This window comes from Thermus thalpophilus (assembly GCF_022760915.1).
GTDB classification, from domain to species: domain Bacteria; phylum Deinococcota; class Deinococci; order Deinococcales; family Thermaceae; genus Thermus; species Thermus thalpophilus.
In genome coordinates, this window is sequence record NZ_JAKTNS010000001.1 from 105,325 (window position 1) to 157,399 (window position 52,075).

61 protein-coding genes and 4 tRNA genes (2 of these 65 running past the window's edge) are annotated in these 52,075 nt (G+C 67.6%); 26 read left to right on the forward strand and 39 right to left on the reverse strand.

Annotated elements, in window-relative coordinates:
• Positions 1-218: the 3' portion of an alpha-hydroxy-acid oxidizing protein gene (locus L0D17_RS00590; RefSeq protein ID WP_243093457.1), read on the forward strand. The gene continues 511 nt to the left of window position 1, outside the view; only the last 218 of its 729 coding nucleotides appear in the window; its start codon lies off the left edge, out of view; it ends in the stop codon at positions 216-218.
• A gap of 43 nt (positions 219-261) precedes the next feature.
• Here L0D17_RS00590 and rplI read toward each other — a convergent pair whose 3' ends face one another.
• The 7 genes from rplI to L0D17_RS00625 form a co-directional block, all read right to left on the reverse strand.
• On the reverse strand, positions 262-705 hold the full coding sequence (gene rplI / locus L0D17_RS00595) for a 50S ribosomal protein L9 (protein WP_234507325.1): 444 nt from the start codon (positions 703-705) through the stop codon (positions 262-264).
• Between the two features lie 9 nt (positions 706-714).
• Positions 715-984 (reverse strand): 30S ribosomal protein S18, encoded by a 270-nt coding sequence (gene rpsR, locus L0D17_RS00600; protein WP_039459511.1) that lies wholly within the window; start codon positions 982-984, stop codon positions 715-717.
• Positions 981-1,805, reverse strand: a complete 825-nt coding sequence (locus L0D17_RS00605; protein WP_234507327.1) for a single-stranded DNA-binding protein — start codon at positions 1,803-1,805, stop codon at positions 981-983. Before L0D17_RS00605 ends, rpsR begins: the two co-directional genes overlap by 4 nt.
• Before the next feature lie 9 nt (positions 1,806-1,814).
• Complete coding sequence (rpsF, locus tag L0D17_RS00610; protein WP_234507328.1) at positions 1,815-2,120, reverse strand: 30S ribosomal protein S6; 306 nt, start codon at positions 2,118-2,120, stop codon at positions 1,815-1,817.
• Positions 2,121-2,217: 97 nt separating this feature from the next.
• Positions 2,218-2,293: transfer RNA gene (locus L0D17_RS00615), tRNA-Asn, on the reverse strand.
• Between the two features lie 53 nt (positions 2,294-2,346).
• Positions 2,347-4,344: an excinuclease ABC subunit UvrB gene (gene uvrB, locus L0D17_RS00620; RefSeq protein WP_243093458.1), complete on the reverse strand. Its 1,998-nt coding sequence runs from the start codon at positions 4,342-4,344 to the stop codon at positions 2,347-2,349.
• Positions 4,345-4,444: 100 nt separating this feature from the next.
• Complete coding sequence (locus tag L0D17_RS00625) at positions 4,445-7,297, reverse strand: S-layer homology domain-containing protein (protein ID WP_243093459.1); 2,853 nt, start codon at positions 7,295-7,297, stop codon at positions 4,445-4,447.
• A 479-nt stretch (positions 7,298-7,776) separates the two neighbouring features.
• Here L0D17_RS00625 and glmS point away from each other — a divergent pair, with 479 nt between their 5' ends.
• The gene (gene glmS, locus L0D17_RS00630) at positions 7,777-9,591 is read left to right on the forward strand and encodes a glutamine--fructose-6-phosphate transaminase (isomerizing) (RefSeq protein ID WP_243093460.1); all 1,815 of its coding nucleotides are present in this window, start codon (positions 7,777-7,779) and stop codon (positions 9,589-9,591) included.
• A gap of 1 nt (position 9,592) precedes the next feature.
• Here the strand turns inward: glmS and L0D17_RS00635 are convergent, their stop codons facing one another.
• The 6 genes from L0D17_RS00635 to L0D17_RS00660 all read right to left on the reverse strand — a co-directional run bounded on the left by L0D17_RS00635 (position 9,593) and on the right by L0D17_RS00660 (position 13,761).
• Complete coding sequence (locus L0D17_RS00635) at positions 9,593-11,161, reverse strand: HD domain-containing phosphohydrolase (protein ID WP_243093462.1); 1,569 nt, start codon at positions 11,159-11,161, stop codon at positions 9,593-9,595.
• 8 nt (positions 11,162-11,169) lie between these two features.
• Positions 11,170-12,390 (reverse strand): DUF4127 family protein, encoded by a 1,221-nt coding sequence (locus L0D17_RS00640; protein ID WP_243093463.1) that lies wholly within the window; start codon positions 12,388-12,390, stop codon positions 11,170-11,172.
• A 6-nt stretch (positions 12,391-12,396) separates the two neighbouring features.
• Positions 12,397-13,389, reverse strand: a complete 993-nt coding sequence (gene trxB, locus L0D17_RS00645; protein WP_243093464.1) for a thioredoxin-disulfide reductase — start codon at positions 13,387-13,389, stop codon at positions 12,397-12,399.
• Positions 13,390-13,508: 119 nt separating this feature from the next.
• A tRNA-Glu gene (locus L0D17_RS00650) sits at positions 13,509-13,584 on the reverse strand.
• 21 nt (positions 13,585-13,605) lie between these two features.
• A tRNA-Glu gene (locus L0D17_RS00655) sits at positions 13,606-13,680 on the reverse strand.
• Between the two features lie 7 nt (positions 13,681-13,687).
• A tRNA-Gln gene (locus L0D17_RS00660) sits at positions 13,688-13,761 on the reverse strand.
• A 74-nt stretch (positions 13,762-13,835) separates the two neighbouring features.
• Between L0D17_RS00660 and L0D17_RS00665 the strand changes: the two genes are divergently transcribed.
• Both L0D17_RS00665 and L0D17_RS00670 read left to right on the forward strand, forming a co-directional pair.
• Positions 13,836-14,438: a hypothetical protein gene (locus L0D17_RS00665; RefSeq protein ID WP_243093558.1), complete on the forward strand. Its 603-nt coding sequence runs from the start codon at positions 13,836-13,838 to the stop codon at positions 14,436-14,438.
• Complete coding sequence (locus L0D17_RS00670) at positions 14,435-16,105, forward strand: hypothetical protein (protein WP_243093466.1); 1,671 nt, start codon at positions 14,435-14,437, stop codon at positions 16,103-16,105. Before L0D17_RS00665 ends, L0D17_RS00670 begins: the two co-directional genes overlap by 4 nt.
• Here L0D17_RS00670 and fmt read toward each other — a convergent pair.
• From fmt to zapE, 7 genes are read right to left on the reverse strand one after another with little or no spacing between them, the layout of a single operon-like run.
• Positions 16,102-17,016 (reverse strand): methionyl-tRNA formyltransferase, encoded by a 915-nt coding sequence (gene fmt, locus L0D17_RS00675; protein WP_243093468.1) that lies wholly within the window; start codon positions 17,014-17,016, stop codon positions 16,102-16,104. The genes L0D17_RS00670 and fmt overlap by 4 nt on opposite strands.
• A complete protein-coding gene (gene def, locus L0D17_RS00680) occupies positions 17,013-17,588 on the reverse strand; it encodes a peptide deformylase (RefSeq protein ID WP_243093470.1) in 576 nt (191 codons plus the stop codon). Before def ends, fmt begins: the two co-directional genes overlap by 4 nt.
• Positions 17,589-17,593: 5 nt before the next feature.
• A complete protein-coding gene (locus L0D17_RS00685; RefSeq protein WP_243093472.1) occupies positions 17,594-18,409 on the reverse strand; it encodes a CdaR family protein in 816 nt (271 codons plus the stop codon).
• Positions 18,402-19,115, reverse strand: coding sequence for a diadenylate cyclase CdaA (cdaA, locus tag L0D17_RS00690; RefSeq protein WP_243093474.1), 714 nt, complete (start codon positions 19,113-19,115; stop codon positions 18,402-18,404). Before cdaA ends, L0D17_RS00685 begins: the two co-directional genes overlap by 8 nt.
• Before the next feature lie 2 nt (positions 19,116-19,117).
• Positions 19,118-20,263, reverse strand: a complete 1,146-nt coding sequence (locus L0D17_RS00695) for a phosphopentomutase (RefSeq protein WP_243093476.1) — start codon at positions 20,261-20,263, stop codon at positions 19,118-19,120.
• Entirely contained in the window at positions 20,263-20,514 is a 252-nt protein-coding gene (locus tag L0D17_RS00700) for a hypothetical protein (protein ID WP_039459538.1), read from the reverse strand. Before L0D17_RS00700 ends, L0D17_RS00695 begins: the two co-directional genes overlap by 1 nt.
• Positions 20,515-20,523: 9 nt before the next feature.
• A complete protein-coding gene (gene zapE, locus L0D17_RS00705; protein ID WP_243093478.1) occupies positions 20,524-21,495 on the reverse strand; it encodes a cell division protein ZapE in 972 nt (323 codons plus the stop codon).
• Between the two features lie 56 nt (positions 21,496-21,551).
• On the opposite strand from zapE, the gene L0D17_RS00710 reads away from it, so the two are divergent.
• Positions 21,552-21,809: a glutaredoxin family protein gene (locus tag L0D17_RS00710; protein WP_243093480.1), complete on the forward strand. Its 258-nt coding sequence runs from the start codon at positions 21,552-21,554 to the stop codon at positions 21,807-21,809.
• On the opposite strand, the gene L0D17_RS00715 is transcribed toward L0D17_RS00710, so the two are convergent.
• Positions 21,785-22,294: a DinB family protein gene (locus tag L0D17_RS00715; RefSeq protein ID WP_243093481.1), complete on the reverse strand. Its 510-nt coding sequence runs from the start codon at positions 22,292-22,294 to the stop codon at positions 21,785-21,787. The two genes, L0D17_RS00710 and L0D17_RS00715, sit on opposite strands and share 25 nt — an antisense overlap.
• Positions 22,295-22,340: 46 nt before the next feature.
• On the opposite strand from L0D17_RS00715, the gene L0D17_RS00720 reads away from it, so the two are divergent.
• From L0D17_RS00720 to L0D17_RS00730, 3 genes are read left to right on the forward strand one after another with little or no spacing between them, the layout of a single operon-like run.
• The gene (locus tag L0D17_RS00720; RefSeq protein WP_243093483.1) at positions 22,341-22,610 is read left to right on the forward strand and encodes a type II toxin-antitoxin system Phd/YefM family antitoxin; all 270 of its coding nucleotides are present in this window, start codon (positions 22,341-22,343) and stop codon (positions 22,608-22,610) included.
• Complete coding sequence (locus tag L0D17_RS00725) at positions 22,607-23,035, forward strand: type II toxin-antitoxin system VapC family toxin (RefSeq protein ID WP_243093485.1); 429 nt, start codon at positions 22,607-22,609, stop codon at positions 23,033-23,035. Before L0D17_RS00720 ends, L0D17_RS00725 begins: the two co-directional genes overlap by 4 nt.
• Positions 23,036-23,042: 7 nt before the next feature.
• A complete protein-coding gene (locus L0D17_RS00730) occupies positions 23,043-23,825 on the forward strand; it encodes an enoyl-ACP reductase FabI (protein ID WP_243093486.1) in 783 nt (260 codons plus the stop codon).
• A 164-nt stretch (positions 23,826-23,989) separates the two neighbouring features.
• Here the strand turns inward: L0D17_RS00730 and L0D17_RS00735 are convergent, their stop codons facing one another.
• A complete protein-coding gene (locus L0D17_RS00735) occupies positions 23,990-26,185 on the reverse strand; it encodes a hypothetical protein (RefSeq protein ID WP_243093487.1) in 2,196 nt (731 codons plus the stop codon).
• A 237-nt stretch (positions 26,186-26,422) separates the two neighbouring features.
• Here L0D17_RS00735 and ispG point away from each other — a divergent pair, with 237 nt between their 5' ends.
• Together ispG and tgt are read left to right on the forward strand one after the other, a co-directional pair.
• Positions 26,423-27,637 carry a flavodoxin-dependent (E)-4-hydroxy-3-methylbut-2-enyl-diphosphate synthase gene (gene ispG / locus L0D17_RS00740; RefSeq protein ID WP_243093489.1) on the forward strand — a complete coding sequence of 405 codons (1,215 nt, stop codon included), beginning with the start codon at positions 26,423-26,425 and terminating at the stop codon, positions 27,635-27,637.
• On the forward strand, positions 27,634-28,791 hold the full coding sequence (tgt, locus tag L0D17_RS00745; protein ID WP_243093491.1) for a tRNA guanosine(34) transglycosylase Tgt: 1,158 nt from the start codon (positions 27,634-27,636) through the stop codon (positions 28,789-28,791). Before ispG ends, tgt begins: the two co-directional genes overlap by 4 nt.
• 70 nt (positions 28,792-28,861) lie before the next feature.
• Here the strand turns inward: tgt and L0D17_RS00750 are convergent, their stop codons facing one another.
• From L0D17_RS00750 to rpmB, 3 genes are read right to left on the reverse strand one after another with little or no spacing between them, the layout of a single operon-like run.
• Positions 28,862-29,959 (reverse strand): AI-2E family transporter, encoded by a 1,098-nt coding sequence (locus tag L0D17_RS00750; protein ID WP_243093493.1) that lies wholly within the window; start codon positions 29,957-29,959, stop codon positions 28,862-28,864.
• 4 nt (positions 29,960-29,963) lie between these two features.
• A complete protein-coding gene (locus L0D17_RS00755; protein ID WP_243093495.1) occupies positions 29,964-30,659 on the reverse strand; it encodes a M23 family metallopeptidase in 696 nt (231 codons plus the stop codon).
• A gap of 56 nt (positions 30,660-30,715) precedes the next feature.
• On the reverse strand, positions 30,716-31,012 hold the full coding sequence (gene rpmB / locus L0D17_RS00760; RefSeq protein ID WP_039459558.1) for a 50S ribosomal protein L28: 297 nt from the start codon (positions 31,010-31,012) through the stop codon (positions 30,716-30,718).
• Positions 31,013-31,085: 73 nt separating this feature from the next.
• Between rpmB and lspA the strand changes: the two genes are divergently transcribed.
• Positions 31,086-31,538, forward strand: coding sequence for a signal peptidase II (lspA, locus tag L0D17_RS00765; protein WP_243093496.1), 453 nt, complete (start codon positions 31,086-31,088; stop codon positions 31,536-31,538).
• Here lspA and aspC read toward each other — a convergent pair.
• On the reverse strand, positions 31,535-32,692 hold the full coding sequence (aspC, locus tag L0D17_RS00770) for an aspartate/prephenate aminotransferase (protein WP_243093497.1): 1,158 nt from the start codon (positions 32,690-32,692) through the stop codon (positions 31,535-31,537). The genes lspA and aspC overlap by 4 nt on opposite strands.
• Before the next feature lie 16 nt (positions 32,693-32,708).
• Here aspC and L0D17_RS00775 point away from each other — a divergent pair, with 16 nt between their 5' ends.
• Positions 32,709-32,912: a hypothetical protein gene (locus tag L0D17_RS00775; protein WP_243093498.1), complete on the forward strand. Its 204-nt coding sequence runs from the start codon at positions 32,709-32,711 to the stop codon at positions 32,910-32,912.
• 98 nt (positions 32,913-33,010) lie between these two features.
• On the opposite strand, the gene L0D17_RS00780 is transcribed toward L0D17_RS00775, so the two are convergent.
• Positions 33,011-33,931, reverse strand: a complete 921-nt coding sequence (locus tag L0D17_RS00780; RefSeq protein WP_243093500.1) for a diacylglycerol/lipid kinase family protein — start codon at positions 33,929-33,931, stop codon at positions 33,011-33,013.
• A gap of 17 nt (positions 33,932-33,948) precedes the next feature.
• On the opposite strand from L0D17_RS00780, the gene L0D17_RS00785 reads away from it, so the two are divergent.
• Both L0D17_RS00785 and L0D17_RS00790 read left to right on the forward strand, forming a co-directional pair.
• Positions 33,949-34,587 carry a histidine phosphatase family protein gene (locus L0D17_RS00785; protein ID WP_243093502.1) on the forward strand — a complete coding sequence of 213 codons (639 nt, stop codon included), beginning with the start codon at positions 33,949-33,951 and terminating at the stop codon, positions 34,585-34,587.
• A 33-nt stretch (positions 34,588-34,620) separates the two neighbouring features.
• On the forward strand, positions 34,621-35,475 hold the full coding sequence (locus tag L0D17_RS00790; protein WP_243093503.1) for a GNAT family N-acetyltransferase: 855 nt from the start codon (positions 34,621-34,623) through the stop codon (positions 35,473-35,475).
• Here the strand turns inward: L0D17_RS00790 and L0D17_RS00795 are convergent.
• Positions 35,445-36,329 (reverse strand): histone deacetylase family protein, encoded by an 885-nt coding sequence (locus L0D17_RS00795; protein WP_039459714.1) that lies wholly within the window; start codon positions 36,327-36,329, stop codon positions 35,445-35,447. The two genes, L0D17_RS00790 and L0D17_RS00795, sit on opposite strands and share 31 nt — an antisense overlap.
• A 40-nt stretch (positions 36,330-36,369) precedes the next feature.
• On the opposite strand from L0D17_RS00795, the gene L0D17_RS00800 reads away from it, so the two are divergent.
• Complete coding sequence (locus tag L0D17_RS00800; protein WP_039459596.1) at positions 36,370-36,987, forward strand: metallophosphoesterase; 618 nt, start codon at positions 36,370-36,372, stop codon at positions 36,985-36,987.
• Here L0D17_RS00800 and L0D17_RS00805 read toward each other — a convergent pair.
• Both L0D17_RS00805 and L0D17_RS00810 read right to left on the reverse strand, forming a co-directional pair.
• Positions 36,984-37,493, reverse strand: coding sequence for a ubiquitin-like small modifier protein 1 (locus tag L0D17_RS00805; protein ID WP_243093505.1), 510 nt, complete (start codon positions 37,491-37,493; stop codon positions 36,984-36,986). The genes L0D17_RS00800 and L0D17_RS00805 overlap by 4 nt on opposite strands.
• Before the next feature lie 55 nt (positions 37,494-37,548).
• Positions 37,549-39,375, reverse strand: coding sequence for an aldehyde ferredoxin oxidoreductase family protein (locus tag L0D17_RS00810; protein ID WP_243093507.1), 1,827 nt, complete (start codon positions 39,373-39,375; stop codon positions 37,549-37,551).
• A 130-nt stretch (positions 39,376-39,505) separates the two neighbouring features.
• Between L0D17_RS00810 and L0D17_RS00815 the strand changes: the two genes are divergently transcribed.
• Positions 39,506-40,414, forward strand: a complete 909-nt coding sequence (locus L0D17_RS00815) for a carbohydrate kinase family protein (protein ID WP_243093509.1) — start codon at positions 39,506-39,508, stop codon at positions 40,412-40,414.
• On the opposite strand, the gene L0D17_RS00820 is transcribed toward L0D17_RS00815, so the two are convergent.
• A complete protein-coding gene (locus L0D17_RS00820) occupies positions 40,403-41,362 on the reverse strand; it encodes a quinone oxidoreductase family protein (RefSeq protein ID WP_039459604.1) in 960 nt (319 codons plus the stop codon). The two genes, L0D17_RS00815 and L0D17_RS00820, sit on opposite strands and share 12 nt — an antisense overlap.
• 75 nt (positions 41,363-41,437) lie before the next feature.
• On the opposite strand from L0D17_RS00820, the gene L0D17_RS00825 reads away from it, so the two are divergent.
• From L0D17_RS00825 to L0D17_RS00835, 3 genes are read left to right on the forward strand one after another with little or no spacing between them, the layout of a single operon-like run.
• Complete coding sequence (locus tag L0D17_RS00825) at positions 41,438-41,863, forward strand: hypothetical protein (RefSeq protein ID WP_152607375.1); 426 nt, start codon at positions 41,438-41,440, stop codon at positions 41,861-41,863.
• Positions 41,860-42,411 (forward strand): hypothetical protein, encoded by a 552-nt coding sequence (locus L0D17_RS00830; RefSeq protein WP_243093511.1) that lies wholly within the window; start codon positions 41,860-41,862, stop codon positions 42,409-42,411. Before L0D17_RS00825 ends, L0D17_RS00830 begins: the two co-directional genes overlap by 4 nt.
• Positions 42,393-42,683: a winged helix-turn-helix domain-containing protein gene (locus tag L0D17_RS00835; RefSeq protein WP_152607376.1), complete on the forward strand. Its 291-nt coding sequence runs from the start codon at positions 42,393-42,395 to the stop codon at positions 42,681-42,683. Before L0D17_RS00830 ends, L0D17_RS00835 begins: the two co-directional genes overlap by 19 nt.
• On the opposite strand, the gene L0D17_RS00840 is transcribed toward L0D17_RS00835, so the two are convergent.
• Positions 42,680-43,729 (reverse strand): NADH:flavin oxidoreductase/NADH oxidase, encoded by a 1,050-nt coding sequence (locus L0D17_RS00840; protein ID WP_243093513.1) that lies wholly within the window; start codon positions 43,727-43,729, stop codon positions 42,680-42,682. The genes L0D17_RS00835 and L0D17_RS00840 overlap by 4 nt on opposite strands.
• Before the next feature lie 37 nt (positions 43,730-43,766).
• On the opposite strand from L0D17_RS00840, the gene L0D17_RS00845 reads away from it, so the two are divergent.
• Positions 43,767-44,432, forward strand: coding sequence for a hypothetical protein (locus tag L0D17_RS00845; protein WP_243093516.1), 666 nt, complete (start codon positions 43,767-43,769; stop codon positions 44,430-44,432).
• Here L0D17_RS00845 and L0D17_RS00850 read toward each other — a convergent pair.
• Positions 44,429-44,896, reverse strand: a complete 468-nt coding sequence (locus L0D17_RS00850) for an NUDIX hydrolase (protein WP_039459614.1) — start codon at positions 44,894-44,896, stop codon at positions 44,429-44,431. The genes L0D17_RS00845 and L0D17_RS00850 overlap by 4 nt on opposite strands.
• Positions 44,896-45,960 (reverse strand): peptide chain release factor 1, encoded by a 1,065-nt coding sequence (gene prfA / locus L0D17_RS00855; protein ID WP_243093518.1) that lies wholly within the window; start codon positions 45,958-45,960, stop codon positions 44,896-44,898. Before prfA ends, L0D17_RS00850 begins: the two co-directional genes overlap by 1 nt.
• Positions 45,961-46,025: 65 nt before the next feature.
• On the opposite strand from prfA, the gene L0D17_RS00860 reads away from it, so the two are divergent.
• Complete coding sequence (locus L0D17_RS00860) at positions 46,026-46,820, forward strand: ZIP family metal transporter (RefSeq protein WP_243093520.1); 795 nt, start codon at positions 46,026-46,028, stop codon at positions 46,818-46,820.
• On the opposite strand, the gene L0D17_RS00865 is transcribed toward L0D17_RS00860, so the two are convergent.
• Genes L0D17_RS00865 through L0D17_RS00875 form a run of 3 tightly spaced genes read right to left on the reverse strand, consistent with a single transcriptional unit; the run spans position 46,817 to position 48,147 of the window.
• Positions 46,817-47,143 (reverse strand): dolichyl-phosphate-mannose-protein mannosyltransferase, encoded by a 327-nt coding sequence (locus L0D17_RS00865; RefSeq protein WP_243093521.1) that lies wholly within the window; start codon positions 47,141-47,143, stop codon positions 46,817-46,819. The genes L0D17_RS00860 and L0D17_RS00865 overlap by 4 nt on opposite strands.
• Positions 47,144-47,152: 9 nt before the next feature.
• On the reverse strand, positions 47,153-47,731 hold the full coding sequence (locus L0D17_RS00870; RefSeq protein ID WP_243093523.1) for an SCO family protein: 579 nt from the start codon (positions 47,729-47,731) through the stop codon (positions 47,153-47,155).
• Complete coding sequence (locus L0D17_RS00875) at positions 47,728-48,147, reverse strand: copper chaperone PCu(A)C (protein ID WP_039459719.1); 420 nt, start codon at positions 48,145-48,147, stop codon at positions 47,728-47,730. The genes L0D17_RS00870 and L0D17_RS00875 overlap by 4 nt, the downstream gene beginning before the upstream one ends.
• Positions 48,148-48,207: 60 nt before the next feature.
• On the opposite strand from L0D17_RS00875, the gene L0D17_RS00880 reads away from it, so the two are divergent.
• The 4 genes from L0D17_RS00880 to L0D17_RS00895 are packed head-to-tail and all read left to right on the forward strand — an operon-like array spanning position 48,208 to position 50,182.
• Positions 48,208-48,654, forward strand: a complete 447-nt coding sequence (locus tag L0D17_RS00880; RefSeq protein WP_039459625.1) for a hypothetical protein — start codon at positions 48,208-48,210, stop codon at positions 48,652-48,654.
• Positions 48,629-49,222, forward strand: coding sequence for a MazG family protein (locus tag L0D17_RS00885; protein WP_039459626.1), 594 nt, complete (start codon positions 48,629-48,631; stop codon positions 49,220-49,222). Before L0D17_RS00880 ends, L0D17_RS00885 begins: the two co-directional genes overlap by 26 nt.
• Positions 49,223-49,251: 29 nt before the next feature.
• Entirely contained in the window at positions 49,252-49,722 is a 471-nt protein-coding gene (locus L0D17_RS00890; RefSeq protein ID WP_243093560.1) for an NUDIX hydrolase, read from the forward strand.
• On the forward strand, positions 49,685-50,182 hold the full coding sequence (locus L0D17_RS00895; RefSeq protein WP_243093524.1) for a type 1 glutamine amidotransferase domain-containing protein: 498 nt from the start codon (positions 49,685-49,687) through the stop codon (positions 50,180-50,182). Before L0D17_RS00890 ends, L0D17_RS00895 begins: the two co-directional genes overlap by 38 nt.
• Here L0D17_RS00895 and argB read toward each other — a convergent pair.
• Together argB and L0D17_RS00905 are read right to left on the reverse strand one after the other, a co-directional pair.
• Entirely contained in the window at positions 50,151-50,918 is a 768-nt protein-coding gene (argB, locus tag L0D17_RS00900) for an acetylglutamate kinase (protein ID WP_243093526.1), read from the reverse strand. The genes L0D17_RS00895 and argB overlap by 32 nt on opposite strands.
• On the reverse strand, positions 50,911-51,402 hold the full coding sequence (locus L0D17_RS00905; RefSeq protein WP_243093527.1) for a hypothetical protein: 492 nt from the start codon (positions 51,400-51,402) through the stop codon (positions 50,911-50,913). Before L0D17_RS00905 ends, argB begins: the two co-directional genes overlap by 8 nt.
• Before the next feature lie 17 nt (positions 51,403-51,419).
• Between L0D17_RS00905 and dnaX the strand changes: the two genes are divergently transcribed.
• Positions 51,420-52,075 carry the start of a DNA polymerase III subunit gamma/tau gene (gene dnaX, locus L0D17_RS00910; RefSeq protein WP_243093529.1) on the forward strand. Its footprint extends 955 nt past the window's final position, so only the first 656 of its 1,611 coding nucleotides appear in the window; the start codon lies at positions 51,420-51,422; the stop codon falls past the right edge of the window.

The window sequence follows — 52,075 nt, forward strand, 5'->3', positions numbered from 1 at the left end:
ATAGCGGCGTCCGCACCGGGGCGGATGCGGTAAAGGCCCTGGCCCTGGGGGCCAAGGCGGTGGGGCTTGGGCGGCCCTACGTCTACGCCCTGGCCCTCAAGGGGGAAAAGGGGGTGGGCGCCCTTTTGGACCACTTCCTGGCCGAGCTGGAGCTCACCCTGGCCCTCATGGGGGTGGCCCGGCTGGAGGAGCTCGGCCCAGGGTGGATCCAACGCTAAAGGGCGGGGTTTCCCCCGCCCTGCGGCCTGCCGGGCTTAGCCCCTACTGGGCCACCACGCTCACCTTGAGTTGGATGGGCACCTCGGGGTGGGGCTTGTAGGTGAGGACGTACTCCCCCAGTTCCTTGATGGGCCTCTCCAGGGCGAGGCGCTTGGGGTCAATGGTGATGCCGTGCTGGCGGGAAAGGGCCTCGGCGATGTCCTTGGCGGTGACGGAGCCATAGATCTTGTTCTCCCCCGCCCGCACCGGGATGGTGAGGGTGAGGCTTTCCAGGATCTCCTTAAGCCGCTCCGCCTCCGCCTTGCGCTCCGCCAGGCGCTTGGCCTGGGCGCGGATCTTGGCCTCCAGGGCCTTCAGGTTGCTCTCCGTGGCCAAGACGGCGAGGCCCCTAGGCAGCAAATAGTTTCTGGCGTAGCCGGGCTTGACGTTTACCACCTGGCCCACATCGCCCAGGTTCTCCAGGGGTTCTAGCAGGATGACCTTCATGTCCACCCCCTACTTGCGCACCAGCTTCTCCGTGAAGGGAAGAAGCCCGAGAATCCTGGCCCGCTTGATGGTCTTGGCCAGGATCCGTTGCTCCTTGGCGCTAAGCCCCGTGCGGCGGCGGGGAAGGATCTTCCCCGTCTCCGACAGGAACCGCTTCAGCACCTCCACGTTCCGGTAGTCCTTCAGGTCAAACTCTCCCAGGGTGGCCTTCACCTTGGCCTTCCGGGAGGGGCGCCGCTGCGCCTCCTTCTTGGTGGGTTTAGCGTTTTTCGTGCTCAAAACGGCAAATCCTCCTCCGGCGGGAAGTCCTCGAGTCCCTCGTCAATGTCCACCCCACCCGTCTGGACCGGTTGGGGCCTGCTTCCGCCGGTCTGGGCAGGCCCACGGGTGGGCCGCTCCAAGCGGAGCGCCTCCACACGGGTCTGGAAGCGCCTTTCCCCGCTGGAGCTGGTCCAGGAGTCATTCACCAAACGGCCGATCACCAAAAGCCCGTCGCCCTTCCTCAGCTCCCCAGCCCACTCGGCCAGGTCGCGCCAGGCCTGAACCTCTATGAAGTGGGTTTTCTCCTCCCCGTGTTCGCCTCGGGAGGCAACCTCAGCCCCCCCTCCCCGGCGGCGCTCGTTCACCGCCAGGCCCAGCCGGGCTACCGCCGTTCCCTGGGGGGTGTAGCGGAGTTCGGGGTCCCGGGTGAGGTTGCCCATGAGGACCACCTGGTTCAGGGCGTGGCGGAGCCTGGGCTGGTTGCGGGCGTCCTCCTGGGTCTCCCGCCCGCGGGCGTCCAGGGGGTCAATGAAGTCGGCCCGCACTTGCACCTCGCTCCGCCTCTCCCCGTCCCGCTCCCACTGGCGGTACTCCAGCCGCCCCTCCACGAAGAGGAGCTGGCCCTTTTCCAAGACATCCCCCCACATCTCCGCTTGGCGGCCCAGAAGCCGCACCCGGTGATACCAGGGAACCTCCCGCTCCTGGCCCGACTCGTCCCAGAGGGTATCCTGTCCGGCCAGGTTGAGCTCCAAGATGGCGAGCCCCCCCGGGGTGTAGCGCATGTCCGGCCGGGAAGTGAGGGCACCAATGAGGAATACGCGGTTCAGGCCTCGTGCCATGCTCCAAGTTTACGCCTTGCTGAGGAGGGGCTCCTGGGTCTTCACCACCATGACCCGGCGCACGTTGTCGCGGATGCGGAGCTCCCGGGCCAGGTCGTTCACCCGGTCCTCGGGCATCTCCACCTGGTAGAAGAGAAAGTAGCCCTGGGGATCCTTGGCGATGGGGTAGGCCAGGCGCCGCACACCCCACTCTTCCACCTTCAGCACCTGGGCCCCGTAGGCCTCGAGGGCCTTCCCGATGATCTCCTTCTCCAGGGCGAGCTGGCTTTGCTCCAGGCTGGGGTTAAGGATGATGTTCACCTCGTACCTGCGCATCTTCACCTCCTCTCCGGGCCCGGCAGGCCGCACGAGGAAAGATTATACCCTTTCCCCTCCCCCAATAAAAGACCCAGGGGGCCCTTAGGCCCCCATCTGGCTCCGCGGGCAGGACTCGAACCTGCGACCAACCGGTTAACAGCCGGCCGCTCTACCAGCTGAGCTACCGCGGACCGACCGCAGGATGCACTATACCAAGAGGCGGGGAAGGCGTCAAGATGGCCCTTTAGCGCTTCCTCCGCTTCCGCTTCCCCGGCACGGGCTCGGGGGTCCTAAGCCCTTGGAGGTGGGCCTCGAGGGCCCGAAGCTCATCCCTAAGCCGCGCCGCCCGCTCAAAGTCCAAGGCCTCCGCCGCCTGCCACATGAGAAGCTCCAGCTCGGCGATCCGCTCCTTCAGGTCTTCCCCGGAGAGGTCGGCCTCGATGGAGACCTCCTCGTAGCCCTCGGGGCGGATGACGGCCCTCACCTCCTTCCGCACCGTCTCCGGGGTGATGCCGTGCTCCTGATTATAGGCCTCCTGGAGGGCCCTTCTCCGGTTCGTCTCCTCTATGGCCCTCCGCATGGCCTCGGAGACCCGGTCGGCGTAGAGCCAGACCTCCCCCCTGGCGTTCCGCGCCGCCCGGCCGATGGTCTGGATGAGGCTCCGCTCGCTCCTAAGGAAGCCCTCCTTGTCCGCGTCCAGGATGGCCACCAGGGAGACCTCGGGGAGGTCCAGGCCCTCGCGGAGGAGGTTGATCCCCACCAGGCAGTCGTAGTGGCCAAGCCTCAGGTCCCGGATCAGGGCCTGGCGCTCAAAGGCGTCCAGCTCGTGGTGGAGGTAGCGCGCCCTTATCCCCTGCTCCACCAAAAAGCTCGTGAGCTCCTCGGCCATGCGCACCGTGAGCACCGTGACCAGGGTGCGCTCGCCCCTTTGCGCCCGTTCCCGGATGCCCTCCATGAGGTCCAGGATTTGGTTCTCCGTGGGCTTCACCACCACCAAGGGGTCCAGGAGCCCCGTGGGGCGGATGATCTGCTCCACCACGCGGCCCGAGTGGGAAAGCTCAAAGGACCCCGGGGTGGCGGAGACGAAGACCACCTGGGAAACCCGCTCCAGGAACTCCTCAAAGCGCAAGGGGCGGTTGTCCAGGGCGCTGGGCAGGCGGAAGCCGTAGTCCACCAGGGTTTTCTTGCGGGCGTAGTCCCCCCGGTACATGCCCTGGAGCTGGGGCACGGTGACGTGGGACTCGTCCAGGAAGACCAGAAAGTCCTCGGGGAAGTAGTCCAGAAGGGTGTAAGGGGGCTCCCCCGGGGCCTTGCCCGTGAAGTAGCGGGCGTAGTTCTCCACCCCCGGGCAGGTGCCCATGACCCGGAGCATCTCCAGGTCGTAAAGGGTGCGCTCCTTGAGGCGCTGGGCGTAGAGGGGCTCCCCCCGCTCCTCAAAGTAGCGGACCCTTTCCCAGAGCTCCTTTTCTATTTCCTTCAGGATCTCCTCGAGGCCCTCCGGGGAGAGGTAGTGGGTGGCGGGGAAAAGCACGAAGCCGGGAAGCTCCCGAAGCCTTTCCCCGGTGACGGGGTGGACCTGGCTGATGCGCTCCACCTCGTCGCCCCATAGCTCCACCCGGATGGGCTCGGTGTCATAGGCGGGGAAGATTTCCAGGATCTCCCCCTTCGCCCGGAAGCGCCCGGGGGCGAGGTCTATGTCGTTCCGCTGGTAGCCCAGCTCCAGAAGGCGTTCCAAGAGGGCTTCCCGCGGGTAGACCGCCCCCCGCTCCACCACCAGGTTCCGCGCCCGGTACTCCCTGGGGTCCCCCAGGCCGTAGATGGCGGAAACCGAGGCCACCACGATCACGTCCCGCCGGGTGAGGAGGCTTCGGGTGGTGGAGTGCCTTAAGCGCTCAATCTCGGGGTTGATGCTGGCGTCCTTCTCTATGTAGAGGTCCTTCCCCGGCACGTAGGCCTCGGGCTGGTAGTAGTCGTAGTAGCTGATGAAGTACTCCACGGCGTTTTCCGGGAAAAGCTCCCGGAACTCCGCCGCAAGCTGGGCCGCCAGGATCTTGTTGGGGGCGAGGACCAAAGCGGGCCTTCCCAGGGCCTCAATGACCTTGGCCATGGTCACCGTCTTCCCCGTGCCCGTGGCCCCGAGGAGGGTGATGAACCGTTCCCCGTCCCTCAAGGCCTCCACGAGCCCGGCGATGGCCCCCGGCTGGTCCCCCTTGGGGCTTGGCCCCCGGTAGCGGAAGGTCATCCTTACCCAAGTATAGGGGCCTCCTCGCCTCCCCAAAGGAAGGGGAAGAACAAAAACCCCCGCCCCCTTTGGGGGGGCGGGGGGAAAGCGCTCCTAGGGCCTAGAAGTTGACGCTGTAGGTGACCTTGAAGGCCCGGCCGTAGGACTGCAAGGTCCCTGCGCCGTCCAGGAGGATGGCGTCCAGGTAGGCCACGGTGAAGCCGTAGTACTTGGCCTCCACGTAGATCCCGTCCACGCCGCCAGACCCGGTCCCCGCTCCGGTGGTGAGGTTCCAGGGGAACTGGACCTCGCCGGGGTAGGTGAAGAGGCGGTCGGTGGTGGCGCTCAGGGAGAAGTCGCCGTAGCCCCGGGTGAGGAAGGAGCCAGCGGGGTCCACCACGTTCTGCCCGCGGTAGGAGGCGTAGCCCACCTTGACGCTGGCGCCAGGCACCAGGAACTCGTTCAGGGTGAGGCCCGCGCGCCAGTAGGTCTCCTGGGCATCGTTGGTGGAGCCACGGGTGATATCCGTGGAGCGGGCGGCGTAGACCCCTTCCAGGCTGGGCTTCAAGGGGATGCCCAGGGGATCCGTGGCCACCTTCACCCCATACTTGAGGGTGGTGTAGTCGTAGGTGCCCGCACTGGCGCTAGCATCGGTGAAGCTGTGGTAGCGCACGTAGGGCTGGAGGCTGAGGAAGGCCAGCTTGCCCTGGTAAGAGGCGTAGGCCAAGAGGTCCTCGTAGGGGTAGTTGCCGCTACCGTTGTCAAACCGCTGGTAACCCAGGACCAGGCTCAGCCCGGGGATCAGGGCATCCTGGGCCTTGGCGTCGTGGATGAGCTTGACGCCGAAGCCCGTGGAGTAGCGGGAGTCTTGGATGTTGTAGAAGTAGAAGTTGTAGTTGCCGTAGGCCCCTAGACCGGTGCTGCCCGGCTGCACAACCCCGCCCACGGTCAGCTGGTTGTAGAAGGGGTTCAGGGCGAAGCCGCTGAAGAGCTTGAGGGTGGCCCCCACCCCCCAGGCGACCTGCTCGGTAGCGGGAGCACCGGCGTAGTTCGTGGAGTCATCGTAGTAGCCCCGGACCTCCAGGCCGCCCAGGAGGCCAAGGCTCAGCTTGGCGTCCACGCCGAAGCCCCTGTTGTCGGCGGCGAAGGGCGCGCTGCCGTTCCCGCCCACGCCGAAGTAGAAGTAGTGGTAGTTGGAGGACATCCCGGCCACGCCGTTCTCGTAGGCCGGGTCAATGGCCCGGTAGTTGGCGGAGAGGGAGAGGGGCCCCAGGCTGAGGTCGCCCTTGACGTAGTAGGCCCAGTCGGCGAGGGTGCTGTCAAAGAAGTTCTGCAGGCCGCCCGTGGGCCAGGTCTTGGAGGTGTCAAAGAGCCCGCTGAGCTTGACCGGCCCCAGGGCCAGGCTCGCGTCCACGCCCAGGGCGGAGCGGTTGCCGTAGTTCTCAGCGTAGTTCAGGGCCAGGCTGAAGCCCTCCACCGGCTTGAAGGCGGTGCGGATGCCGAAGTAGCCGCCCTGGAGCACAGCGGGGGCGGGGGGGGTAGCAGCAGCCCCCTCATTATTGGCCACGCCCGCCACCACGGTGACCTCGGGGGAGAGGGGGAACTTGGTGCCGGAGAAGGTGGCCACCATGCCCTGGCGGGTGGTGGCGGGGTAGCTGTCCTTGTCGTTGGCGAAGAGGTAGTCGTTGAAGCTGAAGGAGCTGGTGCTGGAACTGTAGACCACGCTGAAGGCCTGGCCGTCCACGTTCCCCTTGACGCTGGCGTCGGTGAGGTAGGCGTTGGTGGTGTTAATGCTACCGGAGCCGAAGGCGTCCACGGAGAGGGAGGCGCTGGCCTCGGAGACGTTCACCCCGCTCGTGCCGGGCTGGGCCACCTTGACCCCGAAGGTGAGGGTGGCGGAGCCCCCGGTGAAGGTCTGGTCAAAGTCGCCCCGGCGCTGGGCCACCCGGTTGCGGTAAGGCGGACCAGCACCGTAGTCCTGCTGGCCGGAGCCCGAGGAGACCTGGTTCCCGGGGAAGAAGCGGTCAATGTCAAAGTTGATGCCGGTGTTGGTGGCCGTGCCGTAGGTGGCGGAGAGGGAGCCCTTGATGGAGTACTGCACCTTGGAGAGCTCAGCCACCTGGCCTTCCAGCTTGGAGACCTTCTCGGAGAGACCCACCAGGTCGGAGCGCAGGGCGGCGGCGAACTCCTGCACCGCGGCCACGTCCTCCTTGGAGGCGAACTGCTCAAAGTCCACCCCCTGCAGGTCAGCCAGGCCCTTCTCCAGGGCGGTCACCCGGTCCTGGAGGGAGAGGACGTCCTGGTTGAGGAGGACGGCGAGCTCGTTCAGGGCCTGGATGGCCTGGGCGTTGGCCTCCACCTGGGTTTGAAGGGCGGCCAGGTCGCCCTTCACGCCCTCCACGTCCTGGGCCAAAGCATCCAGCTGCTCGGCCAGCTGCTGGGCCTGGGCCAGGGCGGTGTCGGCGGCGATGGAGGCAGCCTCCACCCGGTCGGCCAGGTCCTGGAGGGCGGCCTGGTCCATGCCGGGCTCGGGGGCGGGCTGGGCCTTGAGCTCGGCGATCATGGCCTCGAGGCGGGCGATGTCCTCCTTGGTGGCGGCGCTGTCCTCCAGGGCCGAGACCCGAACGCCCAAGGCAGCAAGCTCGGCGGCGAGCTCCTGCACGGCGTTCTTCAGGGCCTCGAGGTCCTCGGAGGACATGGCCTCCATGGTGGGGGAGGTGCCCTTGGCCTTCAGCTCCTCCTCAATCTGCTGCAGGAGGCGGTAGATGATGAGGGCGGCCTGGTAGCGGGTGAGGTTCTCGTTCCCCCGGTAGGTGCCGTCGGGGAAGCCCACGATGATCCCCTTGGCCGCCAGGGCCTCCACCGCCTCCTTGGCCCAGTGCCCGGCGGGCACGTCGGAGAACTGGGCCAGACCGAAGCCCATGGAGAGCACGGTCAAGAGCCCTGCCAGTAGCGTCACGAGCCTTTTCTTCATATCCCTAAACACCCCCTTCAGGGTCTTTCGGGAAGAGGGTGCGGGCGAGTTTCCGCGTTTCCTCTCCCACCCAGCTTCCCGGGATGCAAGGAAAGCGCCAGGGGCCTTAAAGGCCGGTTTTCCCTTGCATCCGGGGCTATCATAAAAGCCTCATGCCCTAAGTGTCAAGCCCCTGGCCTTTAGGTTTGCTATACTCCGGCGGGGGGTGAGAGGGTAGGGATGAACAATCGGTCCAGGAAGGCGGGAAGCGCAGGGGGCCTTTTGGCCTGACGAGGTGGCGGACCCCAATCGGGGATAACCGGGAAACCGGGAAAGGTCGAGGAATCCGCGGATGCCGCCCGGGGTGTGCCCGCCCCGCCCGCCTGAGCAAAGCCCCAAGGGAAAGCCCTAAAGGGACAACCGAGGGGCAGGGCGTCAAAAGCGTTGGCCCGATAGGGTAGCGGCGGGCCCCGTTCTGGGCCCGCTTAAGGGAGAAGGTCATGTGCGGAATCGTGGGCTACGTGGGCTTTCGGAACGCCACGGATGTGCTTCTTGACGGCCTTCGGCGCTTGGAGTACCGGGGGTACGACTCCGCGGGGGTGGCGGTGCGCACCCCTTCGGGGCTTAAGGTGGTGAAGCGCTCGGGGAAGCTTTCCGCCCTGGAAAGCGCCCTAAAGGAAGAGCGCCTGGAAGGCCCTCTGGGCATCGGCCACACCCGCTGGGCCACCCACGGGGCCCCCACGGACCCCAACGCCCATCCCCACACCACAGAGGACGGGAAGATCGCCGTGATCCACAACGGCATCATTGAAAACTACCTGGAGCTCAAGGAGGCCCTCCTTGCCCGGGGACACCGCTTCCGCTCGGAGACGGACAGCGAGGTCCTGGCCCACCTGGTGGAGGAGAAGTACCAAGGGGACCTCTTCGCCGCCCTGCGGGAAGCCCTCAAGGAGGTGCGGGGGGCCTACGCCGTGGTGGTGGCCCACGAGGACCACGAGGAGATCGTGGCCGCCCGCACGGTGAGCCCCCTGGTGGTGGGCCTCGGGGAAGGGGAGAACTTCCTGGCCTCCGACGTGCCCGCCCTCCTTCCCTACACCCGAAAGGTCATCTTCCTCCACGACGGGGACCTGGCCCGCATCACCCGGGAGGGGGTGGAGATCACCGACCTCCAGGGAAACCCCCTGAAGCGGGAAGCGGTGGAGGTGGACTGGTCCTTGGAGGCCGCAGAGAAGGGGGGCTTCCCCCACTACATGTTGAAGGAGATCTATGAGCAGCCCTGGGTCCTGGAGAACACCCTGGGGGGAAGGCTTCGGGAGGAAGAAGGGGACGTGGACCTAGGCCTCGCCCTGGACCCCAGGGAGGTGGAGCGCGTCCACATGGTGGCCTGCGGCACCGCCGCCTACGCCGGGCTTTACGGGAAGTACCTCCTGGAGGCCCTGGCCCGCGTCCCCGTGGAGTGGGACGTGGCCAGCGAGTACCGCTACCGCGACCCCGTGGTGGACGGGAAGACCCTGGCCATCGCCATCAGCCAGTCGGGGGAGACGATAGACACCCTGGAGGGGATCCGCGAGGCCAAGGGCAAGGGGGCGAGGACCCTGGGGGTGGTCAACGCCAAGGGCTCCAGCCTCACCCGCGAGGTGGACGAGGTCTTATACATCCACGCAGGGCCAGAGATCGGGGTGGCCTCCACCAAGGCCTACCTGGCCATGCTTGCGGCCATGGCCCTCCTCGCCGTGCGCTTCGGCCGGGCCCGGGGCACCCTCTCCCGGGAGGCGGCCCAGGGGCTCCTCCGCGAGATGCGCAAGCTGCCCCGCCTGGTGGAGGAGGTCCTGGAGCAACGCCCCCTCGTGGCCCACATCGCCGAGAAGTACCACCAGGCCCAGGACTTCCTCTTCCTGGGGCGGCACGTGCAGACCCCCACCGCCTACGAGGGGGCGCTTAAGCTCAAGGAGATCAGCTACATCCACGCCGAGGCCTACCCTGCCGGGGAGATGAAGCACGGGCCCATCGCCCTCATTGACGAGCACCTTCCCGTGGTGGTCCTGGCCACCCAAGGGCCCCTGTACGAGAAGACCCTCTCCAACATCCAAGAGGTGCGGGCCCGGGGGGGCAGGGTGATCGCCGTGGCCACGGAAGGGGACGAGGAGATCAAGAAGCTCGCCCAGGACGTGATTTACGTGCCCGAGGTCCACCCCCTCCTCGCCCCCATCGTGAGCGTGGTACCCCTCCAGCTCCTCGCCTACGAGGTGGCGGTGCTCCTGGGCCGGGACGTGGACCAGCCCAGGAACCTGGCCAAGAGCGTGACCGTGGAATAGTCTAGATTATCTCCACAAACTTCGCCACCACTTCCGGGTCCAGGCTCTTCCCCGCCTGGGCCCGAAGCTCTTCTAAAGCCTCCTCCTTGCTCCAGGCCCGCTTGTAGGGGCGTTCCGAGATAAGGGCATCGTAAACGTCCACCACGGCGAAGATGCGGGCCTCGAGGGGAATGGCCTCCCCCTTCAGGCCAAAGGGGTAACCCGAGCCGTCAAAGCGCTCGTGGTGGTAGAGGACCACGTTCAAAGCGGTCTGGGGCAAAAAGGGTAGGTTTCGCAAGATTTCCAAGCCCACCTCGGGGTGGGTTTTCACCTCCTTCCACTCCCCCGTGGAAAGGGCGGTGGGCTTGCGCAGGATCTCGTCGGGCAAGGCCAGCTTGCCCAGGTCGTGGAAGTAGGCCCCCAGGCGGAGGCCCTCGAGGTCGGAAAACCCCAAAGCCTGGCCCAAGCGCAAGGAGAGCTCCGCCACCCGCTCCGTGTGCCCTTGGGTTTCTAGGTCCCGGTACTCCAGCACCCGGGAAAGGGCCCGCAGGGCCGCCTCGCGGGTGCTCTTGAGGACCCGGAGGTGGAAAAGCCGCTCTAAAGCCTCCTCCAGCCGCTTGGCCACCACCTGCAAAACCGCCTCGTCCTCCCGGCGGTAGGGCACCTTTTCCCCAAACGAGCCCAAGGCCAGCACCCCGTACCGCCGCCCTTCGGGTTTTAGGGGAACCAAGAGGGCTGAACGCAACCCCGCTTCCACATAGGGCCTTAGGGCCCCAGGAAAGGTGGCGTAATCCTCCACGTGAATGGGGCCTTCCCACAGCCGGGGATGGCCCAGGAGCCCCTCGCCGAAGCGGATGGGGTGCTCCTCGTAAAGCCGGGGGAAGCCCGGGGGGTAGCGGCCCGCCATCACCGCCGGCCGCACCCGCCCCCCCTGGAAGAGGTAAAGGGCCCCCCCATGATAAGGGGTTAGCCTTAGCAGGGTTTCCAGGGCCTCTTGCGCCATCCCTAAAGGCTCGCGGGCGCTCTCCAGGGAAAGGGAAAGCTCCAAGAGCGCTCGGGTGCGCTCCGCCTCCTCCTGGGCTTTCTCCAAGGCCTCTATGCGGCCCAAGACCATCCCCGCCGCCTCCGCCAGGGCCTGAAGCCAGAACCGCTCCTCAGGGAGGATCTCCCCCACCCCCCCAGCGGTGTCCATGGAAAGCACCCCCAGCACCCTTCCCGCCAGGTCTCGGAGGGGGACCCCCAGGTAGACCCCGGGTTGTGGGTGGCCCGTGAGGAAAACCACCCTTGAGTCCTTGGAAACGTCCGGGAGGAAAAGGGGCTCACCACTTTCAAATACAATCCAGGAAATCCCCTGCCCCCGGGGTAAGCGAAAGCCCACCCGCTCCCGCGAAAGACCCTCCGCCGCCACCAGCTCCAAGGCGTCCTCCTCTGGACGGTAGAGGAAAAGAAGGACCGAGACCGCCCGGGTTTGGGCCTTGGCCGCCTGCACCACCTGGCGGAAGACCTCCTCCCGCCGGTCTAAAGGTGCGAGGAGACGCCACGCGCGGACCAGGGCCTCCAGGCGTTTTAGCTCCAGTACCCCTGAGGCCATGACGCCCTTTACTCTACCAGGTGAACCGGGGAAGGCAGGGGGACGAGGCTTAACCGAGCCTCAGCCTCAAAGGAGCGGCGCCAGGGAAAGGCGAGGGCCTTAAGGTCTAGCCGGTACCCTTCCCACGCCACGTAGGGCCAAAGGGAGGCTACCCCAAGCGCCTCCTCCCCCAAGGGCTCGGGAAAACGGCCCCGCACCCAAGGCCTCCCCACCTCCCCCCACCAGTAGGCGAAGTAGGCCTCGGCCAAGCGCTGAAGGCGCCCTTCCCGGTCCCTTAGAAAAAGCCCCCCTTGGGCGAGGGCGCTCCCCAGGTTGTTGGCCGGGGTGCCCCAAGCGGCGTAGGCGGCGAGCCGGCCGTAAAGCCCCAGGGCCTGGAGGTAGCCCATGAGTCCCGCATCCCCCCGGTTCACCCGGGAAAGGTCCGCCAAAGCCACGGGGTATTGGGCCATAAGGCGGAGGAGGTCTTGGGTGGCTCCTCTAGGGCTTTTGCCCCCGTAGACGTAAAGGACCAGGTCCGGAATAGCCTCCAGGGCCACCTCCTCCACCCCGGCACTTCGCACAAGCCCCCGTACCGTCTCCTCTAGGGGCAAGGCCTCATACGGGGTGGTGCGCTCCGCTAAGGCCCCTTCCTCGTGGACCACCGCCACCCTAAGCCCCGGGGAAAGGGCCCTAAGGAGGAGGACCTGCCCCGCCTCGTCCGCCCCCGGGCGGCTGGGGTAGGGCAGGGCCCGGGCCTCCTTAGGGGCGGGTGAGCCCCGCAAGGCGTCGTCCCATACCGCTTCTAGGTAAACCCCCTTTATTGCAGCCCACGGGGCAAGGGCGTGGAGCACCTTTAGGTTTCGCTCCCTCCGAGTGGCGTCCCAGCGGGGCACCACGCCGAAGAGGAAGACCTCCCCGCCATACCGCGCCTTCCAGGCCAAAAGGGGCCCAAGCCGGGCCAAGACGTCCTCGGCGGGGAGGTCAAGGTGGCGGCTTTGCAGGAGCCCGCCATAGGCGAGGGCGTCCAGGCTGGCCACCAAGCGCTTCCCCGGGGTGGAAAGAAGCCAGGCCCTAAGGAGGGGGAGGTCCGCCCCCTCCGGGCCTCGGTAAACCTCCCGGGGAGGACAGCGCACCCCCTCCCAGCCGCACGGGGCCCAGTTGGGCGGGCGGTCGTCCAGGGGGAGGTACAAAACCCCCGCCCCCAGGGCCAACCCCCAAAGGAGGGTGAAGAGGAACCCAAGCCTGGCCACGCCTCCTTAAGGCTTGGCGGTTTCCTCGTGGGGTTTGGCTTCTTTTTCCGCCAGGTACTTCTCCGCGGTCATGGCCGCCCGGGTGCCCGCCCCCACGCTGGTGGTGAGCTGGCGGTAGATGGGGTCGGCCACGTCCCCGGCGGCGAAGATCCCCGGCACCGAGGTGTAGACCTCGTCCCGCACGGCCACGTAGCCATCGGGCCTGAGCTCCACCACCCCCTTAAGGAAGCCGGTGTTGGGCTCGTGGCCGATGAAGACGAAGACCCCGTCCGTGGGGTAGACGTACTCCTCTCCCGTCTTCAGGTTCTTGAGCCGCACCCCCGTCACCTGATCCTCGCCCAGGATTTCCGTGACCACGTGGGAGAAAAGGAAGTGCATCTTGGGGTTTTGAAAGGCCCGGGCCTGGGCCAGCTTGTTGGCCCTAAGCTCATCCCGGCGGTGGACCAGGGTTACCTTGCGGGCGAACTTGGTGAGGAAAAGTCCCTCCTCCACGGCGGCGTCCCCGCCGCCCACCACCACCACCTCCTTGTCCCGGTAAAAGAAGCCGTCGCAGGTGGCGCAGGTGGAAACCCCGCGGCCGTAGAACTTGTCCTCACCCGGCACCCCAAGCCGCCTGGGGTTGGCCCCGGTGGCGACGATGATCACCCGGGCGGGGTACGTCCGCTCAAAACCCCGGACCAGGAAGCCCTCCTCCAGAGGCTCTATCCCCAGGACCTCGTCCATGACGATCCTGGCCCCGAACTTCTCCGCCTGCTGCACCATGCGGCTCGCCAGCTCGGGCCCGGAGATGCCCTCGGGGAAGCCCGGGTAGTTTTCCACCTCCTCCGTCTGGGCGATCTGCCCCCCGGGAAGGCCCTTTTCCACGATGATCGTCTTGAGGCCTGCCCGGCCCGCGTAGATGCCGGCGGTGAGGCCCGCCGGCCCCCCGCCCAGGATGACCACGTCGTAGCGCTCCTCCGTCGCCCCGCTCGCCGAGAGTCCTGCCAAGGAAAACTCCATCTTCCCCTCCTTCGCTTCCAGGCTACACCCCCATATACCTAGCGGGGGTATATGGCGAACCCAGTTTGGCGGAGCGTGCGCAAGGTGTCAAGGGATAAAAGGGCAATCCGAGCCGCTTCTGGTGACCCCAGGGGGATTCGAACCCCCGTCTCGGCCTTGAGAGGGCCGTGTCCTAGGCCTCTAGACGATGGGGCCATGCGCGGCTCGGACTGCTTCTGGTGACCCCAGGGGGATTCGAACCCCCGCCGCCGCCTTGAAAGGGCGGTGACCTAACCACTAGTCGATGGGGCCAAACGTTTGGCTGGGGTGCGTGGACTCGAACCACGACCGGCGGATCCAGAGTCCGCTGTCCTGCCGTTAGACGACACCCCAGCGGCGGGCGCCCGATCCCTCGGGCAGACGATATGGTACACTTTAAAGGGCGGATTGGCAAGCCCCTGATGCCTATGGAGGAAAGCCTTTTACAAATCCTGAGCCGCTATATCTCGCCCATGGCGGCGGAAAACCTCTTGCGCCGGGCCCTAGGCCCCAAAGCGCCCGCCACCCCCGGGGAGTGGGCGCGGTTCATAGAAGGGAGCCTTTGGCCCGAGCTTGGCCGCCTCCTTCCTTTTCGCGAGATGCCTCCCGAGCTGAAGGCGTTGGTGCGGGAGCTGAAGCAGCTTTCCCTCCAGGAGGCGGAAGGGGAAAGCGAGGAAGCGGAGGAGGAAGAAGCCCTTCTGGAGGAGGCGGTGGACCTCGAGGACCCCGCCGCCCGGGAGCACCTGGCGAGGCGGCTCGCCCGCCTGGAGGGGGTTTTGGGGGTGGTGGTGGCGGGTGGAAGCGGGAAGGAGGAGCGCTTCGCGGGAGAGCCCATCCCGCTAGAGCTCATCCATCTCCTTTTGGCCCGCCAAGGATACGGGGTTTTCTACGCCCTTCTCCAGGAAAACGTGGTGGCCCTAAAACCCGTAGGCGCTGGGTACGTGGGCCTTCTGGCCCGCAAGGAGACCAACATCGGCCGCCTGCTCCACGCCTTGAGGCGGCTTGTACCCATCACGGAGGTCAGCGGATGAGAGGATGGCTTTCCCTGGTTCTGGCCCTGGTCCTTCCGGCCCTTGCCGCACCCTTGCCCCAGGCATACGACCGCCTGGAGGAAGCCCTGGCCCAGGTGGGCCTCGCCAACCCCACCCAAGCCCTAGCGGCCCTAGACCGGGCGCAAAGCCTGTTGCGCCAGGAGGCGGAAGGCCTTCCCCCCGTGATCCGGGACGCCATCTTGAACAACCTCGAGGGCCTGCGGCAGGCGGTGGTGCAGAGGAGCCGGGCGGACCTGGAAGCCCGCCTTCTCCTCGTTCGCCACCTCTTGGGCAAGGCGCTTTACGATGGGTTTTTCCAGGCGAACCCCTCGGAAAAGCCCGCCTACCTAAGCCGCCTGGCCCGGGCCACGGGCCTCCCCCCGTCCCTCGTCCAAGGGGTCCAGGGCTTAGGGGCCGAGGAAGCCAGGCGCCGCCTCGAGGCCTTTTTCCTCCAGGCCATGAGCGAGGACCTGGGTAAGGCCCTAGGGGCGGCCTCGAGGCCCGAGGCCTACCTGGCCTTGGCCCGGGCCTACGCCCGCTTTTTGGTGGTCCAGGATAGCCCGCAAAGCACCTTGAAGGCCCAGGACTTCATCCAGGCCTTGGCCAAGGTTTCCTCGGGGGAGGCCTTCCGCCCCGAGGTGGAGCGGCTTCGGAACCAAGTGGCCGCCTGGCGCAAGGCCCTCCTGGCCCCGGCCCCCAAAACCCAGGCCAGCCCCGCCCCTGCCCCGGCCTCGAGCCCGGCCCCCGCCACACCCTCCGCCACTCCTGCGCCCTCTCCCACCCAGCTCCGGCTTCCCGAAACCACCCTGCCCCAGGAGATCCGGGAGGAAACCAGCCTCCTCCGCCTGGACCCCCAGGTGGCCACCCAGGTAGGCGAGGCACTCCAGCGCCTGGCCATCCCCAGCCTGGTGAACTGGCTGGATCTGTTGGACGAGGTGCGTAGCAGCCTGGCCCAGGCCCAGCTCTACACCGAGGCCGGCCAGTACCAGCGGGCCCGGGCGCAGCTGGCCTACGCCTACGGGCGCTTCCGCCTCAAGATCTACCCGGTGGTGGGGGCTTACGCCCCGGACCTGGCCGAACGGGTGGACCGGCTTTTTCTCCACATGCAAAACGCCGTGGGTCTGCGCACCGTGGACTTCACCGTGCTTCTCGGCGAAATCCAAGAGGTGGAAGAGCGCCTCCTCGGGGGCACCCTGGGCTTCTGGCACGCCCTCCAGGTAGAGATCCAGCTCTTCTTCCTGGGCATCCCCCGGGCGGTCTTCTTCCTCCTGGCCGCTGCCTTGGCCTTCTTCCCCCTATACCTCATCCGCCTCACCTTCGGTGGGCGCAACGTGTACTGGAACCTCCTGGGCCTCGCCTTCCTCTTCTTGGTGTTGCCCATCGTGGCTGAGGGGCTTTCCTACATGGGGTCCATCCTGGCCGAGTACGGTGGCCTGCCCTCCTTGGGCATCCTGGCCAACCTCTCTATCGCCCAGGCCCTCCTCCCCTACCTGGCCTGGGGGCTTTCCGCCTTCTTGGTGGTGGCCTTTGCCGGGGCGGGGCTGAGGGGTATCGCCGCCCAGTTCGGCCTCCTGAAGGAGCGGGGGGAAGAGGTGGCGGCCACCACCGAGCGCCCCGCCACCACCTTGACCAGCGAAACCATCGTGGAGTGGGACGAGGAGTTTTAGCCGAGCCGGGTGCCCGGGGCCACCCCATAGCCCCGGGCCCAGTCGGCGGCGGGCATGGGGCGCCTGCCTTCCGGCTGGACCTGAAGAAGGCGGATAAGACCCTCCCCGGTGCCCACCAAAACCCCCTCCCGGTCCACGGCCCGGACCACCCCAGGCTCCCCCTCCCCGGGCTCGGGCCGCAGGGCGAGGACCTTGACCCGCTTGCCCCCGTGGAAGAAGTAGCTCCCCGGCCAGGGCTGCACCCCCCGGTGGCGGTTGTAGATGGCCTGGGCGCTTTCCTCAAAGCGGATCCGCCCTTCCTCCTTGGTGAGGAGGGGGGCGTAGGAGGGCTCCCCCTCCTGGGGCACAGGGGTGAGGTGGGGGAGGTTTTGGAGCACCTCTAGGAGGAGCTCCACCCCCTTATCCCGGAGGCGCCTGGCCAGGGCCTCGGCGTCCTCGTCAGGAGCGATTTCCGTGCGCCAAAGGGCGTAAAGGGGCCCGGTGTCCACCCCCTCCTCCGTCTTCATGATGGCCACCCCCGTTTCCTTCTCCCCCCGGATGAGGGCCCAGGGCACGGGGGCGGGCCCCCGGTACTTGGGAAGAAGGGAGGGGTGGAGGTTGAGGAAGCCGTAGGGCGGCACCTCGAGGATCTCCTTGGGCAGGATCTTGCCGTAAGCGGCGGTGACCGCCACCTCGGGGGCCGCCTCTCGGAAAACTTTTAGAAAGGCCTCGTTCCCCTTAAGCCGCTGGGGCTTTAAAAGGGGAAGCCCGTGGGCCTCGGCGTACTGGGCCACGGGGCTCGGCGTCGGCCTCAGGCCCCGCCCCTTGGGCTTGTCCGGCTGGGTCACCACCAAGACCACCTGGTGGTGACGGTTTAAGGCGTCCAGCACGGGCACCGCCCACTCGGGGGTGCCGAAAAAGGCAACCCTCATCGCCCGGAAAGCTCCTTGAGGAGGGCCCTGGCCTCCTTTTGCAGGCGGGCGAGCTCCGCCCGGTTCGCCTCCAAAAAGGCCTCCCGCTTGGGTCCAGGCAGGCGCTCAAAGAAGAGGACCCCGTCCAGGTGGTCCATCTCGTGCTGGAAGACCCGGGCCATGTACCCCTCCAGCTCCAGGGTGCGGGGGGCGCCCTCCTCGTCCTGGTAAGCCACGCGGATGCGCTCCGCCCGGGGCACCTCCTCGGAGTAGAGGCCGGGGAGGGAAAGGCACCCCTCCGTGCCCTCCACCTCTCCCTCCCGGTGGAGAAGGACGGGGTTGGCCACCACGTAGACCCGGCGCACCAGATCGCGAAGGGGCCTTTCTTCCTCGTCGGGCTCGTCGGCGTACTCCACGGCCACGAAAAGGCGCTCGGAAAGCCCGATCTGGGGAGCGGCGAGGCCCACCCCCCGGGCCTCGAGCATGGTTTCCAGCATGTCCTCGGCGAGCTTTTTCACCCGGGCGAAGTCCCGCACGGGCTGGGCCCGCTTGCGCAAGACCGGGTCGCCGTAGAGGCGGATGGGGTAGATCATCCTAGCTATTGTAGCGCAACCCGCACCCTTCCCAAAACCTGGCCCACCGCCTGGACCCCAGGGGGGAGGTTGAGGAGGAGGGGCCCTTCCACCACCCCGGGGCGGAAGCCCCCTTGGGGCCTCGCCTCCACCTCCTTTAGGCCCTCCAGGGCCTCCTTGGGCCCCACCACCTGGACGGCCTTGGGGGCGTAGTCCTCCACCCTAAGCCCCTCCGGCGGGCGGAGAACGAGGGGCACCTCCTTGCGGAAAAGGGGCGCCTCCCGGGCCACCAGGCGCACCTTCTCGGGCGTGAGCTCCACCCCGGGCAAGGGCCCTTCCGGGCCGAAGGCGGTGAGGGCCACCTCCTCCCCCCCAAGGTCCAACCCCAAGGCCGCCACCGCCTGCTCCACCTGGCTCCGCGGGCCCCTGGCCTCCACGAAGGCGGGGTCCGTGGCCACCCAGGCCCCCTGGGAAAGGACCTCCACGGGAAGGGTGCGGCGCAAGACCGCCTCCACCCGCCCCTCCACCCGGGCCGGGCGCACCTCCAGGACCTCCACCCCCTGGGGCACCGCCACCCGCACCTCCCGGGCGAAGGTCCCCTCCACCTCGGAGAGGTCCAGGTAGGCGGAAACGGGGGGCGTGCCCTCCACCAAGGGGGCGGGCCCCCTAAGGCGCAGGAGGACCTCCTTGGGCACGCCCTCCGCCACCTTCTCCCCTTCCAAGCCCAAAACCCGCAAGGGCACGCTCACCGCCCGCTCCACCACCGGGGCCCTTTCCCTTAAGGAGTACCAGAGGGCAAAGGCCACGAGCAGCGCCAGGAGAAAGCCACCCCACTCACGCACGGATGACCTCCTTAAGCCGCTCCCGCAGGGCCTCGAGGGCCAAAGGGGGCGAAAGCCTCCCCCCCTCGGCCAGCCGGATGGCCCCCGTCTCCTCGCTCACCACCAGGACCAAGGCGTCGGAAACCTCGGAAAGCCCCAAGGCGGCCCGGTGCCGGGTGCCCAGGCCAAGCCGGGCCTCGGAAAGGGGGAAGACGCACCCCGCGGCGAAGACCCGGTCCCCCCGGAGGATGGCCCCCCCGTCGTGCAGGGGGGTGCCGGGGTAGAAGAGGGTTTCCAGAAGCCTAGCGCTAAGCCGCGCCTCCAGCACCTCCCCCGTGGCGGCGTACTCCCCCAAGGGGGTGCGCCGCTCTAGGGCGATCAGGGCCCCGTAGCGCCGCTCGGAAAGGCGGGAAAGGCCGAGGAGAAGCTCCTCCAAGGCCAAGGAGGGGGCCCGGGGGCCTTGCGCCCGGCCGAGCCGCTCCAAAAGCCCCCTCAGCTCCGGTTGGAAGACCACGATGAGGGCGAAGGCCCCCAAGGTGGCGGCGTTGCCCAAAAGCCAGGACAGGGTGGAAAGCCCAAGGAGGCTGGCCACGAACCAGACCAGGAGGTAGACCAGGACCCCCCGCACCAGGTTTAGGGCCCGGGTTCCGGCGATGAGCCGCCAGAGGTAGTAGAAGAGAACGGCCACCAGGAGGATGTCCAGGAGGTCGCGCCAGGTGAAGGGCATGGCTAGCGGATGGGCGTCCCCGGGCCCTCCCAGGGAAGGCCAAAGAGCCTCGCCCAGGTGGCCCCGAGGTCGGCGAAGGTGTCCCGGGTGCCCAGGTCCCCCTCCACCCCCGGCCCCACCCAAAGGAGCATCCCGTACTCCCGGGTGTGGTCGGTGCCGAAGAAGGTGGGGTCGTTCCCGTGGTCGGAAACCAGGAAGAGGTGGTCCTCCGGGCCCAAGGCCGCCAGGAGCTGGGGAAGGAAGTCATCCACCTGGACCAAGGCTTCGCCGTAACCCAAAGGGTTGCGGCGGTGGCCGTACTTGCTGTCAAAGTCCACCAGGTTGACGAAGAGGAGCCCGGAAAAGGGCTCCCGCAGGAGGGCAAGGGTCTTCTGCAGGCCGTCGGCGTTGTCCTTGGTCTTCACCTCCCGGGTGAAGCCCCGGTGGGCGTAGATGTCCGGGATCTTCCCCACCCCCACCACCTCGAGGCCCCCCTCCTTCAGCACGTCCAGCACGTTTCTAGGGGGCTCCAGGGCGAAGTCCTTGCGGTGCTCCTCCAGGCGGTAAAAGTTCCCCGGGCTTCCGGCGAAGGGCCGGGCGATGACCCGGGCCACCTGGTACTCGCCCACGAGCATCTCCCGGGCCACCTGGCAGAAGCGGTAAAGCTCCTCCAGGGGAACCACCTCCACGTGGGCCGCCACCTGGAAGACGGAGTCCGCCGAGGTGTAGACGATGGGGTAGCCCGTCTTCAGGTGAGCCTCGCCGTAGTGGCGGATGGCCTCGGTGCCGGAGTAGGGCTTGTTCAAAAGCCAGCCCCGGACCCCAATCCGCTCCGCCCAAGCCCGCAGGAACTCCTCGGGGAAGCCCTCGGGGAAGGTGCGGAAGGGTTTTTCCAGGTGGACGCCCACGAACTCCCAGTGCCCCGTGGTGGTGTCCTTGCCCGGGTTCACCTCCCGCATGCGGCCAAACCCTCCCTTGGGGGAGGAAGGCCGCTCCAGGGTGTGCACCCCCGGCACCAAGCCCAGGCCCAGGGCGGCAAGGTTGGGAAGGGCAATTCCCGCCTTCAAGACCGTGTGGTCCAGGGTGTCCGCCCCCTCGTCGCCGAAGCTCGGGGCGTCCGGCAGGTAGCCTAACCCCACGGAATCCAGGACGATGGCCGTGACCTTCATCAGGAACGAAGCCCCTCTTCGTCCTCCTCCTCCGCCAGGGCCATGAGCTCCTCCGGGGTCATCTCGGAGAGGGCCCGCACCGCCTGGAACTCTTCCAGTAGGCCCTGGATCTCCTCCATGGCCTCCTTGAGGGAAAGCTCCCCGTCCTTGTACTCGTCCACCACCTCTTCTATGGCCTCGAGGATCCCCACCGCCGCGCTCGCCTGGGAAAGGGCCTGGGCCAGCTCGGAAAGCCTTTCCGCTAGGTCCATGCCCCCATGCTACCCCAAAAGCTCCGCAAGCCGGGACAGGGCCCGCCCGTACTTCTTGGCGAAGGGCCCGTGGCGGTAGCCCTCCGGGAAGATCTCCTTGAGGGGCGCCCCGGAGGCCCGCAGGGCGAGACCCAAGTTATAGAGTTGGTCCACGAAGTGCACGAAGCGGAGGGCGTCGTTCTGGTCGGGGATGGGGGCGAGGCCCTGGAGGTACACCACCTCCAAACCCTCAAAGAGGTAGCGGTAGCGGATGGGGTGCAGGGCGCGCAGGTGGGCGAGGAGCTCGGGGAAGGCGTCCAGGCTTTTGGGCCTCGGGTCTTCCCGGTGGAGGGCGAGGAGGGCCCCATCGGAAAGGGGCTCGGGCAGGCGCTCGGGGTCGCGGTGGCGGAAGTCTTCCCCCTCTATGCGCTCCACGGCGAAGCGCTTGGCCAGGCTTTGGATCTGGTGCCGGAACTGCTCGGCGTTGAAGCGGCCCTCCCCCAGGGCCCCCGGGGGGGTGTTGGAGGTGGTGGCCACCCTGAGGCCCCGGTCCATGGTGAGGGCCAGGAAGTGGGTGGCCATCTGGGCGTTCCCGGGGTCGTCCAGCTCAAACTCGTCCAGGAAGAGGTAGCGAAGGGCGGCGAACCGCCTCGCCCCCTCCCTCAAGCCCAGGAGGCCCAGGGTGTAGGTGAGCTCCTCAAAGGTGAGGAAGGCCTTGGGCGGGGGGGCCTCGAGGTAGGCCGCCACCAGGAGGTGGGTCTTCCCCACCCCAAACCCCCCGTCCAGATAAATCCCCTGGGGCCCCGGCATCCGGGGCCGCAAAAGGCCCCTGGGCCGGTCATGCACCCATCTTCGTAGCCTTTCCTTGGCCAGGGCCTGGGAGGGGTAGCGGGGGTCGGGGCGGTAGGCGGCGAAGGTGGCCTGCTGGAAGCGGGGCGGGGGGACAAAGCTCGCCAAGAGCCTTTCCAGCTCCACCTCGGGGTGGCGATCCACCAGGCGCATATAGGCATTCTACGGGGGGTGGTCCCAGGGCGTTCCCTCTGCTACCCTAGAGGGGTATGGTGCGGCTTTACGGCGTCCCGGGGTGCGGCCCCTGCGAGATCGTGAAGATGTTCCTGGCACAAAAGGGCGTGCCCTTCACCTTCGTGAACGCCCGGGAGGACCAGGAGGCGGCGAAAAAGGTGGCGGAGCTCGCCGGAAGCCCCACCGCCGGGGTGGTCCTGGAGTGGGACGGCAAGACCGAGGTCATCCGCGGGGTATCCCCCGCCGCCCTGAACGCCTGGTACGCCCGCTACCGGGAAGGGAAGGCCTCCTGAAGCGCCCTCAGGTGATGGGCCTCGTGGTAGGCGGCGGCCCGCACCCAGCCCAAGGCGTTGAGCTCCCCGAAGAAGGGGTGGGGGAAGGTGGCGGGGTGGGTGGGGTCGGCCTTCTGGGCCTCCTCCAGGAGAAAGGCCCGGGCCCTCGCCAAAAGGCCAAGCACCTCTTCCCGGGAAAGCCCCCCTTTGGGCCTTACCCCCTCGGGGGCCTGGGGCTTGCCGTCCTTGTACTCCCCGGGCTTCACGGGTACGGGCGGAAGCTCCTCCCCCGCCGCCAGGCGCCTCAGCCGCCTTAGAACCCGGGCGGTGGACTCCTCCACGAGGGCGATGTGCTCCGCCACCATCAAGGGCGTCCAGGCCCCTTCCCGCAAGGGGCGGGTAAGCCAGGCGGGCTCCGCCCCTTGCAAAAGGGCAAGGAGCGCTTTTCGGCTTTCCCCAAGCCGGGCAAGGGCTTCCTCCCAAGTGCCGTAGGCTTCCAGCGCCATACCCCAGGATACCAGCCCCTACACAGGGCAAGGGTACAATGGAGCCATGCGAACCGTAACCCTCAGCGAGGCAGAGGGACGCCTCCTGGAGCTAATCCGGCGAGTCCGGGCCGGGGAGGAGGTCCTCATCCTGGAAGGGGGCGTCCCCATTGCCCGCCTTGTGCCTCCCGAGCAGGAAAACCCCGCCCTCCTTCGCTTAGAACGCCGGGGCCTCGTCCGCTTGGGGACAGGGCGACCCCAGCTGGAAGACCTCTCCCTCCCTACATCCGAAGCAAGCGTGCTCCAGGCCCTTTTGGAGGAGCGGGAGGAAGCGTGAGGTTTTGGGATACCTCGGCCATCGTTCCCCTCCTCGTTCAGGAAACCTCTTCTACCTGGGCACAAAAGCTTTTGGCGGAAGACAGGGAAATGCTCGTCTTTTGGCTTGCGGAGATAGAGGCTCTTTCCGCCCTAAACCGCCGGCGACGAGAAGGCGCATTGGACGAGGCTGGTTTTGCCCTGGCCCAAAAACGCCTTCAGCGGCTAAAAGACGCTTGGCACGAAGTGAAACCCACGGAGAGGATACGCAAAGAAGCTATTCGCCTTCTTCAGACCCACCCCCTAAGAACCCTGGATGCTTTGCAACTAGCAGCCCTTTGCGTGGTGGCGAAAAACCTACCCACCCCCTTGCCTCTTGTAGCCTTGGATGTGCGCCTGGCCCAAGCGGCCGCTCAAGAGGGTTTTCCCGTACTCCAAAGGGTATAATCCCCCCATGCTCACCCTGGACCTTTCCGGCAAGAAGGCCCTGGTCATGGGGGTCACCAACCAGCGGAGCCTGGGCTACGCCATCGCCGAGAAGCTCAAGCAAGCAGGGGCCGAGGTGGCCTTAAGCTACCAAGGGGAAAGGATCCGTCCCGAGGCGGAAAAGCTCGCCGAGGCCCTGGGGGGCGCCCTCCTCTTCCAGGCGGACGTGACCCAAGACGCCGAGCTAGACGCCCTCTTCGCCGGCCTGAAGGAGGCCTGGGGAAGCCTGGACTACCTGGTCCACGCCATCGCCTTCGCCCCCCGGGAGGCCATGGAGGGGCGGTACCTGGACACGAAACGCCAGGACTGGCTTCTGGCCCTCGAGGTCTCCGCCTACTCCCTGGTGGCCGTGGCCCAGCGGGCAGAACCCCTCCTAAAGGAAGGGGGAAGCCTCGTCACCCTCACCTACTACGCCAGCGAGAAGGTGGTGCCCAAGTACAACGTGATGGCCATCGCCAAGGCGGCCCTCGAGGCCAGCGTCCGCTATCTGGCCTACGAGCTTGGCCCCAGGGGGGTGCGGGTGAACGCCATCTCCGCCGGGCCCGTGCGCACCGTGGCCGCAAGGAGCATCCCGGGCTTCGTGAAGATGTACGACCGGGTAGCCCAGGTGGCCCCCCTAAAGCGCAACATCACCCAGGAGGAGGTGGGGAACCTGGGGCTTTTCCTCCTCTCGCCCCTGGCCAGCGGCATCACCGGGGAAGTGGTCTACGTGGACGCCGGGTACCACATCATGGGGATGGAGCTGGAGTAAACAGGCCTTAACCCCTTCCCGCTATATTGTTCCCCTTAAGGGTCTAAGAGGGTGCCCCGGGCAGGGGGTTTACCGGGGTGGGGGGGTTTGCCGGGGCCCCCAGCAGGAAAACCCCCCCACCTAAGGTGGGGGGGCAAAAGCTTCCGCTGGAAGCGCCCAATTCACTACGGTGCTGTCGTCACATTCACGGACGTCGCACTAGACAGATTGGTCACGTCGATGTTCCCTGCGTTATCGTAGGCCACGGGCACAGCGGCCGCGTAGACATCCCAGCTGCCAAACATGTTGAACTGCAGGGTGAAGTTGAAGTTGCTGGCGCTGGTGGTGAAGTCCTTGTAGCTGGCTATCACGACGGTTCCGTCCGGGTTAAAGGGTGCCGGTGCAGCCGCATTCGTAATGTCCACCACGGGTGCAGGGGCCACGACCTGGACCTCATTAGCGCCCGCGCCAGCCCTATAGGCGTACAGAATGGCCTTCAGGAGCGGCTTGGGATGGCTGACGGTCACGGTGGGGTTCGCTTGCAAAGGAACGGCGCCGTGAATGTTATTGCCCAGTCCGTTGAACTGGACGATGGGCTTCTGGGTCAACCAGTAGAAGTTTACCGTAAGCGGGTCGCTCACGTTCCGTGCCTTGTCCACCAGCCTAACGGTAACCGTGTAGTCCCCGTCGCCTCCGGTGGGGGTGATTGTCGGGTACGCAGTGGTGCAGCTAGGAGGCGTGCTCGCGGCCGTAGAAGGCATATCCAGGTCGTAAGTAACAGGGCCCAGGTTTACCGCGAAGAAGGTGTTCGGCGCATTCAGCTTATACGTGCACCCGCCCGTGGTCACCTCCACCCACCAGCCGCTGGTGCCGAAACTGGAGGCACTGGGAGCCGCCCCATTAGGAGCTCCACCCACCACCCCAGACGCTACGGTGCCGGGGTCTCGCGCCGTAAGGGGGATTCTACTGGACAGACCAAGGGTTCCGTTCAGCACCCTACCATTGGCCCCGAAGGTGGTGGAGAGGGTGGGCTTGGTCTTGTCAAGGTTGAAGGGGCTGCTTGCACCCGGGCTAGCCAGAGTGTTCCCCAAGGCGTCCCGCAGGTTGAGCACCTTGAGATAGTACGCACCCGTCGCCGAACTAGCCTCGGGAACACTGGCCAGGGTGTCACCAGGGTTGAGGGTGGCCACTAGGCTGTTGTCGCTCGCCTTGCGCACCTCGATCCCCTGGTAGGTAACCCCGCCCACACCATTCTCGGTGGCAGATACCGAAATGGGGCTATTCCCGTTCAGCCAGCCGTCTGTGCCTGTTGCCGGATCGATGACGTTATCGAGGGTGTCGGACTTCACGCCATTGAGGTTGACACGGTACACGGGGCTTCCCGGCGCTTTGAAGTCCAGGGCGAAGTAGGCCGTACCCGCATAGGAATCCAAAGTACCATCGCTGTAGCGAATACCAGCTATTATCTGTTTTCCACCCTCCAAGCTGGTATTGGAGCTACGGGCTATGGTTAAGGTGGCCTGGCCGCTGGAAAGAGGCACCTCGACCCCCGTACCAATCTCCGCCACAGAGGTAGTGGTTAAAGAAATGGTGGTACCCGGGATTGACCCAGTCCAGTTGTTTTGCGTAAACCTGACCGCTGTCGCCGTCTTGCCCGAGTAGATCACGGGCACGGCCCTCAGGGTCAGGTCCTGCCCCCCGTACCAGGTGTAGCCGGTGGCGTCCTGGGCATTGTTCCCCGACATGGTCAGGAGCACCGTATCGGAGTTGTCGAGAATGACGGTAACGCTCAGGCTCTTCGTCTCCACCGGGTTGGTCACCTCCGCCCTAACGGTGTGGGACCCGTTGGTGAAGAGGGGGGTGGGGTCGCTGGGGGTGCAGCCGGTGCTGTCTTCCCTACCCAGATAGGCCAGATCGCAAGCCGCCGTGTTCACCTTGAACTCATAGCTAAGCGCCTGCGGCCGGATGCCCTGGGGAGCAATGGTGTACTGGCCCACCAGCTTGTCGTCAACGTAGAGCTTCACCTCCCGGGGCTGGGAGTCCTCGTTCACCGAAACGCCCACCGTAACAACACCCGAAACGACCTGGCCATTGGACACGCCGCTAAGGGAGATGTTGATGGGTTTCGGCGGTTCCTGACCCTGCCCGCCCCCTGCCTGTTGCCCACATCCGGCAAAGAGCAGGGCAGTCCCTCCCAAGAGGGCGTAACCTAGTAAAGCCCTAAGCCTGTTTCCTTTCATAGCCTTGCACCTCCCATGTCCTTTCTGCACTTCCCAAAAGGTTTCCGCTGTTTCCCCTTTGGGCCCGGCGCCAGACGGGCGTTTCCCTTTGTTGCTTTCGAGAAACTCCGACGCCTGGCATCCGAGGCTAATCTTACGCACAACCACCTCTCATGTCAAGCCAATGCGCTTTTCCTTAAGCCTCCCTTAAGCTTTTGTCAGAAGCCTTCCCTCGCCGGTCCCTGGACTTCTCCCTTAAAGGTCCCTCTCCTTTCCCACCTCCCCACGGCAGAGATTAGCCCCTAGGGGCTTAACGCAGGGTGAACGGGGGCTTAACGCCGGGGTCTTTGCAGCCCGCACCCCCTTCCCCCTGCCTGGCCCTCCCGTACCATAAGGGGGATGAGGCGACCTACCCCTACGGTCCGGGTGGGGCGCGTTCCCCTAGGGGGCGCCCACCCCGTGGCCGTGCAGTCCATGACCAACACCCCCACCCAGGATGTGGAGGCCACCACGGCGCAGATCCTGGCCCTCTACCGGGCGGGAAGCGAGATCGTTCGCCTCACGGTGAACGACGAGGCCGCCGCCCGGGCGGTGCCCGAGATCAAGGAAAGGCTCCTGGGTGAAGGGATAGACGTGCCCTTGGTGGGGGACTTCCACTTTAACGGCCACCTCCTCCTTAGGAAGTACCCCAAGATGGCCCAGGCCCTGGACAAGTTCCGCATCAACCCGGGCACCTTGGGCCGGGGGCGGCATAAGGACGAGAACTTCGCCGAGATGGTAAGGATCGCCCTGGACCTGGGCAAGCCCGTGCGCATCGGGGCCAACTGGGGCAGCCTGGACCCCGCCCTCCTCACCGAGCTCATGGACCAAAACGCCAAGCGCCCCGAGCCCAAAAGCGCCCACGAGGTGGTCCTCGAGGCCCTGGTGGAAAGCGCCGTCCGCTCCTACGAGGCGGCCCGGGAGCTGGGCCTGGGGGAGGACAAGATCGTCCTTTCCGCCAAGGTGTCCAAGGCCCCCGACCTGGTCTGGGTCTACCGGGAGCTGGCCCGGCGCACCCCAGCCCCCCTCCACCTGGGCCTCACCGAGGCGGGGATGGGGGTGAAGGGGATCGTAGCCTCCGCCGCCGCCTTGGCCCCCCTGCTTTTGGAGGGGATTGGGGACACCATCCGCGTCTCCCTCACCCCAAGCCCCACGGAGCCCCGCACCAAGGAGGTGGAGGTGGCCCAGGAGATCCTCCAGGCCCTGGGCCTCCGCACCTTCGCCCCCGAGGTGGCGAGCTGCCCCGGGTGCGGCCGCACCACCAGCACCTTTTTCCAGGAGCTGGCGGAGGAGGTTTCCCGCCACCTCAAGGAAAAACTCCCCGAGTGGCGCCGGCGCTACCCCGGGGTGGAGGGGCTCAAGGTGGCGGTGATGGGGTGCGTGGTGAACGGCCCCGGGGAGAGCAAGCACGCCCATATCGGCATCTCCCTCCCCGGGGCAGGCGAGGAGCCCAAAGCCCCCGTCTACGCCGACGGCAAGCTCCTCACCATCCTCAAGGGGGAGAACCTGGCGGAGGAGTTCCTGAAACTCCTGGAGGCCTACGTGGAGGAGCGCTTCGCCCCCCAGGCCGGATGAAGCCCTTCGCCTTCCACATAGAAGCCCGAAGCGGCCGGGCCCGGGTGGGCCGCTTCCACACCCCCCACGGGGCGGTGGAAACGCCCCTTTTCATGCCCGTGGGCACCCAGGGTTCAGTGAAGGGCCTCCTGCCCAAAGACCTTAAGGAAATCGGAAGCCAGATCCTCCTGGCCAACACCTACCACCTCCTCCTGCGCCCGGGGCCGGAGCGGGTGAGGGCCTTAGGGGGGCTTCACGGCTTCGCCGGGTGGCGGGGGCCCTGGCTCACGGACTCCGGGGGCTTCCAGGTGATGAGCCTGGGGCACCTAAGGCGCATAGACGAGGAAGGGGTGGTTTTCCAAAACCACCTGGACGGGAGCCTCCTCCGGCTCACCCCGGAAAGGAGCATCGCCGTGCAGGAGGCCCTGGGAGCGGACATCGCCATGGCCTTTGACGAGTGCCCCCCCTACCCCGCAAGCCGGGCCTACCTTAAGGAGTCCCTGGAGCGCACCCTGCGCTGGCTGGAGCGCTCCCTCAAGGCCAAGACCCGCCAGGACCAAGCCCTTTTCGGCATCGCCCAGGGGGGGACGGACCCCGAGCTCAGGCGGCTTTCCACGGAGGAAACCCTCCGCTTTGACCTTCCCGGCTACGCCATCGGGGGGCTGGCGGTGGGAGAGCCCAAGGAGGCCATGTTCCGCATGGTGGAGCTCTCCACCCGCCTTCTCCCCGAGGGCCGCCCCCGCTACCTCATGGGGGTGGGCCACCCCGAGGACCTGGTGGCGGCCATGGGGCTTGGGGTGGACCTCTTTGACTGCGTCTACCCCACGCGCACGGGCCGCTTCGGGAGCGCCCTGGTGCCCGAGGGCCGCCTCAACCTGAAAAACGCCCGCTTCCTGGAGGAAAAGGGGCCCTTGGAGGAAGGGTGCGACTGCTACGCCTGCCAGACCTTCAGCCGGGGCTACATCGCCCACCTGGTGCGCTCCGGGGAGATGCTTGGGGGAATTCTCCTTTCCCTGCACAACCTGCGCCACCTCCACCGCCTCACCGAGGGGGCGCGGGAGGCCATCCGGCAAGGGGCCTACGGGGCCTTCGCCCGCGCCTTCGCCGAGCGGCGCTTCGGCCGGGAGGTGCCCCTTTGGTTCCGGGAGGCCCTGGCGGCGGGGGGGCATTGGTAGCCCGGCGGGAGGGCCGCGCTGAAGGCCATGGCGCCTCCGGCCTAAAGGGGCCCCCCCAAGGGCGGCACCCCTAGCCTTCCCGGTAAAAGCGGCTTTTCTTGTAGTAGTCCTCCAGGAGGACCTTGAAGAAGGCGGCGGCGGGCACCCCCAAAAGGGCACCCCAGAGGCCAAAGAGGCTCGCCCCGGTGAGGATGGCGGCGATGGCCGTCACCGGGTGGAGCCTCGTGGCCCGGCCCACGATGAGGGGGCCGAAGAGGTTGCCCTCCAGCTGGTTGGCGAGCCAGAGGACCAGGAGGGCGAGGAGGACCTTGAGCCAGCCCCCGGTGGCGGCGAGGAGCAAGGCGGGCACCCCGGAGACGATCACCCCCACGAAGGGGATGAGGTTGAAGACCCCGGCTAGAAAACCCAGGCTCGCCGCCAAAGGCACCCCCACAAGCCATAGCCCCATCCCCACCATGAGGCCCACCAAGAAGGCCACGAGGAGCTGCCCCCGCACGTAGCCCCCCACGCTCCGGTCCAGCTTGGCGGCGAGCTCCGCCACCAGGGGCTGGTAGGGCTCGGGGAAGGCCAGGAGGGCGGCTCGGCCCAGGCGGGGCAGGTCGTAGAGGAAGTAGAGGGAGAGGGCAAGGGCGGTGAGGAGCTGGAAGACCCCGCCCAGAAGCCCGGTGAAAAAGCCCAGGAGGTTGCCTCCTTGGGCGAGGAGGCCCTGGAGCCAGCGGACCAGGGTTTCCAAAAACCCTTGCAAAAGCCCCTGGAGGTTGCGGCTGGCCTCGGCCAGGATCGGGTTTAGCGCCTCGGGCACGGGCACGGACCGGACCCTATCGGGCAGGGAGAGGAGCCAGGTGAAAAGGGGCTCCAGGAGCCTGGGGAGTTCCTGGGCGAGGCGGGAAAGCTCCAAGACCGTCTGGGCGGCGAGGAAGGAGGCGAAGCCCAAGAAAAGACCCAAAAGGAGGTAGACCAGGGCCACCCCCGCCGCCCGGGGAAGCCTAAGCCCCTCAAAAAAGCGCACCAAGGGGTGGGCCAGGTAGGCGAAGGCGAAGGCGAAGAGGAGGACGGAAAGGGCGGGCCAGGCCCGGGCCAGGAGGCGGTAGAGGAGGTAGAGGAGGAGGAGGTAGACCAGGACCCGCACGTAGGGGTTTTCCCACACCTTGGCGAAGGCCTCGCGCATGGGGCTATTCTAGGCCGAAAAAGGCCTTGGCCTGGCGCAAAAGCGCCTCTCCCGCAAGGCCCTGGAAGAGGAAGCGCCCCCGGTCAGGCTCGCCTTCCCAGACCTCAAAGAGGAGCCTGGGGGCCCCGCCCTGTAGGCCGGTGTTCCCCACGTGGCCCAAGGGGTCGCCCCGGTGGAGGCGGCTCCCCACCTTTAGCCCCGGGTACGGGGCCTGCAGGTGGCCGTAGACGGAAGTGCGGCCATCGGGGTGGCGGAGCCAGACCTCGAGGCCCCGCAAAACGTCCATCTCCTCGGGCCCCGCCCCCTCCTTTACCCGCTCCAGGAGGGCGCGGAAGGCTTCGGGGGAAGGCTCTTGGTAGTTCAGGTCCACCTTCACCACCTCGCCGCTCGCCGCCGCCACCACCCCCATGCCCCGCACCACGGGCACGCAGGCGTCCCCCGCCTGGAAGACGAAGCCGGCGTTCACCCCCTTGCGGTAAGGGCGGGGGGCGCCCGGGAGGTTTTCCGGGCGCCGGGGCAGGCAGGCCCCGGGCAGGGGCAGGCGGTAGCCCTCGGGGGCCCAGAGGGCTTGGGCCTTGTAAAGGGCCACCTCCTGGCGAAGGGCCGCAAGCTGCCGCCCACGGGAGAAAAGCCCCAGGGTCACCACCAGGGCGTAGAGGGAAAGGAAAAGAAGAAGGTAGTGCCCCGGCTTCCACGCCACAGGGACATGCTACAGGAAAAGGGCCCCCCACGGGGGGCCCTGGGGAGGCAGGAAGGCTAAAGGAGCTGAAGGAGCCGCTCTTTGATCTCCTTGGCGGAAAGGCCCTCCAGCTTTAGGCCCTTCGCCCGTTCCAAAAGCTCGTAGACCTTGGGGATGTGGCTCGTGGCCACGCGGAAGGTGATCTCCTGGCCCGCCACCTTCACCCGCACCTTCTGGAGGTTGGGGTACTGGCGCCGCTTGGAGATGCCCGTGGTCTTCTTACCCACGCCCCCTTCCCGCTTGGCCTTACCCCGCCGCTGGATGCTGTTGGCCACGATGGGCCGCTTTCCGCTGATCTCACACACCTTAGCCATGGCACCCTCCCGTGCCCGAAGGCAAACCCTATGGAGTATAGCACAAAGGGCGGAGTCCGGTAGACTCTGGGGGATGCCCACGGTGCTCGTGCCCTTACTCCTGACCTTTGACCAGATCCTAAAGCTATGGGCCCTGGAAACCCTCTCCCCCGTGCCGAAGCCCCTTTTGGGCGACCTCCTCTACCTCACCCTGGTGAAAAACACCGGGGCGGGCTTTGGCCTTTTGCAGGGAAAGGCCTCCCTCCTGGGGTGGCTGAGCCTTTTGGTGGGGGCGGCCCTCCTTTACCTCTTAGCCCAAAGGCGCTACGCTCCCCTCTTCACCCTGGCCCTTTCCCTCATCGCCGCGGGGGCCCTGGGGAACGGGATAGACCGCCTGGGCCGGGGGTGGGTGGTGGACTACCTGGACCTCGGCACCTCCATCCCCCTCCTCGCCAACTTTCCCGTCTTCAACCTGGCGGATGTTTATGTGACCCTGGGGGCCCTTCTCCTCCTCTTCGCCCCCAGGCGGCGGAAAAGGGCGTTCTAAACCTTTTGCAGCACCTGGGCGAAGCGCTCCAGGGCCTTCCTCAGGTTTTCCTCGCTGGTAGCGTAGGAAAGCCGCACGTGGCCGAAGGCGGCGAAGTCCGTGCCCGGGACCACGGCCACCCCCGCCTCCAGGAGCTTTTCCGCCGCCTTCACCTCGTCCTCGGCGATGGCCGTCGTGTCCATCAGGATGTAGAAGGCCCCTTGCGGGCGCACCGCCTTCAGGCCGACCCGGGCTAAACCCTCCAGGAGGAGGTCCCGCCGCCTGCGGTACGCCTCGCGGGCCGTTTCCACGAAGGCGCGGGAGGCTTCCTGGTTGGTGAGGGCCTCGAGGGCCGCCCACTGGGCGATGGTGTCGGGGCTGGTGGTGGACTGGCTGGACACGTCCGCCATGGCCTTGATGACCTCCTTGGGCCCGCAGGCGTAGCCGATGCGCCAGCCCGTCATGGCGAAGGCCTTGGCCGCCCCGTTCACGGTGATGGTGTGCTCCGGGGCCACCCTACCTGGGGAGAAATGGGTCCCCTCGTAGATGAGGTGCTCGTAGATCTCGTCGGAGATGAGGTAGAAATCGTGGGCCTGGGCGAGCTCCGCCAGGGCCCTTAAGACCTCCTCCGGGTAGACGGCCCCCGTGGGGTTGTTGGGGGAGTTCACCACCAGGGCCTTGGTGCGGGGGGTGATGGCCCGCTTCACCCGCTTTGGGTCCGGCACGAAGCCCTCCTCGGGGCGGGTTTCCACCTCCACCGGCACCCCCCCGGCGAAGCGCACCATCTCCGGGTAGCTCACCCAGTAGGGGGCCAGGACGATGACCTCGTCCCCCGGGTCCAGGATGGCCTGGAAAAGGTTGAAAAGGGCCTGCTTCCCCCCCACGGTGACGATGGTTTCCTCGGGGCGCACAATGAGGCCGTTTTCCCGCCGGAACTTCTCCGCCACCGCCTCCCTAAGCTCGGGGATGCCCGCCGGGGGAGCGTACTTGGTCTTGCCCTGGGCCAGGGCCCGCCGCGCCGCCTCCTTCACGTGCTCCGGGGTGTCAAAGTCGGGCTCGCCGGCGGTGAGGGCCACCAGGTCCACCCCTTGGCGCTTGAGCTCCAGGGCGCGGGCGTTCACCGCCACCGTGGCCGAGGGCTTCATGGCCTTGACCCTTTGCGAAAGGCCGCGCATGGCATAAGTATAGAGGATGAGCGGTAGGATTAAGGACGTGGACCCTGCCCTGGCCCTGCTCGCCGAACCTCCCTTGGACCTGGCCACCCCAGCCCGGCTGCGGGAAGCCCTGGAGGAACTCCCCGTGCTCCAGACCTTTGACCTGGTGGAGCTTTCCTGGGCTCCTGGACTGAAGGAAGTGGTAGAAAAGGAGGGGGCCCTCCTTGCCCGGGGAGAATAAGCTTGCGGCCCAGATTGCCCTTTTCGCCCGGGCGGTTTCGCGTCTGGAAAGGGCCCTGGCCGCTTTCGCTACCTTCTAGAACGTCTTCAAGAACCCCTCTAAGAAGCCCCCGCGGGCTGAAGGAGGGGTTCTTTCCCCTTGGCTCCAGCCCGCCTGCCCACCACCCGGAGGCCCAAAGGCTCCACCGCAGCCCGGTAGGTGGCGGCCTCGGGCAGAAGCTCCCCGTCGGTGTGGGCGGGAACAGGGTGGGGAAAGGCCACCTCCACCTCCCGCGCGGCGAAGGCCGCCACCTGGGGATGGGATAGGTGCTTGCCCAGGAGGAGCCGGGGAAGGATGAGGACCACCCCGGGTCGGGAAAAGCGCCGGGCCAGGACCACGGAGAGGAGCCCATCCCGGGGGTCGGCCATGGGGGCGATGGGAATGCCCCCGCCGTAGGCGGGGCCGTTCATGGCGGCGAGGAGCAAAAGGGGGCCTTGGTAAACCTCCTCCCCGTCCAAAAGGACCCGGCCCTCGGGCAGGCGGAGATCCTTGAGCACGGCGAAGAGGGCGTAGAGGTAGCGGGGCATGCCCCGGAGGAAGGAGGGGGCGGAGAGGGCCCTCTTGGCCACCAAGGCGTCAAACCCCACCCCCAAGGAGGCCCCGAAGGGCTCCCCGTTCACCCGGCAGAGGTCCACCGCCTCCTCGGGGGCAAGGAGGGCGTGCTCCAGGGCCTCAGGCCAAGGAAGCCCTCTTAGGCCCAGCATGCGGGCGAAGTCGTTCCCGCTCCCGATGGGCACCACCCCCAGGGCCTTTTCCGTGCCGGCGAGGCCCCTGAGCACCTCGTGCACGGTGCCGTCCCCCCCCACCGCCACCACCCGGGCCCCGGGGGGAGCCTCCCGGGCGAGAAGGGTGGCGTGGCCCGGCCCCTCGGTGAGGAAGGCCTTGGCCCCCCGCTTGCGGGCCGCCTCGAGGATGGCCCCCGAAAGCCTCCCCACCTTGCCCCGGCCCGCGGCGGGGTTCACGATGACCCAGCGTTCCACCCCCGTATTCTAGGGCCATGGGCCTCCTCGCCCACTTCCTGCAAGGCCCCCACCCCAAGACCACCCTGCTCCTCACCCGCGCCGGGCCGGTGGAAAACCCCCACCACCTCCTCTACAGCCACCCAGGCCTCCCCCTCTCGGGGGAAGGCAGGTGGGCCCTTCACGCCCTCCTCCCCCTCCTCAGGCGCTACCCCGTGGCCCACGTCTACGCCGCCGACAGCCTGGCGGAAAGCGAAGCCGCCTCCCTCCTGGCCCAGGCCCTGGGGGTGGGCCACACCCTCCTCCCCGAGCTTCGGGAGCGAAGCTGGGGAGCTTGGGAGGGGAAAAGCTTCGCCGAGGTGGAAACCCTCTATCCCGAGGCGGTAAGGGCCTGGATGGCGGACGAGGCGGGCTTCGCCCCGCCCTTGGGGGAAAGCGTGCGGGAAGCGTGGGCGAGGGGCCGGGAGGCGGTGAGGGCCCTTCTGGCGCGGCACCGGGGCCAGGCCCTCCTGGTGGTGGGCAACTGCACGCTTAACCGCGCCGCCTTAAGCCTGGCCCTGCCCCTTCCCCCGGAGGAAGGCCTGAGGCTGGAGCAGGACTACGCCCGGCTCACCGTGGTGGACTTTTACGGGGAGGAAGGGGTGGTGAAGGCCCTCAACCTGGACCCTTGTCCCTAGCGGCCCGATGGGCCTTAGGGGTAGACTTAGGGCATGATCCGGCCCGTGGCCCGCAAGGACCTCCCGGGGCTTCTCAAGCTCCTTCGCTTCATGGACGAAAGCCCCCAAAGGGGGGTCCTGGCCCCGGAGGCGCGGGACCTCGAGGGCCTGGCCGAGGAGCTGGAGGACGGCCTCGTCCTCCTCCGGGAAGGGGAGGTGGCGGGGTACGTGGGGCTTTACCCCTTCTGGGATGGGGCCGCCCTGGAAGGGCCCTTGGCCTACCGGGAAGAGGACCTCGCCCCCCTTCTGGAAGCGGCGGAAAAGCGGGCCAGGGAGCTTGGGGTGGAAAGGCTTTACGCCTTTCCCCGGGAGGAGAACCAAGGGGTGCGCCGGGCCTTGGAAGCGGCGGGCTACGGTCTCCTCCACGTCACCTACTTCTTCGTGAAAAACCCGGAGGGCCTGGACTTCCCACCCCCCGAGGGGGTGCGGATCCGGGAGGGCTTCCCCGGGCCCGGGGTCTATCGGGAGCTCTACCGGGAAAGCGAGGAAGGCTGGGCCTTGCGCCTCAAGTGGACGGACGAGGAGCTCCTGGAGCACTTCGCCGACCCCGCCATCCACCTCCTGGTGGCCTACCGGGGGGAAACGCCGGTGGGCATGGCCGAGGTGGAGCTGGAGGACCAGGAGGCCAGCGTGGCCTACATCGGCGTGGTGCCCGCGGCCCGGGGAAAGGGCATCGGCCGCACCCTCTTGGCGGAGGCGGCCAGGCTTGCCCGGAAGAAGGGGGTGAGGCTTCTCAGGGTGCGGGCCCACGACCACGAAAAAGGGGCCCTGGAGCTTTACCGGAGCCTGGGCTTTAGCCTGGAAGAGGCGGTGGCCACCTACGCCAAGGAGCTTAGCGCCAGGCGGTAGGTCAGGGCGTGGGCGGCCACGGTGAGGGCGGGGTCCCGGTTGTACCCCCCGCCCATGACCACCACCAGGGGCACACCAAGCCGCCGGACGAAGCGAAAGACCAAAAGGTCCCGCCGCCCCACCCCTTCCGGGCTCAAGGCCAGGCGGCCAAAGCGGTCCCCCTTTAGGACATCCACCCCAGCGTTGTAAAAGACCAGGTCCGGGCGAAAGGCGAAAGCCCTCTCCAAAGCCTCTTCCAGGGCCCGGAGGTAGCCTTCGTCCCCTGTACCGTCGGGAAGGCCCACGTCCAGGTCGCCCTTCTCCTTTTTCAAGGGGTAGTTCCGCTCCCCGTGGAGGGAGAGGGTGAAGACCGTGGGGTCGTTTTGGAAAAAGAAGGCGGTGCCGTTGCCCTGGTGGGCGTCCAGGTCCACCACCAGGACCCGTCCCCCAAAGCCTCGCTTGGCCCGCAGCCAATGGATGGCCACGGCCACGTCGTTGAAGAGGCTATACCCCTCCGCCCGTCCCGGAAAGGCATGGTGGGTCCCGCCTGCAAGGTTAAGGCCAAGCCCCAGCTCCAAAGCGTCCTCCGCCGCCCGCAGGGTTCCCCCGGCGGCGTGGAGGGCCCGCTTTAGGAGCCCCTGACTGAAAGGAAGGCCCAGGCGCAAGGACTCCTCCCGGGTAAGCCCTTCCGTAAAGAGCCTATCCAGATAGGCCCGCTCGTGGGCCAGGTAGAGCGCCTCCTTGGGCGCCTCGGGAGCAGGCAAGATGGGAAGGAGGCCCTTTAGGGCCTCCGCCACCCCCGGGTACTTGTAGAGGGGGAAGGGGTGCCCCTCGGGCAGGGCGAAGGAAAGGTGCGCCGTGGTGTAAGCCCGCACGCTCCTATCCTTGCGCCTTTTTGCCAAAATTAAAAGAAGCGTGCGCCTCCTTCTCCTCTCCGACCAGGTCCACCCCCACATCCACTCCCCCCGCTTCCCCCATAACCTTCCCCCCTTTGACCTGGTGCTGGCAGCGGGGGACCTGCCGGGGGAGTACCTGGAGTACGTGGCCAGCCAGGTGGCGGTGCCCGTGCTCTTTGTGCCCGGCAACCACGGGGAGGAGTGGGTGTGGGAAGAGGGACGGAAGAAGCGCCCCGGGGGGGTGGTGAACCTCCACGGGAGGCTTTTCCGCCACGGGGGCCTCCTCTTCTACGGCATCGGCGGGGTGCCCCGCTACCGGGAAGGGGAAGGGCAGCTTGCGGAAACGGAGCTTTACCGCCTGGCCCTCAAGCCCCTTTTCCTCCTACCCAGGCGGCTTCTTAGAGGGCGCGCGGTGGACGTCCTCCTCACCCACGCCCCACCCCCAGGACCCACGGCGGGGAAGGATTTCCCCCACCGGGGGGCGGGGGCGTTCCTCCTCTTCCACCGCCTCTTCCGCCCCCGGCTCCACGTCCACGGCCACACCCCCCTCCTGGGGGCGAACCCCTTAAGGGGCTACCGCACCCCCTTGGGGGTGGAGGTGGTCCACGCCCAAGGCTACGCCTTCTTTAGCCTCTAGCCGCCCCCGCGGCTTGCGGCGAAGGCGATGCGGTTAAACCAGGCCTCCGCCTCCTCCCCTTCCACCTCCACCCAAAGCTGGGGGATGCTGAGGCTTCCCACCTTTAGGGGCTCCGCCTCGGCGAAGCGCACCTTGGCCCCAGGCAGGGCGTAAAGGCCCTCTTCCAGCCTCTTTCCTCCCCAGGAGGCGAGGTACTCCTCCAAAAGCCAGGCCGGGAAGGCGCCAAAGTTCCGGGTCAACGCCCCGCCCGCCACCGGGGGGAAGAGGTCCAAGGTGGCCTCCGGGGCCAAGGGGGTGGAAAGGCCCTCGAGGTACCGCACGTCCCGCCCATCCAAGAAGACCGAAACCCGCTCCGCCAAAGCCTCCCCTTCAAAGAGCTCCTCCTTGAGCTTGGGGTAGGCCTGGACCAGATTGGCCAGCACCTCCCCCACGGTCCGGCCCTCCACCTCCAGGTGGCTCGTTCCCGTGAGGTCGCGGAAGGTGGCGTAAAGGTTCACCTTGGGCATAACGGGAGTTTAAAGGAAACCCCGGCCCCTAGGGCCGGGGTCCTGACCGGAAGGTCTAATCGCCCGCCGCCTGGGAAAGGATGCCCAGCTCCGCCAGCTTGGCCGGGGGCACCACCCCCCGTTCCCAGCCCCGCTCCCGGTAGTACTCCTCCAGCATGAGGTCCAGCTCCGTGCGCTGCCCCTTGGAACCGGCGCAGTCGGAGGGCTCCTCCAGGAAGCGCTTGGGCAGGTAGTCCGAGCCCTCAGCCCAGCCCGCCAGGTTGTTGTAGTAGCGCTCCAGGTTGTAGATGCGCTCCCCGATCTTCAGGATCTCCTCCGGGGTCACCGGGCGGCCCCAGTAGGCGGCGAGCTGCTTGGCGTACTCTTCGGGCCCCTCGGCGAACTGGCTGAACTTGCAGAGGTCCAGGGAGTCGGTGAAGGCGGAAAGGTCCTGGAAGAGCTTGGTGAGCTTGCCCTTGCCCTCCCAGGCCAGGGGGTCGGTCTTGTAGGGCACGCCCAGGATCTCCGAGGCGGGGGTGTAGGCCCGGAGGTGGCAGGCCCCGCGGTTGGAGGTGGCGTAGGCGATGCCCATGCCCTTGAGACCCCGGGGATCGTAGGCGGGGATGGACTGGCCCTTCACCTCCAAGGAGATCTCCGGGTGGCCGATGGCCTTGGCGAAGCGGGCCGGGCCTTCCGCCAGCATGTCCCCCACCCCCTTGCGGTGGGCGATGGCCTCCAGGATGCGGATCTCCCCCTCCTTGTCCCCGAAGCGAATCCCGTCCTCGCCCTGGTAGTAGCCCTTCTCCGTGGCCTCCATGAGCACGGCGATGGCGTTGCCCGCCTCAATGGTGTCCATGCCGTAGGCGTTGCAGAGGTAGATGGCGTAGCCCGTCCAGTCAGTGTCCGTGTGGCCCGAGTGCGCCCCCAAAGCCCAGGCGGACTCGTACTCGTAGGACTCAAAGCGGATGGTCTTGCCGTTTACGTGGACCTCCACCATCTTCTTGCAGGCCACGGGGCAGGCGTGGCAGGTGTTGTCCTTGACGAGGCGGTGCTCCCGGATGTACTCCCCGGAGATGGTCTGGACCCCGTCTATGCAGGTGTGCTGGGCGTTAAAGGTGGGCAGGGCCCCCATGACGTTGGTGATGTTCATGAGGACGTTGGTGCCGTAGAGGGAAAGCCCGCCCTTCTTGGGCGCGGTGACGTTCTTGGGGTCGTTGATGGTGGCGGAGGCCAGCCGGTCCGCCTCCCGCCAAAGCTCGGGGTCCTTGGGCTGGGGCATGTGGTCCTGCTTCCCCACCACCACGATGGCCTTGAGCCGCTTGCTCCCCGCCACCGCCCCGGTGCCCCCGCGGCCCGCCGCCCGCTCGTCGTTATTGATCCAGTTGGCGAAGCGCACCCGGTTCTCCCCGGCGGGGCCGATGGCCATCACGTCCGCCTCCTCCCCGTGCCGCTCGCGGAGGATGCGGTGCACCTCGTGGGTGGTCTTGCCCCAGAGGTCGGAAGCGTCGTGGATGGAAACCTCCCCGTCCTTCACCAAGAGGTAAACGGGCTTTTCCGCGGCCCCCTTGATGAGGAGGCCGTCAAACCCCGCCCACTTCAGCTTGGCGGCGGTCCAGCCTCCCATGTGGCTATCCGTCACCGTGCCGGTGAGGGGGCTTTTGGTCACCACGGCGAGCCGCCCCGACATCTTGGCCCGGGTGCCGGAAAGGGGCCCGTTCATGATGGCGAGGAGGTTTTCTGGGCTGAAGGGGTCCACCTGGGGGCCGTTTTCAAACACGTACTTCACCCCAAGGCCCCGCCCCCCCACGTACATCTCCAGGTCCTTGGGGTCGGGGGCAAAGTACTCCACCTTGCCGCTGGTGAGGTCTATACGGGCGATCCTGTGGGCATATCCTCCAAGCATCCTGCACCTCCTGTGGGCGGGATAAAAGCGAAGGGCGCCATGAAGACCGCGCGGGGTTGCCCTGGTTGCGGGAAGGATTATACCACCTTTCCCCCAAAGAATGTGAAGCCAGCCGGGGCATAATGGACCCATGCTGGCCTTGTGTGGCGAGGTCCTGGTGGACCTCATCCTGGAAGGGGAAAACCCCTTGCGCTTCACCGGGGTCCTGGGGGGCTCGGTGCTGAACACCGCCACCACCCTGGCCCGCCTTGGCTTTCCCGTGCGCTTCCTCTCGGAGGTGGGGGAGGACTGGCTTTCCGCCTGGAGCGAGGAGGAGATGGGGCGGCGGGGCCTGGAGGGCTGGCTCAAACGCCACCCCACCCCCATGCCCCTGGCCTTGGTGCGCTTGGACCAAGGAGGGAACGCCCTTTACAGCTTCCATCGTCCCTTCCAAGAACCCTTCCGCTTGGAAGGGGGGGCCCTGAAGGGGGCCCAGGCCTTCCACTTCGGCTCCCTCTTCGCCCTGGAAGCGCGGGCGGCGGAAGGGCTTTGGGCCCTCCTGGAGGAGGCGGAGCGGGAAGGGGCCCTCCTCTCCTACGACCCCAACCTGCGCCACACCCCCACGGGGGAGGAAAGGGGGTGGATAGAGGCTTACCTAGCGCGGGTGGACCTCCTGAAGCTCTCCCTGGAGGACGCCGCCCTCCTCTTCCCGGAAGACCCCGTGGAGGCGGTGCGCAGGCTCCCCCCACCCCTCAAGGTCCTCACCCTGGGGAAGGAAGGGGCCCTGGGCTTCCTGGGGGAGGAGGCGGTGCGGGTGGAGGCGGTGGCGGTGCCGGTGGCGGACACGGTAGGAGCGGGGGATAGCTTCACGGCAGGCCTCCTCGCCCTCCTCCTGCGGAAGGGCTACACCAAGGAAAGCCTCCCTCGCCTTTCTCGGGAGGACCTGGAGGAAAGCCTAAAGGGGGCGGCGGCCCTGGCCGCCTTGGCCTGCACCGTGCGGGGGGCTTACCTCCCGGAGGAGGGCCTAAAGGCCTGGAAGGCCCGCTATCTAGGGGATTAGGAGGACCTTGCCCGTGGTCTTTCGCCCCTCCAGGGCCTCGTGGGCCTCCTTGGCCCTTTCCAGGGGAAACTCGGCCCCGAGGAGGACCTTAAGCCACCCCTCCCGCACCGCCTGGAAGACCTCCCCCGCCCGCCAAAGGAGCTCCTTGCGGCTCGCCGTGTAGTGGTGGAGGGTGGGGCGGGTGAGGAAGAGGCTTCCCTTGCGGTTTAGGATCTGGGGGTCCTGGGGCGGCACGGGGCCCGAGGACTGGCCGAAGAGGACCAGGTAGCCCCGGGGCCTCAGGGCCTCGAGGCTCCCCAAAAAGGTGTCCTTCCCCACCCCGTCGTAGACCACGTCCACCCCGCCCCCAGAAAGGGCCTTCACCGCCTCGGCGAAGCCCTCGTAGGGAAGGGCGTAGTCCGCCCCCAGGGAACGGGCCAAGGCCCGCTTCTCCTCGGTGCTGGCCGTGGCGTAAACCGTGGCCCCAAGCCGCTTGGCCCACTGGACGAGGAGGGTGCCCACGCCCCCCGCGGCGGCGTGCACCAGGACCTGGGTCCCGGGGCCCACGGGGTAGGTGCTCTTCAGGAGGTAGTGCACCGTCATGCCCTGGAGGAGGACCGCCGCCGCCAGCTTGGGGCTAAGCCCCTCGGGAATGGGCACCAGGCGCTCGGCGGGGACGAGCTGGTACTGGGCGTAGGACCCTTGCACGTTGGCGAAGGCCACCCGGTCCCCAGGGCGCACCCCCAAGACCCCGTCCCCCACCTGCTCCACCACCCCCGCCCCCTCCTCCCCCAGGGTGAAGGGAAGGGGCATGGGGTAGAGGCCCTTCCGCTTGTAGGTGTCAATGTAGTTGACCCCAATGGCCTCCAAACGGACGAGGACCTCCCCCGGCCCTGGCTCGGGCGTGGGAAGCTCCTCCAGCCGAAGCACCTCGGGCCCGCCCACCTCGTGTACCCGGATCGCCCGCATGGGGCCAGTTTACCTCCCCGCGCCCCTTGACATCCTCTTAACTTTGCATTACAAAGTAGTTTGTAGGAGGTGAGCATGCGGCGGATGGCGCGAGCGCTGGCGGTCCTGACCCTCGCCACCCCCGCCCTGGCGGGCTCCCTGGGCTACGGCTTCCTGGGCTACCAAGGGGGGTTCCAAGGCGGGGGTGGGGGTTTTGGCACCTTCCACGGCCTGGCCCTGGGGGGCGAGGCCTGGGGCGGGCCCTGGGGTAGGGGCGGCGCCTTGATGGTGGGGCCTTGGCTTTCCCTGGGGAAGGGCTTCTACCTCCTGCCCGGGCTGGGCCTGGGGGGTGGGGAGGTGGGCCAACAGGGGGGGTTCCTCCTGGACCTGGGGGTGCGGGCCTTTCGCTTCCTGGGCCCGAAAGGGGGCTGGGCGGTGGGGCTCGGGGCGGGGTACACCTACTCCCCCGCCTTCCCCGGCGGGTTCTACTTAAGGCTTCTCCTGGGCGGGGGGCGGCCATGAGGCGGGAGGAGGCGCGCCACCTTCTGGAGGCCGCCCAGGCCAGCGAACGGGAGGCGCGGCTTAGGGTGGCCCTCCTCGGGGGGTGGTACCTGGTCCTCTGGGGCGGGGTCTGGGCCCTGGGCTACCTTCTCCTGGCCCTGCGCCCCGCCTGGGCGGGGCCCTTCTTCGCCCTCACCGCTCCCCTCGCCACCCTCCTCACCTTCTACCTGGGGTTCAGGCAGGGGGAGGCGGTGCGAAGCGAAGGGGGCCTCCTCACCTTCGCCCTGTGGGGGCTCCTCACCCTCTTCTACGTCCTGCACTGGGCGTTTCTCCTCCCTCCCCGGGGCCTCGAGGGGCAGAGCTTCCTGGTGAGCCTCGTGGCCTTCGGCCTCGCCCTCACCGGGGCTCTCTGGAAGGCACGCGAGCTTTTCTTGGGCGGCCTGGGCCTCTTCCTCCTCGCCCTCCTGCTCTACCGCCTCTTCCCCGAAGGGTGGCCCTGGGGCATGGCCTTGGTGGGCCTCTTCGCCCTCCTCCTGGGGGCGCGGCTCGTATGGCGCTGGACCCCTTGATCCACCAGGAGACCCGCCTCCGCCTCATGGCCCTCCTGGCCGCCTTGGGGGAGGAGGCCGAGGTGGAGTTCTCCTGGCTCAAAAACGCCCTAGGGCTCACCGAGGGGAACCTGGCAAGCCACCTGCAGAAGCTGGAGGAGGCGGGGTACGTGGCGGTGCGGAAGGGCTTTGTGGGCCGCAGGCCCAAGACCTGGGTGAGGCTCACCCCCAAGGGGCGGGCCGCCTACCTGGCCCACCGGGAAGCCCTCCTGGCCATCCTCCAGGGGGGCTAGAAGGCCCGGTCGTACTGGGGCGGCACCTCCGCCTTGACCCCCAGGGCCTGGGCCGCCCGCAAGGGGAAGTAGGGGTCGCGGAGGAGCACCCGCCCCAGGAGGACGAGGTCGGCGCTTCCCGCCTGCAGAAGGGTCTCCGCCTGCTCCGGGGTGGTGATGAGGCCCACCGCCCCGGTGCGAAGCCCCACCCGCTTGCGCACCGCATCGGCGAAGGGCACCTGGAAGCCCGGGGCCACGGGGATCCTCACCCCCGGCACCACCCCCCCGCTGGAGAGGTCCAAAAGGTCCACCCCCAGGGCCTTAAGCCGCTCGGCGAAGGCCAGGGTGTCCTCCAGGCCCCACCCCCCTTCCCCCCAGTCCGTGGCGGAAACCCGCACGAAAAGGGGAACCTCGGGGGGAAGGGCCTCCCGCACCGCCCTCGCCACCTCCAAGGGAAAGCGCATGCGGTTTTCCAGGCTTCCCCCGTAGGCGTCCTCCCGCCGGTTGCTCAAGGGGGAGAGGAAGGAGGAGAGGAGGTAGCCGTGGGCCATGTGGAACTCCACCACCCGGAAGCCCGCCCGCAGGGCCCGCTTGGCCCCCGCCACAAAGGCCTCGAGGACCCGCGCCATCCCCCCCTCGTCCAAGGGCTCGGGCACGGGGTAGCCTTCAGCGAAGGGGATGGGGCTTGGCCCCACCACCCGCCAGCCCAAGGGCTTCCCCCCTTCCCAGGGCCGCGCCACCCCCGCCTTGCGCCCGGCGTGGGCCAGCTGGATGCCGGGCACCGCCCCCGCCTCCTGGATGCGCCGGGCGAGCTCCTTTAGCCCCGGCAGGTGGTCTTCGGACCAGATGCCCAGGTCAAAGGGGCTGATGCGCCCCTCGGGGAGGACGGCGGTGGCCTCGAGGAGGACGAGCCCCACGCCCCCCAGGGCCCGGGTGGGGTAGTGGAGGAGGTGCCAGTCCGCGACCTCCCCGTCCTCCGTGGCCGAGTACTGGCACATGGGGGACATGGAGAGGCGGTTCTTGAGCCGCACGCCGCGGAGCTCTAAGGGCGTGAAGAGAAGGGCCATGAGTCCATTATGGCCTCCTTTAGGGTAAAATCCTGCCATGGATCCCGGCCTCGAGGCCGCCTTCCGCTACGTGGAGCGCCTCCTCTTCGGGGACATGGAGCGCCCCGGCCTCACCATCTACGACCTGGAGCGCCTGGTGGGCTACCCGGCCCGGGGAGAAGGGCCTTTGAGCTACACCCTTCCCCGCAGCAAAAGTCTTTCCGGCGTCCAGGCGGTGCGCCTTTTTTACTATCCCAAAGACCCGAACCTCCAGCTCATCGTGGAAATAGAGGACCTGGAGGGGAAAAAGCACCTCCGCCACTTCCGCTGGAACGGCTTCACCTGGGAGGTGCCCGAGGGCAAGCGGGGCGACTTGAAGGTCACGGAGGAAACCCTGGGCCTGGTCCAACTGGGGGAGGACTACTTCCTGGGCTTCCCCCGGGAAGAGGCTCGGGAGCTGGCCGAGGCGGTGCGCAAAGGGGAGGCCTTGGGGGCCAAGTACCTCCTTTGCCCCCGGTGCGGGGCCCGGGTCTTCTACGCCCCCTCGGTGCGCCCGGCGGAGGTGTCCTGCCCCCGGTGCGGCAACGCCACCTTGCTTTTCAAGACCTTCGCGGGAAGCGAGGCGCCCAAAGACCCCCTGGAAGCCCTGGCCGAGGAGCAACGGGCCTTGCGGCGCACCTTAGAGGAGCTTTTAAGCTACCTGAAGCGGAAGCTCGGCCCCTAAACCCGCACCCCCGGCTGGCCCCAGCCCGCGTAGGCGTAAAAGCGGCCCCGCTCCCCGGAAAGGTAGTCCAAAAGTGGCTCCCGCAAGGGGCCTTTCTCGGCGAGCCGAGCCGCCACCTCCTCCGGGGTGAAGAAGCGGGCTTCCACGATGTGCCCGTCGGGGTCCTTGGGGTTCAAAAGCCCCTCGTAGGTGGCCTTGAAGGCCAGGGCCAAGGTGCGCTCGTTCTTGCGGCGGTCCTCCACCTGGATCACATAGGCCAGGTGCTCCACCGCCTTGACGCTAAGCCCCGTTTCCTCCCGCACCTCCCGCGCCAGGGCTTCCAACACCGTTTCCCCCGGCTCCACCGTGCCCCCGGGGAGGGTGTAGCGCACCTGGCCCCGGCGGCCCCAGTCGTTCCCCACCAAGAGGACCCGCCCCTGGCGGTCCAGAAGGATGGCCGCCACCACCAGGATCTCGCGGCGCATCACGCTTCCGTCATGGCCTCCAGCTGGCGCTCCTGGTCGGCCCGCTTGAGGGCCTCCAAGAGGGGCTGGAGGTGGCCCGAGAGGACGCCCTCGAGGTCGTGGGTGGTGAAGCCGATGCGGTGGTCCGTGACCCGGGACTGGGGAAAGTTGTAGGTGCGGATCTTCTCCGAGCGCTCCCCGGTGCCGATCTGGGCCAGGCGGGTCTGGCGGAGCTTTTCCGCCTCCTCCGCCCGCTTCATCTCCAGGAGGCGGCTACGGAGGATCATGAGGGCCTTCTCCCGGTTCTTGATCTGGCTGCGGGAATCTTGGCAGGTGACCATGATCCCCGTGGGCAGGTGGACCACCCGCACCGCGGAGTCCGTGGTGTTCACCCCCTGCCCGCCCGGCCCCGAGGCCCGCATCACGTCAATGCGGACCTCGTCCATGTTGAGCTGGAAGTCCGCCTCCTCCGCCTTGGGCAAGACCGCCACGGTGGCGGTGGAGGTGTGGATCCGCCCCTGGGTTTCCGTGGCCGGGACCCGCTGCACCCGGTGAACCCCGCTTTCGTACTTGAAGGTGCCGTAGGCCCCGGGCCCCCGCACCTCAAAGACCACCTTGGAAAAGCCGCCAAGGTCCGTGGGGTTGGAGTCCAGGATCTCCGTCTCAAAGCCCATCTCCTCGGCGAAGCGGAGGTACATCTCCAGGAGGTCGCGGGCGAAGAGGGCCGCCTCCTCCCCCCCGGTGCCGGCCCGGATCTCCACGATGGCGTCCCGCTCGTCCATGGGGTCCTTGGGCAGGAGGTGGCGCTCAAGCTCCTTTTCCAGCGCTTCCTTCCGGGCGAGAAGCCGCTCCCTTTCCGCCTTGGCCTCTTCCTTGAGTTCAGGGTCTTCCAGAAGGGTTTCCAGGCCATCGAGGTCCTCCAGCACCTTGCGGTACTCCCGGATGAGGGCGATGATCTCCCCCATCTCCGCGTACCGCCGGGAAAGGTTCTGGTAGCGCTTGGGGTCCTTTAAGACCCCGGGGTCGGCGAGGAGCGCTTCCAGCTCCCGGTACTCTTCTTCTAAGCGCGCAAGCTTATCCAGCATACCTTACCTCAGGATACCCCAAAGCGGGCTTGCCCCGGGGTTTAGGTTCCCCTAAAATCGGGGGCATGGACGCCCCGGTTCTCCACGCCCTTCTTGGGGGCCTCTTCACCTGGGGCCTCACCGCGGTGGGGGCGGCCAGCGTCTTCCTGGCCCGGGAGCCGAGCCGCAAGCTCCTGGACGGCATGCTGGGCTTCGCCGCCGGGGTGATGCTGGCGGCCAGCGTCTTCTCCCTCCTCCTGCCCGGGATGGAGATGGCGGAGGCCCAAGGGCAAAACCCCCTGGTTCCGGCGGTGGTGGGCTTCCTCCTGGGCGGGGGGTTTCTCCGCTTGTTGGACCTCTTACTGCCCCACGTGCACCTTTTCCCCGGGGCCCAGGCGGAAGGCCTCCCCACTCACTGGCGGCGCACCACCCTCCTCATCCTGGCCATCACCCTGCACAACTTCCCCGAAGGGCTCGCCGTGGGGGTGGCCTTCGGGGCCGCCGGCCTGGACCCCACGGGGGCGGCGAGCCTGGGGGGAGCCATCGCCTTGGCCGTGGGCATCGGGCTTCAGAACCTGCCCGAGGGCCTGGCGGTGGCCTGGCCCCTGCGGCGGGCGGGGGTGGGCGCGGGGCTCGCCTTTTTTTACGGCCAGCTTTCCGCCCTCGTGGAACCCCTGGGAGCGGTCTTGGGGGCGCTCTTGGTAGGGCAGATGATGGCCCTCCTCCCCTACCTCATGGCCCTGGCGGCGGGGGCCATGATCTTCGTCATCGTGGAGGAGGTGATCCCGGAAAGCCAGGCGGAGGGCAACGGGGACGTGTCCACCTTCGGGGTCATGGTGGGCTTCGCCACCATGATGGCCCTGGACGTGGCCTTGGGCTAGCCCCGGCCCAGGCGCTCCCGGAGGAGGCGGGCGGCCTCCTCCGCCTTGGCCCTGGCGGTTTCCGCCGCCTTTTTGGCGGCCTCGGCCAGGCCCCTCAGGCGGTCGGGGACCCCGTCTTGGTCTTGGTCCAGCTCCTTGAGCCGGGCCTTGGCCTCCTCCAAAGCCTTTTTGGCCTCCTCCAGGGCCCGCTCCACCACGTCGGGCCGGCCGTCCTTGTCCTGGTCCAGCTTCTCCTTGAGCTCCAAAAGGCGCTTTTCCGCCTCCCCCGCCGCTTCCCTAACCGCTTCCCGCGCCTTGTCCAGGAGTTCTCTTAGATCCGCCATTCGGTCATTTTACAACAAAGCCCTGAGGTCCGCCACCACCTTGTCCGTGGCCTCCACCTTCTCGGGGCTGAAGAGGAGGACGAGCCTCCCCCCCCGCACCACGAAGGTGGTGGCGGTGTGGTCCACCAGGTACTCCCCCGGCCCCCGGTACTGGGTCTTCTGGTAGTAGACGCCAAAGCGTTGGGCCACCTCCTGGATGGCCTCAGGGCTTCCGGAAAGGCCCAGGAAGCTGGGGTGGAAGTTCTTGGCGTAGCGGTCCGCCACCTCGGGGGAATCCCGCTCCGGGTCCACGCTGACGAAGACCACCCGCACCCGCGCCTGCTCCGCGGGGGAAAGCCCCTCATAGGCCCGCTTCAGGGCCAGGAGGGTGGTGGGGCAGACATCGGGGCAGTGGACGTAGCCGAAGAAGAGGAGGACCACCTCGCCCAAATCCGCCAGGCGCACCGGGCCCTCCGGGCCTTCCAAGGTGAAGTCCACGGGCTTGGGGTTCATGAGCCGGGTGCCGTGGAAGCTATGCCCCTTGGGCAGGAAAAGGTAGGCCACCCCCAAGAGGGCCAAAAGGGCAAGGGGAAGCCATAGCCGCCTCATCGTTCCTCCACGGGTAGGCGTACCTTAAGCTGGGTACCGTTTTGGAACTTGAGGACAAGCTCCACCCTCTCCCCCAGCTTGAGGGGCCGCCTGAGGTTGAAGAGCATGAGGTGGTATCCCCCGGGCTTGAGGACAAGCCTGCCCTTAGGCGGGACCTCGGCGAAGTCCACGGGCCGCATCCCCATGACCATCTTGCCGTCTTTTTCCTGGTGGAAGGTACCGTGGAGCTCCACCCGCTCCGCCCACGCCGCCTCCGCCCCCACCAGGCGCAAGGGGGCGTCCCCCAGGTTTTCCAGGGTCAGGTAGGCGGCGGTGACGGCCAGGGTGGCCGGATACCGGACCCAGCCCTCCACCACCCGCACCTCTTGCGCCAGGGCAAAACCGAGGAGAAGAAAAAGGACCATCCCGCGCCGCATGGCCTCAGGATAGGGGCTTTGGGGGGGACAAATGTACTTCACCGGGGTAAGATGCCCTCCATGCTCCGCTTGGCCGGGATCCTCCTTACCCTCCCCTTCTTCCTCCAGCTCCTCGGCCTGGGGGATACCCCCTTGGGCGGGGGGCTTTGCGGGGAGGTCTTCCGCCTGAAAGACCCCGCCTTGGCCTTAGCGACCCCGGGTTTCTGGTACGGGCTCCTCTTCATGGTCCTTTTGGCCTTGGAGCTCGGCTTTGGGCTTTCCCTCCTCCTTCTCCCCCTTCTAGAGGTGCGCCTTGGACCCAGTTGGCTTCGGGCGGGGCGCCTTTTGGTGGGGGGGCTTTTCCTCCTCTTCCTCCTCACCCGCACCACCGGGCTCCCCGTGCCCACCCCGGCGGGGGTGGTCCTGGAGCCTGCCCCCATGGATCCCTTAAGCCTCCTTTTGGTGGGGCTATCCCTTTTGGGCGGGCTCCTTTTGCGGGAGAATGGGGGGCATGGAACGCCTGCTTGAGGTGATGCGCCGCCTCAGGGGCCCCGGGGGGTGCCCTTGGGACCGGGCCCAGACCCACGAGAGCCTGGTGCCCTACCTTTTGGAGGAGGCTTCCGAAGCGGCGGACGCCCTCCTTAAAGGCAACCCCAAGGAGATGGCGGAGGAGCTGGGGGACGTTCTCTTGCAGGTGGCCTTCCACAGCGTCATCGCCGAGGAGGAGGGGCGGTTTTCCTACGCCGATGTGGAAGGGGCCATCGTGGAGAAGCTCATCCGCCGCCACCCCCACGTCTTCGGGGAGGCCAAGGCCAACACCCCGGAGGAGGTGAAGGCCCGCTGGGAAGACCTAAAGGCCCAAGAGGGGAAGCGGGAAGACCCCTGCGGCCTGCCCCAGCACCTCCCCACCCTCCTCCGGGCCTACGAGCTCCAGAAGAAGGGGGTAGACCCGGGAAGCGAGGAAGGGCTTAAGCGAGCCCTGGAGGAAGGGGACCTCGAGGAGGCGCTTTGGAACCTGGTGGGGCTTTTCGCCAAAAAGGGCCTGGACCCCGAGACCGCCTTAAGAAGGCGCTCCCTCAAAGCCTGCCAGCGGTAGCCCCGCCCGTGGGCTTCCGCTTGGCGGCGGTGGCGGTTCCCCTCTTGGGGGGCCACCTCCTCTTCACCCGGCGTAGCCCCCACCTCCCCACCCACGCCGGCCAGGTGAGTTTCCCCGGGGGGGTGGTGGAGCCGGGGGAAGGGGTGGTGGAAGCAGCCCTGCGGGAGGCGGCGGAGGAGGTGGGGCTAAAGGGGGTGGAGCCTTTAGGCTTCCTCTCCCCCACCTTTTCCCCCCAGGGGTTTTGGGTGCAGCCCGTGGTGGTCTTCCGGGAGGACCTCCCTCCCCTAGAGCCCAGCCCAGAGGAGGTGGCGGAGGTCCTCCTGGCCCCCTTGGAGGAGCTTCTTGCCATCGCCCCCTGGAGCGAGATACGCCTGGGGCGTACTGTGTGGCACTTCCCCTGGCGGGGGGTGGACATCTGGGGGGTGACGGGGAATATCCTCAAGGAGTTCCTGGAGGTGTGGCGTGAAGCGCATCGGGATCCTGCTGGCGGACCTCTTTGACGAGCGGGAGTTCCTCTACCCCTACTACCGGGTACTGGAGGCGGGCTACCTGCCGGTGGTCCTGGGGCCGGAGGCCCGGGAGTACCGGGCCAAGTCGGGCTTTGCCTGGAAGGCGGAGCTGGGGGCGGCGGAGGCCCCGGAGCTCGCCGGGCTTCTCATTCCTGGAGGCTTCGCCCCCGACTACCTGCGCCGAAGCCCGGCCGTCTTGGACCTGGTGCGGAGGGTGGCGGAAGCGGGCAAACCCTTAGGGGCCATCTGCCATGCGGGCTGGGTCCTCATCGGCGCCGGGCTGGTGCGGGGCAAAAGGGTCACGGGCTTCGCCTCCATCCGGGACGACCTGGTGAACGCCGGGGGGCTTTACCAGGAGGAAGGGGTGGTGGTGGACGGCACCCTGGTGACCGCCCAGGGCCCGAAGGACCTCCCCGAGTTTATGCGGGCTTTTCTCCGGCTCCTAGGGTGAAGCGGGTCCCCGCCTGGCCCAGGCGGACCCCCTCCAAGACCCCAGGCCCCCCCTTGGCGATGGCCGCCCAAGGAGCCCCGGCCCGAAGGGCCGCCAGGGCCGCTTCCACCTTGGGGATCATCCCCCCTTGGATGACCCCTTGCCGCTTTAGGGCCTCCACCTCTTCCGGGGTGAGGTGGGGAAGGCGGGTCTTGGGGTCCGTGGGGTCGCGGTACACCCCTTCCACGTCGGTGAGGAAAAGGGCGGGCCAGCCCAAGGCCCCAGCCACCGCCGCGGCGGCGGTGTCGGCGTTGACGTTTAGGGGGCCCTCCTCGTCCAGGGCGATGGGGGCGAGGAGGGGGGTGTAGCCCTTTTCCAGAAGGTCCAAGAGGAGCCCCGCCCCCACCCCCACCACCTCCCCCACCCGGCCCAGCTCCGGCAAGGCCCGGCCCCGAAGGCACAAGGCGTCCCGGCCGGAAAGGGCGATGGCCTTCCTGCCCCTTCTGGAAAGCCCCTCCGCCAGGCGCTTGCCCGTGAGGTAAAGGGCCATCTCCACCGCCTCCACCTGCTCCTTGGGGGTTACGCGGAGGCCCCCCACGAAGCGGCTCTCGTACCCCAGCCGGGCGAGGAGGGCCCCGATCTCGGGGCCGCCCCCGTGAACCAAAACCAGGGGCCCGGGGTAAGCGGCGAGCTCGTTCAAAAGGGCCTCAGCCCCCCTTAGGCTTCCTCCCACCTTCACCAGCAAGGCCTCACTCAAGGTAGACCACCTCCTCGGGCAAGCCTCCCTCCTCCTCCACCTCCAGAAGGTCCAAGAATCCCAGAAGGGCGTGGTCGGGGTGGAGGCCGAAGTGGGCGGCCAGGGCCTGAACGGCGTTTAGGGGGGGCATCCGCGCCGCCCCTTGCAGAAGGGGAAGGAGGGCCTCGGGGGCCAGGAGAGCCTCCCCCAGCTCCGGGCCCCGCCGGAGCTCCGCCACCCCCTTGCCCTCTTCCGCCAAGAGGAAAAGGAGGTCCTCCTCGTTTAGGACCATAAAGGCCAGGGCGGGCCCCAGATGGGAAAGCGCCTCCAGGAAGGCCCTTATGGCCTTTGGATCTTCGTCGGCCTCGAGGGCCTCGTGATAGAGGCTCACCCATGGGCTGTCGGGCACCACGTAGACCCCGGCCCCCCGCGTCTCGCCCTGGGCCCAGGCCACCACCCGCTCTGGGGGGGCCTCCACGTGGAAGGAGAGGAAGCTCCGCACCACGCCCTATACTAGCCCTTGTGAGCGCCCTCTACCGCCGGGTGCGCCCCCTCACCTTCGCCGAGGTGGTGGGCCAAGAGCACGTGAAGGAACCCCTCACCCGGGCCATCCGGGAAGGGCGGCTGGCCCAGGCCTACCTCTTCTCCGGCCCCCGGGGCGTGGGGAAGACCACCACCGCCCGCCTCCTGGCCATGGCCGTGGGCTGCCAAGGGGAGGAGCGCCCCTGCGGGGCCTGCGCCCACTGCCAGGCGGTGCAAAAAGGAGCCCACCCCGACGTGGTGGAGATTGACGCCGCCAGCAACAACTCGGTGGAGGACGTGCGGGAGCTTAGGGAAAGGATCCTCCTCGCCCCCCTTTCCGCCCCCAAGAAGGTCTTCATCCTGGACGAGGCCCACATGCTCTCCAAAAGCGCCTTCAACGCCCTCCTCAAGACCCTGGAGGAGCCCCCGCCCCACGTCCTCTTCGTCTTCGCCACCACGGAGCCGGAAAGGATGCCCCCCACCATCCTCTCCCGCACGCAGCACTACCGCTTCCGCCGCCTTACGGAAGAGGAGATCGCCGCCAAGCTCACGCGCATCCTCGAGGACCTGGGCCGGCGGGCGGAACGGGAAGCCCTTCTCCTGGTGGCCCGCCTGGCGGACGGGGCCATGCGGGATGCGGAAAGCCTCCTGGACCG

Coding starts and splice junctions, on each gene's coding strand:
- L0D17_RS00605 (WP_234507327.1), bottom strand. CDS start 1,805: ATGGCACGAGGCCTGAACCGCGTATTCCTCATTGGTGCCCTCACTTCC.
- L0D17_RS00845 (WP_243093516.1), top strand. CDS start 43,767: ATGGATCCCGGCCTCGAGGCCGCCTTCCGCTACGTGGAGCGCCTCCTC.
- L0D17_RS00810 (WP_243093507.1), bottom strand. CDS start 39,375: ATGCTTGGAGGATATGCCCACAGGATCGCCCGTATAGACCTCACCAGC.
- L0D17_RS00880 (WP_039459625.1), top strand. CDS start 48,208: ATGCTCCGCTTGGCCGGGATCCTCCTTACCCTCCCCTTCTTCCTCCAG.
- L0D17_RS00775 (WP_243093498.1), top strand. CDS start 32,709: ATGAGCGGTAGGATTAAGGACGTGGACCCTGCCCTGGCCCTGCTCGCC.
- L0D17_RS00635 (WP_243093462.1), bottom strand. CDS start 11,161: ATGGCCTCAGGGGTACTGGAGCTAAAACGCCTGGAGGCCCTGGTCCGC.
- rpsF (WP_234507328.1), bottom strand. CDS start 2,120: ATGCGCAGGTACGAGGTGAACATCATCCTTAACCCCAGCCTGGAGCAA.
- trxB (WP_243093464.1), bottom strand. CDS start 13,389: ATGGAGTTTTCCTTGGCAGGACTCTCGGCGAGCGGGGCGACGGAGGAG.
- aspC (WP_243093497.1), bottom strand. CDS start 32,692: ATGCGCGGCCTTTCGCAAAGGGTCAAGGCCATGAAGCCCTCGGCCACG.
- glmS (WP_243093460.1), top strand. CDS start 7,777: ATGTGCGGAATCGTGGGCTACGTGGGCTTTCGGAACGCCACGGATGTG.
- L0D17_RS00870 (WP_243093523.1), bottom strand. CDS start 47,731: ATGAGGCGGCTATGGCTTCCCCTTGCCCTTTTGGCCCTCTTGGGGGTG.
- rplI (WP_234507325.1), bottom strand. CDS start 705: ATGAAGGTCATCCTGCTAGAACCCCTGGAGAACCTGGGCGATGTGGGC.
- L0D17_RS00875 (WP_039459719.1), bottom strand. CDS start 48,147: ATGCGGCGCGGGATGGTCCTTTTTCTTCTCCTCGGTTTTGCCCTGGCG.
- L0D17_RS00850 (WP_039459614.1), bottom strand. CDS start 44,896: ATGCGCCGCGAGATCCTGGTGGTGGCGGCCATCCTTCTGGACCGCCAG.
- L0D17_RS00820 (WP_039459604.1), bottom strand. CDS start 41,362: ATGCGGGCGATCCGGGTACACGAGGTGGGCGGGCCCGAGGTGCTTCGG.
- L0D17_RS00860 (WP_243093520.1), top strand. CDS start 46,026: ATGGACGCCCCGGTTCTCCACGCCCTTCTTGGGGGCCTCTTCACCTGG.
- L0D17_RS00710 (WP_243093480.1), top strand. CDS start 21,552: ATGGTGCGGCTTTACGGCGTCCCGGGGTGCGGCCCCTGCGAGATCGTG.
- lspA (WP_243093496.1), top strand. CDS start 31,086: ATGCCCACGGTGCTCGTGCCCTTACTCCTGACCTTTGACCAGATCCTA.
- L0D17_RS00805 (WP_243093505.1), bottom strand. CDS start 37,493: ATGCCCAAGGTGAACCTTTACGCCACCTTCCGCGACCTCACGGGAACG.
- L0D17_RS00750 (WP_243093493.1), bottom strand. CDS start 29,959: ATGCGCGAGGCCTTCGCCAAGGTGTGGGAAAACCCCTACGTGCGGGTC.
- L0D17_RS00840 (WP_243093513.1), bottom strand. CDS start 43,729: ATGGCCCTTCTCTTCACGCCCTTAGAGCTCCGCGGCGTGCGGCTCAAG.
- def (WP_243093470.1), bottom strand. CDS start 17,588: ATGATCTACCCCATCCGCCTCTACGGCGACCCGGTCTTGCGCAAGCGG.
- L0D17_RS00715 (WP_243093481.1), bottom strand. CDS start 22,294: ATGGCGCTGGAAGCCTACGGCACTTGGGAGGAAGCCCTTGCCCGGCTT.
- prfA (WP_243093518.1), bottom strand. CDS start 45,960: ATGCTGGATAAGCTTGCGCGCTTAGAAGAAGAGTACCGGGAGCTGGAA.
- L0D17_RS00730 (WP_243093486.1), top strand. CDS start 23,043: ATGCTCACCCTGGACCTTTCCGGCAAGAAGGCCCTGGTCATGGGGGTC.
- L0D17_RS00790 (WP_243093503.1), top strand. CDS start 34,621: ATGATCCGGCCCGTGGCCCGCAAGGACCTCCCGGGGCTTCTCAAGCTC.
- L0D17_RS00720 (WP_243093483.1), top strand. CDS start 22,341: ATGCGAACCGTAACCCTCAGCGAGGCAGAGGGACGCCTCCTGGAGCTA.
- uvrB (WP_243093458.1), bottom strand. CDS start 4,344: ATGACCTTCCGCTACCGGGGGCCAAGCCCCAAGGGGGACCAGCCGGGG.
- L0D17_RS00825 (WP_152607375.1), top strand. CDS start 41,438: ATGCGGCGGATGGCGCGAGCGCTGGCGGTCCTGACCCTCGCCACCCCC.
- L0D17_RS00670 (WP_243093466.1), top strand. CDS start 14,435: ATGAGAGGATGGCTTTCCCTGGTTCTGGCCCTGGTCCTTCCGGCCCTT.
- L0D17_RS00830 (WP_243093511.1), top strand. CDS start 41,860: ATGAGGCGGGAGGAGGCGCGCCACCTTCTGGAGGCCGCCCAGGCCAGC.
- cdaA (WP_243093474.1), bottom strand. CDS start 19,115: ATGCCCTTCACCTGGCGCGACCTCCTGGACATCCTCCTGGTGGCCGTT.
- tgt (WP_243093491.1), top strand. CDS start 27,634: ATGAAGCCCTTCGCCTTCCACATAGAAGCCCGAAGCGGCCGGGCCCGG.
- L0D17_RS00785 (WP_243093502.1), top strand. CDS start 33,949: ATGGGCCTCCTCGCCCACTTCCTGCAAGGCCCCCACCCCAAGACCACC.
- zapE (WP_243093478.1), bottom strand. CDS start 21,495: ATGCGCCTGGTGGATCGCCACCCCGAGGTGGAGCTGGAAAGGCTCTTG.
- L0D17_RS00885 (WP_039459626.1), top strand. CDS start 48,629: ATGGGGGGCATGGAACGCCTGCTTGAGGTGATGCGCCGCCTCAGGGGC.
- L0D17_RS00665 (WP_243093558.1), top strand. CDS start 13,836: ATGGAGGAAAGCCTTTTACAAATCCTGAGCCGCTATATCTCGCCCATG.
- L0D17_RS00625 (WP_243093459.1), bottom strand. CDS start 7,297: ATGAAGAAAAGGCTCGTGACGCTACTGGCAGGGCTCTTGACCGTGCTC.
- fmt (WP_243093468.1), bottom strand. CDS start 17,016: ATGAGGGTTGCCTTTTTCGGCACCCCCGAGTGGGCGGTGCCCGTGCTG.
- L0D17_RS00835 (WP_152607376.1), top strand. CDS start 42,393: ATGGCGCTGGACCCCTTGATCCACCAGGAGACCCGCCTCCGCCTCATG.
- L0D17_RS00695 (WP_243093476.1), bottom strand. CDS start 20,263: ATGAAGGTCACGGCCATCGTCCTGGATTCCGTGGGGTTAGGCTACCTG.
- ispG (WP_243093489.1), top strand. CDS start 26,423: ATGAGGCGACCTACCCCTACGGTCCGGGTGGGGCGCGTTCCCCTAGGG.
- L0D17_RS00815 (WP_243093509.1), top strand. CDS start 39,506: ATGCTGGCCTTGTGTGGCGAGGTCCTGGTGGACCTCATCCTGGAAGGG.
- rpmB (WP_039459558.1), bottom strand. CDS start 31,012: ATGGCTAAGGTGTGTGAGATCAGCGGAAAGCGGCCCATCGTGGCCAAC.
- L0D17_RS00700 (WP_039459538.1), bottom strand. CDS start 20,514: ATGGACCTAGCGGAAAGGCTTTCCGAGCTGGCCCAGGCCCTTTCCCAG.
- L0D17_RS00865 (WP_243093521.1), bottom strand. CDS start 47,143: ATGGCGGATCTAAGAGAACTCCTGGACAAGGCGCGGGAAGCGGTTAGG.